We start from the raw sequence: 57,671 nt of genomic DNA, 5'->3' as shown, positions 1-57,671 counted from the left end.
GGGGCGGCGCGCTCGGGCGCGGTGTTGGCGACGCGGACGGTGAGGCCCGCGGGGTGGTAGCCGATCTCGACCCGGGCGCGGGCTCCGGGTGCGTGCCTGACCACGTTGCTGAGCGCTTCCTGCACGATGCGGTACGCGGACAGCTCGATGCCGGGCGGCAGCGCGTACGGCTCGCCGGTGGTCCGGGTGCCGACGCCGACCCCGGCGCGGCGCACGGCGGCGGCGAGTTCGCCGAGGCGGTCGAGAGTGGGCTGCGGGGCGTGGCGTACGTCGTGGGGGTGGAGGGCGGGGGCGGCGGGCTGCGCGCCGGGGTCGGCCGGGGTGCCCGTTCCGCCGCCGTCCGTGACACCGCCGCCGCCGTCGTCGGCGCGCAGCACGCCCAGCACCCGGCGCAGTTCGGTCAGCGCCTCGACGGCGCTCGCGCGGATCCCCGCGAGGTTCTCCGTCAGCTCCGCCGGCGGGTTCTCCACCAGGTGCGGCGCGACCTGCGCCTGGATGGAGATCACCGACATGTGGTGCGCCACCACGTCGTGCAGCTCCCGCGCGATCCGGGTGCGCTCCTGGAGCAGTACGCGCCGGGCCCGCTCCTCCGCCGTCAGCTCCTCCTGTGCCGCCAGTTCCGTACGGGCCACCCGCCGCCCGCGCAGCGCGACGCCGACGCCGACGGGGAGGGTGAGGACCAAGACGGCGAACGGCACGCCCTCCGTGTCGCCGAGGAAGCCGTACCCGAGGCCCGCCAGCACGCTGATCACCAGCGTCTCGACGGCGACCCGCGGCCGGCACCGCAGCGCCACCGCGAACAGCACCGTGGCCTGGAGCACGAGCCCGGTGCCGGTCCAGGGGAACATCGCGCCCGGGCCGGTGCCCGGGGAGACGAGCGCGTACCGCGCGACCACCAGCATGGCCACCGTCGTGATCCACCACGCGAGCACCGGCCGGACCAGCGCGATCAGGAACGCGGCCGTCTGCAGCGTCGCGAGCAGGGCGGCGATACGCATGCCCATGCCGTAGCCGAAGGCGTACTGGTTGACGGCGGCGATCTGCAGCGCCGCCAGCCCCAGCACGACCGGCACGGCCAGCGCCGGCAGCCACTCGCGCAGCCGGGAGCGCCCGGTGGCGGCCGGTGCCGTACGCGGCGGCGGGCTGACGGCCGTCGTCCACAGGTCCGCGCGCAGCGCCCGCAAGGCCGTACGCAGGGCCGTACGCAGCCACTCGGCCGGTCGCTTCGCCATCGTCCCCTCCCTCGTTCGCTCCACCCTAGGTACCTCGCACGCGGCCCGGGCCCGCCGGACGTCTCTCGTACGGCTGGAAAGCCGCCCGGCACACCAGCAGCGCCGCCGCGAACGCCGGCAGCCACACCAGCCGGGCCCGTACCCAGCCGCCCCCGTCCGGCACCGTGTGCAGCCCCGGCAGCGCGCCGCCCGCGAGCAGGCCGAGGGCCGAGACCGCCATCATCGCCGTCTGGTGCCAGAGGAAGACCGTCATCGCCGACAGGTTGAGCAGCGCCACCGCCGCCCACGCCGCCGGCCGCCGCAGCACCCGGCGCAGCGGCCCGAGCAGCAGCAGCGCAGCGCCGCACTGGGCGAGGCCGAAGGCGACGGCGGCGAGAGTCGGCGGGTCCAGGTTGGAGACCGCGGCACCGGGCACGCCGACCATGGCCGCCGGGTAGCCGGCGACGAGCACCAGCGCCGCGGTCGCCGCCGCGCCGCCGCCGAGCAGCGCCCAGGCCGTACGCCGCCCCGGCAGCCCGCGGTGCGCGCCGCGCGCGCCCAGGGCGTACGGCACGAGCCACCCCGCGGCGACGTTCACCCACCCCAGCGCGGCGGGCCCGCCCGGCCCCAGCCGCCACAGGTCCACGCAGCCGACCACGGCCAGCGGCCACAGCGGGTGCAGCCGGACGGCCAGCGGGGTCGCCGCGGTCAGCACGGCGAACACCAGCAGGAACCACAGCGGCGACAGCGCCAGCTTGCCGAGGGCGCGTACGGTCGCGTACCCGGCGCCGTCCGCCAGCAGCACCCCGAGCACCGCCGCCCACACCGCGAGCACGGCGGCGACGGGCCGGAAGAGCCGGTCGAGGCGGGCGCGGAGCCAGCGGGCGCAGGGGGTGCCGGCGGCGCGGGCGGCGGCGTGGCCGCGTGCGGCGGCGTAGCCGCCGACGAAGAAGAAGACGGCCAGGGTCTGCAGGAGCCAGGAGACGGGTGCCAGCGCGGGCATGTAGTGCAGCGGGCTGGCGGCGCGCACGGTGCCGCTGTCGACGACGAGGGCGGTGACCAGCCAGTGCCCGAGCACGACGCCGAGGGTGGCGAGGGCGCGCAGGGCGTCGATGCCGCGGTCGCGGGTGGGCGGGGTGGCGGCGTCGATGCGCAGGAGGGCGTCACGCACGGGTGCCGCCGGCGGGCCGGAGGGACGGAGGGGCGGGCACGTGCGGGTACGGAAGAGCGGGGGCGGGTCCATGCGCGCACGGGAGAGCAGGCGCGGGCCCGTGCGCGTACCGGAGAGCAGAGGCGGGCATGTGCGGGTACGGAAGAGCGGGGGCAGGTCCATGCGCGTACCCGAGAGCAGAGGCGGGCCCGTGTGCGTACGGGCGTGCCGCGGCCTGCTGTCCGGTGCCCCCGCCCGGTGCGCCCCGGGCCGCGCACGCGGCCTCCCCCTCGACGATCCGGGCCATGCTCCGCAGCGGTACGGAGCCGGGGTCCAGGTAGTCGCTGTGGCCGCCCGGGCCCGCGGCGAAGGGGCAGGCGCCGAAGTCCGGTGAGACCGGGTCGGTGCCGAAGCCGAGCTCCGTCACGAGCAGCGGTATCCGCACGTGCGGTACGCCGCCCACCCAGTCGTCCGCGCCCCGGCCCGCCCACACCGTGGCGGGCGTACGCAGCTCGGCGGCGCTGCCGGCACCGACGCCCGGGCTCCCGTACAGCACGATGTCCGCGACCCGCAGCCCCGCCGCGGCGCTGCCGCAGACCACGGAGCCGTACGAGTGGCAGAGCAGCGAGATCCGGGCGCCCGGCCGGGCGGCGGCCAGGGACCGGACGAAGGCGCGCAGCGGGGGCGCGGCGGCCTCGGCGCGGCCGGTGGTCAGCGACCCGGGGCTGAGGGTGTCCGGCGTCGCGTAGCCGAGCCAGGCGACGACGGCGCCGCCGCCGCGCAGTTCGCCGCGCAGCGCCGCGGCACCGGCGCGCAGGCGCCCGTACGAGTCGAGGCCGGTGCCGGCGCCGGGGACGAGGACGGCGATCCGCTCGGCGTGCGCCAGGTCGCCGAAGACCTCGGCGCTGCGCCCGCCGTCGCGGCCGTCGAACGAGAGGAAGTGCCGGCCCGGCGCCGCCATGGCGCGCAGCGAGGCGGCGCGGCGCCGGTCGCCGTGGGCGGCGGCCGTCCGCGCGGCGGCGCGGAGGGCCTCGCGGTTGGCGGCGTACCGCTGGGCGAGGGCCGCGGGGGTCGCGGCGTCGGCGTCGAACGGCACGTCCGGCGCCGGCGCGGGCACGGCGGCGGGCCGGGCCGCGGCGGCCACGGGCAACGCCACGGAGGCGGCGACCAACCCGGCAAGCAGCCCCCGCCGCAACCGCCCATGCCCCCGCCCCCGCCTCCGCCTCCGCCCGCCCGAGCCGGGTTCGCACAGTCGGGGCGGTGCCATGGCGGGGTCCTCTCACCGGGGGTGTGATCCGGTGAGAAAGCTACGAACCGCCGGCCCTCGTCGGCGTCCCGCCCAGGAGCCCCTCTGCCGCGTAGCTCTCAGGTATGACGGGTAGGGCAGCGGCAACTCCCCCGCTCAGCCCCGCAGGACCGCCCTGTCGGCCATCGTGACCAGCGGCACCTCGAACTCCGCGGCCTGCGTCTCCGGCCGCGCCGTCAGGTATCCGCGTACCCGCGCGAGCAACTGCGCCCGCTCGTCCTCCGGGAGCAGCAGCACACGCGAGTGCGTGGCGACCATCGCCGTCAGCGAGTCGCGCGTGTACCGCGCCCTGTTGGGGAACCGCTGTCGCTGCACCGGCTCGTACCGTGCGTGCGCCGGCAGTTCCACCTCGTCCGACTGGTCGGCGAAGCACGCGTCGCCGTGCGTGACCTCGTCCATCCCGACGATCCAGTCCACCTCGTGGTCACCCATGTTCCACAGCGCGGCGACCACCCCGCCCGGCCGCAGCACCCGGGCGATCTCCGGCAGCGCCCGCTCCGGCTCGAACCAGTGGAACGCCTGCCCCACGAGCACCGCGTCCACGGACTCGGCCGGCAGCGGGATCCGTTCCGCCGTGCCCTCGTGCGCCGGCACGTCCGGCAGCGCGCGCCGCAGCTCGGCCAGCATCGCCGCGTCCGGTTCGACGGCCGTGACCGGCACGCCCTTCGCGACCAGCGCGGCGGTCAGCTTGCCGGTGCCCGCGGCGAGGTCGAGGACGTGCGGCCCCTCGCGGTCCGCGACCGGGGCCAGGGCCCACCGGACCGCGGCCGCGGAGTAGTCGGGGCGGAACTCGGCGTAGGCCGCGGCCTGGCTGCCGAAGGAGGAGGCGCGCCGCCGGTGCAGCTCGTGGTCCGTAGTCATGATCGCTACGGTACGCGGTACGCGAAGACGCCGGACAGACGATTTCCACGCGCCGCCCGGGCGCCGGGACCGCGGCACGCGCCGCGGCCGTACGATCCACTGCATGCCGCCGCCGCACCCCGAACCCGCGCCCGACGCCGCACCCGAGGCCGCGGCGCGCCCGCTACGACACCGCCGCCGCCCACGGCGGGACGGCCCACGTCACCGTGCTCTACCGTTCCTGAGGACTGAGCGGGAGCGAGTCCTGTCAGCCGCACGCCCCGAACGGTCTTGAGCGCACTGGTCCCCGGCGTACTCGACCCCGGGGCAGCGACACGCATCCTGTGCGTGGTCCGATCCCGGGAGGCCGGCTCCCTGCGCGACCTGACCACACGGGTACAGCCAGTGGCGACGGAGAAGACCCGGACCATCACTCCGGTGGAGCGGGGGCCCCGCACGCTGACACCGTGCCCGGCGCCCCAGATCGCACGGACACGCTAACCCGGACAGCCCAGCGCGCCGCAAGCGCCCGAGCCGACCCTCACACGATCGAGCTAACCCGACCTCGCGCACCCAACCCGTCGAGCAGTTCCTCACTCCTTCGTCCACGACGACGGCATCGGCGCCCCGGCGGCGGACCTCGTGGCGTACGCCGGGCCGCGGTGGCGCCAGTGGCTGCGCTTCCCGCTGGGCGGGAAGGACGCGGCGGGCCGGGGCGAGGGGACGTAGCGGAGGGATGCCGCTGAAGGGAACGCGGCAGTCGCCCCCGCCGGGGCTCAGGCGCCCGCGGCCCCCGCAGCCCCCGCCCTCCGCTCGTACGCCTCCCGGGCGTCGAGCAGTTCGTCCCAGTGCTCCGTCGCCCACGCGCACGCCGCGTGCAGCGGCGCCAGCATGCTCTGCCCCAGCGGCGTCAGCGCATACTCCACCCGCTGCGGCAGCCCCTCGTACACCGTGCGCGACACCAGCCCGTCGCGCTCGAGTGCCCGCAGCGAGCGGGTCATCACCTTGGGCGTCACCCGCCGCAGCGGGACGCGGAGTTCGGAGAAGCGGCGCGGCCCGTCCTGAAGGCAGGTGAGGAGCAGGGCGCCCCATTTGTCGCCGAAGCGGAACGGCAGCATCGACGACGGGCACAGCTCGTCGAACATGTCGGGGCGCAGCGGCTCGCTCATCCCGCCAGCGTAGGCGGCGATCCCGGTATCACGGAGGAAACCGCAGGTCCGGTTAGCGTACGCGGACGACGACGGCCGAGCGGGAGGTACGCGGGATGGGCAGGATCGTGGTGTACGGGGCGGGCGGCAGGGCCGGTCGCCGGGCGGTGGCGGAGGCACGGCGCCGGGGGCACGAGGTGGTGGCCGTGGTGCGGGACCCGGCGAAGCACGCGGGCGTCGCGGGCGAGGGCGTACGGCTGGTTGCCGGCGACGCGACGGACGTGGAGGCGGTGGCGGCCACGGCCGCCGGCTGCACCGCGGCGATCGCCGCGGCGGCGGTGTACGGGGAGGGCACGGACCCGGACGCGTTCTTCCGCGGCTCGGCGAAGGCGCTGGTGGCCGGTCTCGCCCGGGCGGAGGTGCCGCGGCTGGTGATGGTCGGGCTGGCGTCGCTGCTGCCGGACGCGACGGGCCGCCGGCTGCTCGACAGCCCGGAGTCCCCGGCGGAGTTCCGCACCTTCTGCGAGGCGCACGCGGCGGGCCTGGACGTCCTCCGCGCGGCGCCGCCCGAGCTGGACTGGCTCTACATCAGCCCCGCCGGCGACTTCGACCACGACGCCGGCCGCACGGGGGACGGCTACCGCGTCCACCCGCACGGCGACCCAGGGGAGCGCATCTCGTACCCCGACTTCGCGGTCGCCCTGCTGGACGAGGCGGAGTCGCCCCGCCATCGCCGTACCCACCTGGCGGTGACCGGCGCCGCGTGACGAGGCCCGCGCAGCGGGCCTGCCGGGCCACGGTCAGCGGCTCGTGGAGCCGGGCGCGGGCCCCGTCGAGCACGGGCGCCAGCCCGTCCCCGGGGACGGCCGGCCGGGCCGGTCCCGGGGGAGGCGGCGTAGACATGGCAGGAATTCAGCGCAGGGAGGCATTTCTGCCCATGGCCGGGCGCGGGGCCGACGGGCGAGGCTCCAGGCATGGCCGACACCACCAGCGATGCCGCCCCGGCGGGCGACGCCGCACAGCCGCACGCCGCGATCCCGGTACGCCCGGGACCTGCCCCGGGCAGCAGCCGGGGGCGCCGCCCGCGGCCGGGGCGGGCTCCCGTGCACTCGGGCGGCAGCCTCACCGCCGCGCAGGGCACCGCGATGTACGTCGGCGCCGTCCTCGGCACCGGCGTCATCACCCTGCCCGCGCTCGCCGCCGACACCGCGGGCCCCGCCTCCCTCGTCGCGTGGGCCGCGCTCGTGCTGATCTCCGTGCCGCTGGCCGCCACCTTCGCCGCCCTCGGCGCCCGCCACCCCGACTCCGGCGGTGTCTCGACGTACGCCCGGCTCGCCTTCGGCGAGCGGGCCGCGACCGTCGTCGGCTGGTGCTTCTTCCTCGCGGTGCCGCCCGGCGCCGCAGCCGCCGCGCTCTTCGGCGGCGCGTACGTCTCCGCCTCCGTGGGCGGCGGCCGGGCGACGACCGTCGCCACCGCCGTCGGGCTCATGGTCGCCGTGACCGCCGCCAACACCGCGGGGCTGAAGGTGACCGGCCGGCTGCAACTGGCGCTCGCCATACTGCTGGTGGTCTTCCTGCTGACCGCGGTGCTGCTGTCGCTCCCCCACGCCCGTACGGACAATCTGCGGCCCTTCGCACCGCACGGCTGGACCGCCGTCGCCCCCGCCGCCGCGCTGCTGGTCTGGAGCTTCGCGGGCTGGGAGGCGATCACGCACCTGGCGGGCGAGTTCCGCCGGCCCGCCCGCGACCTGCCGCGCGCGACGGGCGCGGCCGTCGCGCTGGTCGGCGTGCTGTACCTGTCCGTCGCCTTCGCCGTCGTCGCGGTGCTCGGCCCGGCCGCCGCGGACGCCGACGCGCCGCTCGGGGACCTCATGGCCAGCGGCCTCGGCGGCCCCGCCCGCCATCTGGCCGCGAGCGCCGCGCTGCTGCTGACCCTCGGCGTCATGAACGTCTACTACGCCGGCGCCGCCAAGCTGGGCGCCGCCCTCGGCCGCGACGGGGCGCTGCCGGCGAAGCTGGCGCGGGGCAGCGAAGCCGGGGAGGTGCCGCGGCGCAGCCTGGCGCTGCTCTCGGCGCTGGCGTTCACGGCGCTGGCCGCGGTGACGCTGGCGGACACCGGCACGAAGCCGCTGGTGCTGCTGACCACGGGCTCGTTCACGACGGTGTACGCGGTGGGCGTGGCCGCCGCGTTCCGGCTGCTGCCGCGCGGCAGCGCGGGGCGGAAGGCGGCGGTGCCGGCGCTGATCGCGGTCGTAGCGCTGCTGGTGGCCTCCGGCCCGTACCTGCTGTGGCCGCTGTCGGTGGCGGCGGCGGCCTGGCTTTACACGAGACGCCGCCGGCCGGCAGCGGAGGCCGGTACGCCGGCACACAGGTAAGGACCGGGCCCCCATGGGCGCCCGGTCCTTACCGGCGCGTTCCGCTCAGTCGAAGCTCAGCTCGCCCGTGCGCGTCCGCTTCAGCTCGAAGAACTTCGGGTACGACGCCATCGCCAGCGCCCCGTCGAAGATCCGCAGCGCCTCCTCGCCCCGCGGGATGGCGGTCATCACCGGGCCGAAGAACGCCACGCCGTCGATGTGGATCGTCGGGGTGCCGACGTCCTCGCCGACCGGGTCCATGCCCTCGTGGTGGCTGGCGCGCAGCGCCTTGTCGTACTCGTCACTCTCCGCCGCCGCGGCCAGTTCGGCGGGCAGGCCCACGTCGGCCAGGGCGCCCTTGATGACGGTCTCGTAGTCTTTCTCCCCCTGGTTGTGGATGCGGGTGCCGAGGGCGGTGTAGAGGTCGCGCAGCACGTCCTCGCCGTGCTGCTGCGCGGCGGCGATGCAGACCCGCACCGGGCCCCACGCCTGGTCCATCAGCTTCCGGTACCCCTCCGGCAGGTCACGGCCCTCGTTGAGCACGGACAGGCTCATCACCCTGAAGCGCAGGTCGATGTCCCGCTGCCGCTCCACTTCGAGGATCCAGCGCGAGGTGATCCACGCGAACGGACAAGCAGGGTCGAAGTAGAAGTCGACCTCGGGCGTTTCACCGGCGGCAGCCGCCATGAGCCATCTCCCTGCTGTGATACTCGCAACGTTGACGCCAGCGACAACGCCGGCCGTCCCGGCCGCATTCCGAGGAGCCGCCCGTTTTCCCCGACATCCCGGCCGTCCTGATGCTGACCGGCATCCAGGCCGCCGGTAAGTCCACCGTCGCCCAGTTGATCGCCGAACGGCTGCCGCGCTCGGCGCACGTGCGCGGCGACGTCTTCCGCCGCATGGTCGTCGGCGGGCGTGGTCAACCCGGGCAGCGTCGGCATGCCGTACGGGCGCCCCGGCGCACACTGGGCGCTGCTGGGCCCGGGCGGCGCGGCGCTGCGGCGGACGGCGTACGACTACGGGGCGGCCTGCGCCCGCATCGCGGCGGAGTCCGGCTACGCGGACGCGGCGGCGTGGGCGGACGAGTACGTATGGGCGCGCAACACCGCGGAGGACGCACTCACGGCCTTCGGCGGCTGACGCGCGCCGCACGGCCCCTCCGCTACCCCCCCGCGCACCACCCCCGCCCGCACCCGCACAGCCGCGCCGGCGCCGCACCACCGCGCCCCGCCCCGCACCGCCGCGCCGGCGCCCCGCACCGCCGCACACCGCACCCGTACGAACCGGCACCCCCGCCCGTCAGCCCTCCGGCCCCGCCCGGCGCCGCGGCGGCTCCAGCTCCTCGGCAGCCCCCTCGTCCCCCGGCTCCACCGGCTCCACGGCCTCCGCCCCGCCCACCGGATCCACGGGGTCACCCAGCTCCCCCCGCTCCACCGCCCCCAGCGGGTCGATCGGGTCCACCGGCGCCGGCACCTCGTCGTCCCCGCCCGCGTCCGCCCCCGCGCCCGCACCGGCCACCGCCGGCGGCGGCGCCGCGGCCGGGCCGTCCGCGGGCGACGGCTGCCCGGCAGCGCCCGACTGCGCCCGCTCCAGGAACCGCAGCAGCTCCACCGGGAACGGCAGCACCAGCGTCGAGTTCTTCTCCGCCGCCACCATCCCCACCGTCTGCAGCAGCCGCAACTGCAGCGCCGACGGCTGGTCGGCCATCTGCCGCGCCGCCTGCGCCAGCTTCCGGGACGCCTGCAGCTCCGCGTCGGCGTTGATGACCCGCGCGCGCCGGTCGCGCGCCGCCTCCGCCTGCCGGGCCATGGAGCGCTTCATCGTCTCGGGCAGCGACACGTCCTTGATCTCGACCCGGTCGATGGTGACGCCCCACTCCACCGCCGGGCTGTCGATCATCAGCTCCAGGCCCTGATTGAGCTTCTCCCGGTTGGAGAGCAGGTCGTCCAGGTCGCTCTTGCCGATGATGGACCGCAGTGAGGTCTGGGCCATCTGGGAGACCGCGAAGTGGTAGTCCTCGACCTTGATGACGGCGTCGGCCGGGACGACGACCTTGAAGTAGACGACCGCGTCGACGCGGACCGTCACGTTGTCGCGGGTGATGCCCTCCTGGGCCGGGATGGGCAGGGTCACGATCTGCATGTTGACCTTGCGCATCCGGTCGACGAACGGAACGATCATCGCGAAGCCGGGGTCGCGGATACCGGGCCTGAGCCGGCCGAGCCGGAAGACCAGCCCCCGCTCATACTGCTTGACCACCCGGGCGCCCGCCACCACGTAGACGGCCCCGAGGCAGACGATGACCACCACCGCTGCGATCAGTGCCTCGATCATCACGGCTCCCTGCGTCGCGTACCAGTCGGCCGTTACCTCTCCACGGTAGCTCTGCCGGCCGGCCCCGGACAGTTTTCGCCGGGCGCCCCGGCCCCGGCAGCCGGGGCAGCCGGGCCGGGGGTGCCGGGCCGGGGCAGCCGGGCCGGCTCCGCAAAGCCGCACCGCCCCCGCCCGGTGGGGTTTCGGGCGGGGGCGGCGGCCGGGGCGCTCAGGCCCCGTGCGTCAGGGTCAGTAGACGCTCACCCCGTAGGCGTTCAGCGCCTCGACGACCGGCTGGAAGAACGTCGTGCCGCCGGAGGAGCAGTTGCCGCTGCCGCCGGACGTCAGGCCGAGGGCCGTCGTGCCGGAGAACAGCGGGCCGCCGGAGTCGCCGGGCTCGGCGCACACGTTGGTGCGGATCATGCCGTAGACGACGTCGCCGCCGCCGTAGTTCACGGTCTGGTTGAGCGCCGTGACGCTCCCGCCGTGGACGCCGGTGGTGGAGCCGCTGCGCCGCACGGACTGGCCGACGGTCGCGTTGGCAGCGCGGGTGATGTCCTGGTTGGTGCCGTTGTAGAGGTTCACGGTGCCGGGGTGGGCCAGGGAGGTGTTGCTGTAGCGGACCAGCCCGTAGTCGTTCGTCGGGAAACTGGATCCGGCGGTCGGGCCGATGGTGGTGGTGCGGGCGGAGTTGGTGTACCAGGTGCCCGCGCCGTCGGTGCAGTGACCGGCGGTGAGGAAGTAGTACGTGCCGCTGCTGTTGCGGACGTTGAAGCCGAGGGAGCAGCGCCAGCTCGAGGCGTAGATCGCCTGGCCGCCGTTGATGTAGTTCTGGAGCTTGCCCTTCATGCGCTCGATCCGCAGGGCGTCGGCGTCGGCGCCCGCGGTCTGCTTGATCCGGGCGATCTCGGCGCCGGTCACGGTCTCGTCGACGCTCACGACAAGGGTGCCCGACTTCTCGTCGACGCCCCAGGCGGTGCCGCCGATGTCGGCGGCCAGCACGGCGTCGTCGGCTCTAGCCAGGGTGGCGGCGCTGAAGCCCTCCGGTTGCTGGGCGGCGCCCGCGGCCGGGAGCGCGAGCGCGGTGCTGGCGAGGGCGGCGGTGAGCGCGGCCACCAGCCGCAGTCGCTTCCTGGTGCCGCTCAGTGGGGGTGTGCGCTTGATCCTCACTCAATCCTCCGAGTGTGCTCGGGGACCCGCTGGCCAGCGGGTCCGTGAGGCGCAGCCACGGGGACGGAGAAAACGCGGATGGGCTCGCCCGGCCGGGTTCGTGTACTCCCCGCCGTGGGGGTGCAGCCCCTTCGCTTTCGTCGTGCCCCTGACAAGCGCTACCGGGAGTATTCAGACGATGACAGGAATGCACAAGTGGGCACGGACACATGTTTGCGCGTTCACGCCCCCGGCTCCGCCCGACCGGCCCGGCCCCGCGGGCGACCACTCGAACAGCGCGGGAACCCACCCGAGCGGAGGCCGAAACACCCGTGCGGCCCCACGGGAATCTCCTGTCACACCGTCAGGCCCCCTCGACCGGGGGAACTCTGACGTGCCGCCAGTCGTTTGTGTGCCAGTACTGTCACGAACCCGGCGCGTGCCCTCAATCTGATTGGCACATCATCCGCATCATGGATGACCATAGGTGAGCGGACAGACATCCCCGGACCGCTCCGGGGACAGCCCACGCCGCGGGAGAGGGAGGAGGCGTCATGGGATCGGTACGCAGGGCTAGTGCCTGGCTCGGCCTCGTCGACGACAACGAAGACGAGCGCTACTACGACGGGTACGAAGACGACACCGCGGACACCCAGGAAGACGCCGCCTGGACGACGGACCCGCGCGTGCGCGTAGCGTCCCAGGTCGCCCAGGAGAAGGGGCGCCGGATCGCCACCGTGACCCCGGACGGGTTCCGGGACGCGCGCGGGATCGGCGAGCTCTTCCGCGAGGGAGTCCCCGTCATCGTGAACCTCACGATGCTGGAGGCCGGCGACGCCAAGCGCGTCGTCGACTTCGCGGCGGGGCTGACCTTCGGGCTGCGCGGCTCCATCGAGCGGGTGGCCACGCGGGTGTTCCTGCTGACGCCCGCGGAGTACGCGATCGTGCCGGGCGAGGTGCCGCGCTCCACGCAGGGCGGGTTCTTCAACCAGAGCTGAGCAGGGACCGCCGGCAGGCGGCAGCGACCGGGGCTGGGCCGTACGGCTCAGCCCCGGAACGCGTCCAGCCCCGTCAGCGCCTTGCCCAGCACGAGCTGGTGCATCTCCACCGTGCCCTCGTACGTCAGCACCGACTCCAGGTTCGTGGCGTGCCGCATCACCGGGTACTCCAGCGAGATGCCGTTCGCCCCCAGGATCGTGCGGGCCGTCCGGCAGATCTCCATCGCCTCGCGGACGTTGTTGAGCTTGCCGAAGCTGACCTGCTCCGGGCGCAGCGTGCCGGCGTCCATCCGCATGCCGAGGTGGTGCGCGAGCAGCACGCCCTTGTGGAGTTCGACGGCCATGTCGGCGAGCTTGGCCTGGGTGAGCTGGAAGCCTCCGATGGGCTTGCCGAACTGCTCGCGGGTACGGGCGTACTCAAGCGCCGCGTCGAAGGACGACCGGGCCGCGCCCATGGCGCCCCAGACGATCCCGTAGCGGGCGTGCGTCAGGCAGCTCAGCGGGCCGCGCAGCCCGGTGGCCTCCGGCAGCACGGCGTCGGCGGGCAGCCGCACCTCGTCGAGGACCAGCTCGGCGGTAACCGACGCACGCAGCGACCACTTGTGCCTGATCTCGGGCGCGGCGAAGCCGGGCGCGTCGGTGGGGACGACGAAGCCGCGGATGCCCTCGTCGGTACGGGCCCACACGACGGCGACGCCGGCCACCGAGCCGTTGGTGATCCACATCTTGCGGCCGGTCAGCACCCAGTCCGAGCCGTCCCGCTTCGCGTACGCGCGCATCCCGGCCGGGTCGGAGCCGTGGTCCGGCTCGGTCAGGCCGAAGCAGCCGATGACCTCGCCGGCGGCCATCCGCGGCAGCCACTGCTGCTTCTGCTCCTCGGAGCCGAAGCGCCAGATGGCGTACATCGCGAGCGAGCCCTGCACGGAGACCAGCGAGCGGATGCCGGAGTCGGCGGCCTCCAGCTCCAGGCAGGCAAGACCGTACTGCACGGCGGAGGCGCCGGCGCAGCCGTAGCCCGTCAGCGACATGCCCAGGGCGCCCATCGAGCCCAGCTCGCGGGCCAGTTCGCGGATGCCGGGCAGCTCGCCGCGCTCGTACCACTCGGCGATGTGCGGCAGCACCCGGTCGGCGGCCCAGGTGCGGACGGCGTCGCGGACGGCGATGTCCTCGGGGCTGAGGAGGTCGTCAACTCCGAGCGGATCGCCGGGGTTGAACGGCGGCGTAGTGCGTGCGGGCATGGTTGTCGTCCTCCGGCGGGCCGTCGGGGTCACGGCCTGACGCTACTTGCGCGTATTCGGCGCCGTCCAGCCTCTCCACGTGCGGCGTGACCTCTTGCACACGCCGTACGCGCCCGCGCCCCGCGCTCCACTTCCGCGCCGGGGCGCCGCCGTCCGGTACGCCGTCCGCCGGGCGCCGCTCGCGCCGCACCCGGGCCGGGGCCACCCGCCCGGCGCCCGCCGCCTCACCGGCGCTCTTCGCCGGACCGGCGCCGGCCCTGCCCGGCTCCCCGCACTCCATCGACCGCGGCAGCCGCAGCGCCGTGAGCGCCCCGAGCAGCAGCAGCCCGGCGCTGACGGCCAGCGCGACGTGCATGCCCTGGACGAACGCGTCCCGCGCGGCGTCCCGCAGCGTGGCGCCCGCGGCGCCGCCCAGCTCGCCCGCGGTCTCGTACGCCTCGCCCAGCGAGTTGCCCGCCGCGTCGGTCGCGCTCGACGGCACGCCGGGCACGGTGCCGAGCGCGGGGCGGTAGACGGCGTTCATGACGCTGCCGAGCAGCGCTATGCCGATGCCCGCGCCGAGCTGGTACGAGGTCTCGCCGATGGCCGCGACCCCGCCCGCCTGCTCCGCGGGCGTCTCGCTGAGCATCGACTCGTACGCACCGAAGATGGTCGTCTCCAGCCCGTACCCCAGCAGCACGAAGCCCGCGCACAGCACCAGCGGCCGGTCCTCCTCGCCCAGGGAGATCAGCCCGGTGACGGCGACGGCGGTGAGCAGGAAGCCCAGCGCGACCATGAGGCGCGGGCCGAGCCTGGCGACCATCCGGGAGCCCGCGAGGCCCGCGGCCACGGCGGCGACGGTCAGCGGGATCAGCCGCAGCCCGGTCTGCAGCGGGCTCAGGCCGAGGACGAGCTGCATGTACTGCACGGCGACGAGTTGCAGCCCCACCAGGGCGAGCAGCGCGAGCACGATGCAGCCGACGGCGGTGCCGAAGGAGCGGCAGGAGATGACCTCGAAGTCGACGAGCGGGTGGGTGCGGCGGCGCTGCCTGCGGACGAAGAGGACGAGCAGCGCGCCGCCCACGAGCAGCGGTACGACGACGGCCGGGTGCAGCGGCCCCTCGCCGGCGCCGGCCTGCTTCAGCGCCAGGACGACGCCGAAGAGGCCGAGGGCCGCGATCAGCGCGCCGAGGACGTCCCAGGGGCCGGACCGTTCGGCGGTGGACTCCGGCAGCAGCCAGCGGCCCACCGGCACGGCGATCACCATCAGCGGGATGTTGACCAGGAAGACCGAGCCCCACCAGAAGTGCTCCAGCAGGAAGCCGCCGAGCAGCGGCCCGACGGCCGCGCCCACGGCGGCGGTGGCGCTCCACAGCCCGATGGCCGCGGCGCGCTCGCGGCGGTCGGGGAAGACCTGGCGCAGGATCGACAGCGTGGCCGGCATGATCATGGCGCCGCCGACGCCGAGGAGGGCGCGGGCGGCGATCAGCACGTGCGGGTCGCTCGCCGCGGCGGCGAGCGCGGAGGCCAGGCCGAAGATCGCGTAGCCGAGGAGCAGCACGCGGCGGCGGCCCACGCGGTCGCCGAGGGTGCCGAAGAGGATCAGCAGGGAGGCGGCGACGAGGGGGTAGGCGTCCACGATCCACAGCAGGTCAACGGCACCGGGCTTGAGGTCCTCGGTGAGCGCGGGGACGGCGACGTGCAGGACGGTGGCGTCAAGCGCGACGAGCAGCAGGCTGGAGCAGAGGACGGCCAGCACGGTCCAGCGTCCGGCGCCGTCGCCGCGGAGACCGGGAACGTCCCGCGGCGGGCTCGTGGCCGTGGCCGTCCCTGACATCTACGCACCTCCCGGACTCGCGCGAGTCGACAGCGTACGCGAGTCCTCCGGACGCAGGTGGCGGCACTACCCGTTGAGGTGACGGCGCTACCGGTTGCGGCAGAGACTGACCCTTCTTGTCCACTTCTCGTCCTCCTCGTACCCCTTCACGCCTCCTCGTGTCCCCCTCGTGTCCTCCTCGTGCCGGAACCGGTTCGACGACGTGCCATGATTGCCCGCCCCCGGTCCGGGAAGTCACTGGTTGAGGGCTTTGCGCACGACATGTGACGCCCGTCACACCCCCAGCGGCCGGGACGCCCGCCAGGCGAACGGTCCGCAACGGCACGGCGAATCTCCGATAAACGGAGGAGCGCGAAAAACAATTGACCGATTGGCCGCACTCAGATATTCCCAGAAAGCGGAAGACATGAGTCCTGAAAAGGCGGTGGGGTAAGTGCCGTTGACGACACCGTCCACATCACATCGGCATTACAGATCCGGCCGATTGGTCAATCCACGGCAGTTGGCCATGTAGCGTCGATTCTGTGCGTACCGAAGAGAGACGTCCGCGGGGAGCGGAGCGTCCGATCACACACGGCGGCCGCCGGCCGCGCATGACCAGGACCCGGCTGTGGCTGTTCTGGTCGTCGCTGGCCGTCTACGCGGCGATCGTCGCGGCCGTGGTGACCACGTCGTGGCTGGTGCAGCTCGACTGGCAGCTGATGCTCTTCCGGCCGTACAAGCAGTGGCCGGAGTTCCACGCCTTCCTGGACTACTTCGTGGTCCTCGGCCAACGCGCCCCCACCGCCGTCGCCGTGCTGGCCTGGCTCGCCTGGTCCGCCTGGCGGCAGCACACCCTGCGCCCGCTGCTCATGCTGGCCGGCTCGCTGCTCCTGCTGAACGTGACGGTCGGGGCGGCGAAGATCGGCATGGGCCGGCTCGGCCCGCACTACGCCACCGAGATCGGCTCGAACGAGATGTGGGCGGGCGGCGATATATTCCCTTCGGGACACACCGCGAACGCCGTTGTGACCTGGGGAGTCGTGGCCTATCTGGCGACGACGCCGCGAGCCCGCAGGACCGCCTCCGTGGTCTGCGCGATGGTGGCGCTGGGCGTCGGCGGCACGACCGTCTACCTCGGTACGCACTGGCTGAGCGACGTGCTGCTCGGCTGGGTCGCCGGCCTGCTCGTCCTTCTGGCCCTGCCCTGGTTCGAACCCGGCGTGGCCCACGCGGAGGCCTGGCTGCTGCGCCTGCTCGACCGGCTGCGCGGCTCCCCGGCCGCCGGCCCGCCCGCGCCGGCCTCGCTCTCCCCGCTGGCCACGCGCGTGTCGATCGTCTCGCAGCGCCCCACCGGCGCCAGCGCGCAGACCACCCGGGAGATGGCCCGCGTCAGCTCCGGCTCGGGCACGGCCGCCCGGACCGACGCCTGGCCGCCCCTGGCGCCGCGCCCGCACCCCGCGCGGCACGAGCGGCCTCCCGTCACCCCGGCCGGCCACCGCCGCCCGCCGCAGTCCGACCGCCCCGGCGGCCGGCCGCAGGCGCGCACGGGCGGCTGACCCGCGCTACCCGACCCAGCAGCGCGTGACCCGGCCGTCCTGGACGGTGAAGTTGAGCCGTCCGCCCATGAACTCCATGGTGATGATGGCCCCCGGGGGCAGCGGGCGGACCGTGGTCCAGCCGCGGCCCCTGGCCCGTTCCTCCGCGTCGGCGGCGGCCAGGCCGACGTAGCTCTCGGGATCGTCGTCGGGGTTCGAGGACGGGGGCGGCAGGTTCGGTGGAGTCGCCATGGCACCCACGCTATGCCCCAGGTCACGGCCGCGGTAGGGCCTCGGACCACGGGGATGTCCCCGCCCTGTTCACCGCGGGTCACACTTCTGTCACAGCGCCCGCCGGCCGCCGGACGGCCCGCATGAGGGCCCCTACAGGCATCCGAGAGGCATCTTCTGACGGGCTGTCGGGGAATTGCGGGGCCCCGCCGCTAATCGCACCTGCTGTTTACCTGCCGGGCCCTCTGAAATTCACCGGATTTCCCCTTGGCAGCGATGCCCGGTGTCAGCTCCGCATAAAACCTCCGGGCCGCTGCCGCGACACACCGGGCGAACGCGCGTAGCGCGTCGGATCCGCACACCGGTGGCACCGTCGTGCCGTGGACGCGCGCGTCGTCACACGTGACCTACGAGCGGAAGGTGCAGAGGCGATGGGGACGACACAGGCGGCACCGGCACCGGCACCTGCTCCCCCGCGCCCCCGACGGCACGGCGCGGTCGTCGTCGACTGGCTGACCACCACGGACCACAAGAAGATCGGGCACCTCTATCTGATCACCGCGTTCGCCTTCTTCCTCTTCGCCGGCCTGCTCGCGCTGGTGATGCGGGCGGAGCTGGCCCGGCCGGGGATGCAGTTGCTCAGCCACGAGCAGTTCAACCAGTCGTTCACGATCCACGGCACGATCATGCTGCTGCTCTTCGCCACGCCGACGTTCGCCGGGTTCGCCAACGAGATCATGCCGCTGCAGATCGGCTCCCCCGACGTGGCCTTCCCGCGGCTGAACATGCTGTCGTACTGGCTGTTCCTCTTCGGCGGGCTGATCGTGCTGAGCAGCTACCTCACGCCGAGCGGGCCCGCGGACTTCGGCTGGTTCGCGTACGCGCCGCTGAACGGCCCGGTGCGCTCCCCCGGCCTGGGCCCGGACCTGTGGATCATGGGGCTGGCGCTGGCGGGCTTCGGCACGATCCTGGGCGCGGTCAACTTCCTCACCACGATCATCGGGATGCGCGCGCCCGGCATGACGGTGTTCCGGATGCCGATCTTCACCTGGAACATCCTGTTCACCTCGATCCTCGTCCTGATGGCGTTCCCGGTGCTGGCGGCGTCGCTGCTGGTGCTGGAGTCGGACCGGCGGTTCGGCTCGGTCGTCTTCGAGGGGTCGGTGGGCGGGTCGCTGCTGTGGCAGCACCTGTTCTGGTTCTTCGGCCACCCGGAGGTCTACATCATCGCGCTGCCGTTCTTCGGCATCATCAGCGAGATCATCCCGGTCTTCTCCCGCAAGCCGATCTTCGGCTACGTGATGCTGGTGGGCGCCACCGTGGCGATCACGGGTCTGTCGGTCGTCGTCTGGGCGCACCACATGTTCGCCACCCAGGCGGTGCTGCTGCCGTTCTTCTCCGTCTTGTCGTTCCTGATCGCGGTGCCCACGGGGGTGAAGTTCTTCAACTGGATCGGCACGATGATGAACGGCTCGCTGTCGTTCGAGACGCCGATGCTGTGGGCGATCGGGTTCCTGGTCAGCTTCCTCTTCGGCGGGCTGACGGGCGTGCTGCTGGCCTCGCCGCCGCTGGACTTCCACGTCACGGACACGTACTTCGTCGTCGGCCACTTCCACTACGTGGTCTTCGGGACGGTGGTGTTCGCGACCTTCGCGGGCTTCTACTTCTGGTGGCCGAAGTTCACCGGGAAGATGCTGGACGAGCGGCTGGGGAAGATCCACTTCTGGACCCTGTTCATCGGCTTCCACGTCACGTTCCTGGTGCACCACTGGCTGGGCGTGGAGGGCATGCCCAGGCGGTACGCGGACTACCTGGCCGCCGACGGCTTCACCACGCTCAACACGGTCTCCACCATCGGCTCCTTCCTGCTGGGCACCTCCACGCTGCCGTTCCTGTACAACCTGTGGCGCACGGCGAAGGAGGGCCGGAAGGTCGACGTGGACGACCCGTGGGGCTTCGGCCGTTCCCTGGAGTGGGCCACCTCCTGCCCGCCGCCGCGGCACAACTTCACCACCCTGCCGCGGATCCGCTCCGAGTCGCCGGCCTTCGACCTGCACCACCCCTACGCCGTACCGCAGGAGCAGCGCAGCCAGCCCGAACGAGAGCCCGGGCGGCAGCCCGAGCGGCAGCCCGGGTAGAGGGCGCGGGGCGCGGCCCGGCGGGACCGCGGCCGGGCCGGTCGCGCAGCCGCCCGCGGACGGCACCACAGGAGGTCAGGGCCGGTACGGGAGCTGTGGCACCGTGAAGCAGTTCTCCGTCATCTCCCCCTGGCTGACCCAGCCGCCGGCGCCGTCGTTCGCGTCGTCCTGCCAGCGGGCCGCCGACACGCACGTGCGCCGGGTCTCGGGCGGCTCGGCCGCCTGCTCGAAGCGGGTGGGCAGCAGCAGCCCGTCCGCGTCGTACGGCTCGGTGCGCGCCATGAAGTCCTCGACGCACTCCCGCGTCAGCTCCGCCCCGCACGACGTCGCCGCGTCCGCGAACCACATCGCCGCGGCCCAGCCCTCCAGTTGCCACTGCGCGCGCGTGCCGGTGTCCGCGTACCGGTCCATGCCGTCGCGGAACGCCTTGACCGCCGGGTCGTCCACGTCCTCGTAGTTGCGGCTGGAGCCCGTGACCCAGAGGGAGTTGCGGCAGCGCTCGGCGTCCGCGAAGTCCTCCGGGACGCCGGAGTTCCAGTTCTGCACGTTGGTGACCTTCGCGGTCAGCTCCACGCCGGCCTCGTCGAGCGCCTGGCACAGCTTGGCGTTGCCGCCGGTGTCGACGGCGTCGAAGACCAGGTCGACACCGCGGGCGCGCAGGTCGGCGGCGACCGCGTCGAAGTTCGGCAGCGAGAAGTCGACCTGCTCGGTGACGACGTCGTAGCCCTCGGCCTTGAGCCCACTGGTCACGCTGCGGGCGTACGAGGCCGAGGCCGCCTGGTTGTACGAGACGACGGCGGCCGTGCGGGCGCCGTGCTCCCGCTTGAAGTAGCGGTAGACCTCGGTGCCGCCGTACAGGTCGCCGTCCCAGCCGGCCTCGCCGCCGGTGCGCGGGGCGCGGCTGCCGTAGATGCCGTACAGGTGCGGATACGTCTCGTACGCGGCCCCGATCGGCTGGCCGCCGACGTCCGGCACACCTGCCTCGCTGACCTGCGGGGCGCCGGCGTAGTTCAGCGAGGTGGTGGCGACGAGAGCGAACACCTTCTCCCCCCGCACCAGTTCGCGTACGCAGTCGCTGTTGCCCAGGCCGCTGCCGCCGTCGTCGCAGGTGAGGACCTCCACGGGGCGGCCGTTGACGCCGCCGCGCGCGTTCAGCGCCGCGAAGTACGCCCGCGCGCCGTCCTGCGGCCCGCTGAACGCGTCGCCCACCGGGCTCGTCTCGCTGGCGATGACGCCGACCCTGACCGGCTCCCCGCGCGCCTCGCCCGACGGCGCGGCGGCGCCGTCCCCGGCCGCCGGCCGCTCGGTGAACTCGCTCTCGGGCACCCGGCTGCCGCACGCCGCGGTCAGCAGCAGCACGGTCACCGCAGTCACCGCCAGCGCGGCACCCCCCGGCCTGGTCACCTCAGCACCCGGGGCCCGGCGACCCGCTCATCTCGACGAGCGTGCAGATCGCCCGCTTCGACACCTTCCACTCGCCGTCCTGCAGCACCGAGACACCCGTGGCGCCGGGCACGACCGTCTGTCCCTTGAGCGCGATGTCGTACGTCACGTCCGCCTCTTCGGCGGAGCCGAACTCCACCTCGGTGACCTTCGCGCCCACCTGCTTCCAGCGCTCGTCGTCGGAGAACGCCACCATCAGCGGGCGCATCGCCTCGCCGTCCTCCAGCACCGCCAGCTTCGCGTCGGCGTCGGAGTCCGGCGAGAAGAACGTCGTCCAGTTCTCCTCGATCTCCTTCTCCGCCGCCGCGGGGTCGGCCGGTTCCGCGCCGCCCGCGCCGTCGGAGCCGCCGTCCGCGGCCTCGCTCTCCGCCGCGGCGGGGCTGCTCTCGGACGCCTGCACGCTCGGCTTCTTCTCCGGCGTGTCCGCGCCGCCGCCGTCGTCCCCGCAGCCGGCCGCGCCCAGCCCCGTGAGCAGTATCGCCGCGGCGAGCAACGCGGCGCTGCGCGTGCGTGCTCCTCGGGTCATCCGTCCTCACCCCTGAACGTCGTCATGGTCGAGTGTCCCGCCGATCCGTACGCCCTCCTGCGCAGGAGAACCACACACGGCATAGTGCCTCCCAGGCAGCAGAGATGCACAGGGGGCAGAATGTGGCAAACCGGCCCGGGGCGCGGGCACTCGCTGAAGGCCCTGGCCCTGCAGTGGGGCAGTTGGGCCGCGCTCGCCGCCGGGGCCGTGCTGTGTGCCGTCGGCTGGTACGGGGTGTCCGGCGAGCGGTTCGCCGAGCGGCAGATCCCGTATCTGGCGTCCTGCACGATCCCCGGGGCGGCGTTGATCGTCGCCGGGGCGGTGCTGCTGTCGCGCGGCGACCAGGGCCTTGCGGCGGCGCGGGTGGAGGAGTTGTACGGGCTGCTGGTGGCGGCGGACAGTGACGAGGCCGGGGACGGGGCCGGGGACCGGCCGGGCGCCGGGGCCGCGGCGGCGGACGGCGGGAGCGCCCCGTACCTGGCGGTGCCCGGCGGGACGCTCTACCACCGTCCCGACTGCCCCCTGGCCGCCGGCAAGCCCGGCGCCGTACCGGTCGCGGATCCCGCGGATTCCGCGGATCCCGCACAAGCAGGCGGCGAAGGAAGCGGGACAGGGGCGTTGACCCCCTGCCCGGTCTGCGAGCCGGGCCCCGCGGGCGGGGCCGCGGCGGAGGCGTGAGGTGTCGCTCACGTACGAACTGACGCTGGCCGGGCTCGCGGTGGGCAGTGCCGCCGCGCTCACCGGCATCGGTGTCGTCGTCACGTACCGCGCGACCGGGGTGCTCAACCTGGCGCACGGCGCGGTCGCGATGTTCACCGCGTACGTCATGCGCCAGCTCGCCGTCGGCTGGGACTGGCCGCTGTGGGCGGCGGCGGCCGTCAGCCTGCTCGTCGTGGCCCCCGGCATCGGGCTGCTCATGGGGCGGTTCGTCTTCCGGCCGCTGTCGGTGCTGCAGTCGAGCGGGGCGGGCGCGGGCGGGGCGCAGGCGCTGGTGGCGTCGCTCGGGGTGTTCGTGCTGCTGATGGGTGCGGCGGGGCTTCTGTGGGGTACGGGCGCGCGGACGGACGCGCCCGAACTGCTGCCGTCCGACCCGTGGGTGCAGCTCGGCACGGCGGTGGCGCTGGCCGGTTCGGTCGCGGCGCTCACGCGGTGGAGCCGGTTCGGGCGCGAGCTGCGCGCGGTGGTCGACAACCGCCGGCTCGCCGCGCTCAGCGGCATCGACGCCGACCGGGTCGCCGACACCGGCTGGGCGTTCGGCACGTTCACCGCGGGCGTCACGGGCGTGCTGCTGGCACCGGAGTACCGCCTGGACCCGTACGGGCTGCCGCTGCTGGTGATGGCCGTCATCGGGGTCGCGGTCGCGGCCGGGCTGCGGAGCCTGCCGGCGGTCGTGGCGGTGGCGCTGGCGGTCGGCGTGGGGCAGGCGCAGTTGACCCGGCTCCACCCGGAGGGCTGGGGCGAGCAGGTGGTGCAGGCCCTGGGCGCGAACCTCTTCGCGGTGCTGCTGCTGGTGGCGGCGCTGGCGCTGCCGCGGCTCTGGACGGGGGCCGGCGACGCCTTCCTGCGGGTCCCCGCCGACACGCTGGACTCGGCGGCCGGCGACGGGCGGACCTGGCTGGTCGCCGGGGTGCTGTTCCTGCTGCCGCTGGGCTTCGCGGGCTCCGACCTGACCACGTCGGTGCAGGTGCCGGCGCTGGCGGTGGTGCTGCTGTCGCTGGTGGTCGTCACGGGGCGCGGCGGCCAGGTCTCGCTGGGGCAGGCGGCGTACGCGGGGCTGGGGGCGCTGTTCACGGCGCTGCTGGCGGCGGGGCGGTTCCCGGGGCTGCCGGCCGCCCTGCCCGAGCTGCCGGCGCTGGGTGTCGCGGTGCTGCTGGTGGCGCCGCTGGGGCTGCTCACGGGGTATCCGGCGATCCGGCGGCAGGGCCTGGCGCTTGCGCTGGTCACGCTGGCGGTCGGGGTGGCGGTGAGCCGCTTCGTCTTCGCGCAGCCCTACGCGACGTCGGGCCTGACGCTGGGCCGCCCCGCGGGCTTCACCGGGGACCGGGCGTTCTACGTACTCGAACTGCTGCTGCTCGCCGGCGCGGTGACGGCGGTCCGGGCCCTGCGCGGGGGCCGCCCCGGCCGCGCGCTGGCGGCGATGCGGGACCACGAGTCGGGCGCCGCGGCGGCGGGGGTGGCGGTGCCGTCACTGAAGGTCGCCGCCTTCGCGGCGGGCGCCGCGCTGGCGGCCCTGGGCGGCGGCATGCTGGCCATGGGCGCCCGCGCGTTCGACCCCAACGCCTTCGACCCGGTACGGAGCCTGCTGTGGTTCGCGGCGGTGGTCGTGGTGGGCGCGGACAGCATGCTGGGCGCGCTGCTGGCGGCGGCCCTGCTGGTGGGTCTCGACGCGGGCACCCGCGGCGGGATGGCGGCGGCGGTCATCGGCGTCCTGGCAGTCCTCCTAGGCCGCTTCCCGGGCGGCCTGTACGAGGCCCTGCACCGGGCGGCAACCGCCCGGCTACGCCCCCGCCGGCTGACCCCGCGGGGGGCGCGGGTCCGCGCCGGCCTGACGCGGAACCCACCTCCGGCGGGGGGCGCGGGTGCGGCAGTGCCCCCGGCGCGGGCCGGGGCTGCAGAGCCGCCTCCGGCGGGGGTCACGAGTGCGGCACCGCCTCCGGCTCCGCCGGGAGCCGCCGTCGCCGGAGGCCCACCGCCGGGGACAGCCGATGCCGGGCCGCCACCGGTACGTACAGCCAGCGGGGTCGTGAGCCCCGCCCCCCGCCCCGCGGGGGCCCCGGACCTCCCGGTGCCTTCGCCGCGGGCGACGGGCGCCGCCGCCCCGCCTCCGGCGGGGGCGGCGAGGCGCGCGGGGGGCGCCGACGAACGCGACGCACCCGGCCCCGGCGCGGGCAACGCCGCGCGGCCCGCCCGCGGCGCCCCGGAGTCCGGCGCCGAAGACGCGGGTCCCGCGCGCCACGGACCGGCGGCCGAAGAGCCGGGGCACGCACGGAACGACACCCCCCGGACCACACCCGCACCCGGCACACGCGAAGCCCCGCAACCACCGCACGGCGACACCGGGCCCGACCCGGAAAACCCCGAGCCCTCCAACCCGGAGCCCGGGGACACCGGCCGCGTCGACCGGCGGAACGTTCCCGGGCCCGGTGCGGGCGGAGACCCGCCGGTGCCGGGCGGCGAAGCCGGGCCCCGCCGACGGGCCGCCGCGGTCCGTGGCCGGCTCCGTACACCCGCGGCGTCCGCCGCAGGCGACCGCGGGGGGCTCGTCGCGCGGGGCGTTGCTGTTTCGTACGGGGACTTCTCCGTGCTCTCCGGCGTCGACCTCCGCGTCCCTCCCGGGCAGGTCACCGCCCTCGTCGGGCCCAACGGGGCCGGGAAGTCCACCCTGTTCCACTGTCTCGCCGGGACCCTCCGGCCGCGCGCAGGGCGGGTGGTGCTCGACGGGCGGGACGTGACCCGGCGCAGTGCGCATGTGCGGAACCGGCTCGGGCTGGCGCGGACGTTTCAGCAGCCCGCCGTCTTTCCCTCCCTCACCGTCGCCGAGAACGTCGGCGTCGGCGCCGAGCAGGGCCGTGCCCGCGACCCCGGGGCCGCCGACCGCGCGCTGCGCCTCCTCGGCCTCGACGGGCCGCTGCGCGACACGCCCGCCGCCGACCTGCCCACCGGCACCCTCCGCCGGGTCGAGATCGGCCGCGCGCTCGCCGGCGGCCCCCGCGTGCTGCTGCTCGACGAGCCCGCCGCCGGCCTCGACCTCGCCGAGACGGCCGCGCTCGTACGCATCCTGCGCGCCCTCGCCGCCGACGGCATGGCCCTGCTGGTCGTCGAGCACGACCTCGAACTCGTCGGCGAACTCGCCGACGCCGTCTACGCGATGGCCGCCGGCCGCATCGTCGCCTCCGGCACCGCCGCCGGCGTACTCGCCGCGACCGCCACGGCCGGCGCACCCGCGGAGGCGCCGTGAGCGTCGAGATCGCCCTGCACCGCGCGCGGGTCCGCTACGGACCCCTGGAGGCCCTGCACGGGGTCGACCTCGCCGTGCCGGCCGGCCGGCTCACCGTGCTGCTCGGCCGCAACGGCTCCGGCCGTACGACCGCGCTGCGCGCCCTCGCCGGGACCGTGCCGCTGGCCAGCGGCCGCGTGGTGTGGCGCGGCGAGGACGTCACGCGGATGCCCGCGTACGCCCGCGCCCGCCGCGGGCTGTCGCTGACGCCGGAGGTGCGCGCCGTGTTCGGCTCGCTGACCGTCGCGGAGAACCTGCGCCTCGCCGCCCGCGACGGCGGCACCGGGCCCGCGCTGGCCGCGTACCCGGAGCTGGCGCGGCTGCTGACGCACCGCGCGGGCACCCTCTCGGGCGGCGAGCAGCGGATGCTGGCCGTCTCCCGCGCGCTGCTGTCCCCCGCCCGGCTCGTCCTGCTCGACGAGCCGGGCCAGGGGATGTCGGCCGCGGTGGCGGCCCGTACGTACGAACTGCTCGGCGGGCTCGCCGCCACCGTCGTCGTCGCGGAGCAGAGCCTGCCGCCCGGCCTGGCGACCGCGGCGGCGGTGGTGCACGAACTCCGCCGCGGCAACGTGGTGTTCAGCGGCGAGCCCGGGGAGTCGGGGGCGCCGTGGAGCGCGGGCGTCCGGTGAGTCCGCCGGGGCCCGTCAGACGTGCAGCCGCTGGCCCGGCAGGATGACGTCGGGGTCGTCGCCGATGACGTCGCGGTTGGCCTCGTAGACCTCGCGCCACGGCGTGCCGTGCGCGGCGGCGATACGGCTGAGGGTGTCGCCGGTCGTGACGGTGTAGTTGCCGTCGCCGCGCTTCAGCGGCTGCCGCCGCCCCGCGCCGCGGTCCGCGCGGGACTCCGTACGCGGCTCCGAAGGCTGCGCCACCGCGGGCGCCCCGCCCGACGCGCCGGCCTCGACGGAGCAGTGCGGCCAGGCGCCCCACCCCTGCGCGGCCTGCACCTTCGTGGCGATGGCGATCTGCTGCTCCCGGGTGGCCCGGTCCGCGGTGGCGGCGTAGGCGGTGCCGCCGTACGCCTCCCACGTGGCGGCGGCGAACTGCAGCCCGCCGTAGTAGCCGTTGCCGGTGTTGATGCTCCAGTCGCCGCCGCTCTCGCACTGCGCTATACGGTCCCACACCGCGCTGTCCGCGGCGCCCGCCGGCGCGGCGGTGGCGAGGACCGAGACCCCGTCATTCGAGGCCAGTTGCCGGTTACCTCGGGTATCGATCAATACCGGACAGGCTTTGATGCCGGCCAAATCCGGCTTTGTCTGGCAAATCTTCGATCGCGCTGTGGCTCGTCTCACGGCACCAACGGCGGTGATTCGCACATCAGTTGACCCACAGTGAGAATTTCCGACCGGCTCCCTACGGTCCGTACGCCCTGTTCCGTCAATCGCCGCCGCGGGCGTGACTCCGCACACAGGTCGCCCGTTGTGCCCAGATGAACACGCACCACGACACCGAGGAGCGACTCGTGCCCAGCATGCTCGACGTGAGCGACGCCGTACGCCGCGAGATCGGCGACGAGGAGGCGGACCGGCTCGTCACCGGCGAGTCCTCCCCCGGCACGTACGACTGCACCTCCTGCCGCGCCCCCGGCGACTCCGCGCGGGAGCAGACGAGCACCGTCCTCTTCGTGGGGGAGGAGACCGCGGTGCTCGCCTTCGCCCACGCCACCTGCATCCCCTCGCAGGTCGTCCCGGTCTCCGAGGACCAACTGCTGGGCGCCGTACGGTCGATCACCGCGGACGGGGGACCGGCGCAGGCCCCGCCCCCCGCCGCCGTAACACCGCACTCCCCCGCCGTCCCCGCCCCCGCGGCCTCCCCCGCGCCGCCGGTCCCCGTCTCCGCCGGCCCCGCCGTCTCCCCCGACGCCGCCTCTCCGGACGCCGTCTCCCTTGCCGCCGCCTCCCCCGACGCCGTCTCCCCTGCAGCCGTGCCTCCCGCCACAGCCGAGCCCCCCGCGGCCCCCGTCGCTCCGGCACCCGGCGGCGGCGAACACGGCGCAGCGCAGGCGGTGCTCGGTGTCACCTGCGGGCTGGTGATGTGCGGCGAGGACGCCCGCTCCGCGCTGGTCGTGGAGCCCACCGCGCCCGTCGTCCGGCCCGGCTCCGAGGGCCCCGGGGACGACTTCCTGCCGCTGCTCATCGAGAGCGGCTTCCTGCCCGTGATGGACATGGGCAAGGCCCCGGCGCCGGTGCCCGGCTGGTCCGTGCTGCTCGTCGCCGGCCGCCTGCACGCCGTGATGCAGCCCGGCACCGCCGGTCAGCCGCCGACCGCCTGGTGGCAGGCGCACCAGCCGCTGCACGTCTCGGACGGCTGGCGGGCCACCGCGGCGAAGGAGCAGGAGGTGCTGGTGTACGCCGCGCCCGCCGGCGCGATCGGGCGGCAGCCGCGCGAGGACCTGCTCGGCGAGGCGCTGGTGCAGGCCGCCGGGCGCGGCCTGCTCGTCGGCGCGACGATGCCCCTCACCGGCACCTGATCCACAACCCGATCGGAGCACCGGTACCTGATCGGAGCAATGTGCACCCGCATCCCTGTGTGCCGCGCCTTCGTTGCACGGGTGTGCACCGATACCACGTGATTCCCGGCATGCGCCCCGCCCATGAGCCCCACGCGGCCTCCCGCCCCTCGGCAACGCCGATCTACGACGCCCTGTTCGCCGAGTACCGCAGGCTCTTCCGGGCGCTGCCCGGGGACCGCACCGGCGAGGAGCAGCTCCGCTTCGACGCCATCATGAACGCCCGCCCGTCGCTGCCGTCCCCGGGGCGCCTGCGGTCACATCTGCACGTGCACCGCCACCGCGCGGCCGGGGACTAGCCCGGCCGGCCCGCCGCCGCGGCGAACCGCGAACCGCGAGCCACGTCCCACGTGCCGCGCACCGGCCGGGCGCGTACGCGGCACGCGGGCCCGTACCCGAACCCGCTCCCAGCCGGGGCCGCTACTTCTTGCGGCCCCGCTTCTCCCGCACCCGTACCGAGATCCGGATCGGGCTGCCCTCGAAGCCGAACTCCTCGCGCAGCCGCCGCTCGATGAAGCGCCGGTAGTTCGCCTCGATGAACCCCGAGGCGAAGAGCACGAACCGCGGCGGCCGGGTGCCCGCCTGGGTGCCGAAGAGGATCCGCGGCTGCTTGCCGCCGCGCACCGGGTGCGGGTGCCCGGCCGTCAGCTCGCCGAGGAAGGCGTTGAGCCTCCCGGTCGGCACCCGCGTCTCCCAGCCCGCCAGCGCCGTCTCCAGCGCCGGCACCAGCTTCTCCATGTGCCGTCCGGTGCGGGCCGAGACGTTGACCCGCGGCGCCCACTGCACCTGCACGAGGTCGCGCTCGATCTCGCGCTCCAGATAGAAGCGGCGCTCGTCGTCCAGCAGGTCCCACTTGTTGTACGCGATGACCAGTGCACGCCCGGCGTCGACGGCCATGGAGATGATCCGGGTGTCCTGCACGGCCAGGGTCTCGTCGGCGTCCACGAGGACGACCGCGACCTCCGCCTTCTCCAGCGCGGCGGCGGTGCGCAGCGAGGCGTAGTAGTCGGCGCCCTCCTGGAGGTGCACGCGCCGCCGGATGCCGGCGGTGTCGACGAAGCGCCAGGTCTTCCCGCCCAGTTGGATCAGCTCGTCCACCGGGTCGCGGGTGGTGCCCGCGACGTCGTCCACGACGACGCGGTCCTCCTTGGCGAGCTTGTTGAGCATGGACGACTTGCCGACGTTCGGCCGCCCGATGAGCGCCACCCGGCGCGGGCCGCCGAGCCCGCCGGCGAACGACTGCGCGGGCGCGTCCGGGAGGACGGCGAGGACCGCGTCGAGCATGTCGCCGGTGCCGCGGCCGTGCAGCGCGGAGACCGGGTGGGGCTCGCCGAGGCCGAGCGACCACAGGTACGCCGCCTCCGCCTCGCCCGACTGCCCGTCGACCTTGTTGGCGCAGAGCACCACCGGCTTGCCGGCGCGGCGCAGCATCTTCACGACGGCCTCGTCGGTGTCCGTGGCGCCCGTCTGCGTATCCACGACGAAGACCACGGCGTCCGCGGCCTCGACCGCGTACTCGGCCTGCGCCGCCACGGAGGCGTGGATGCCGAGGACGTCCTGCTCCCAGCCGCCGGTGTCGACCAGCTTGAAGCGGCGGCCCGCCCATTCGGCCTCGTACGTGACGCGGTCGCGGGTGACTCCGGGGCGGTCCTCCACGACGGCCTCGCGGCGGCCGATGATGCGGTTCACCAGAGTCGACTTGCCGACGTTCGGCCGGCCGACGACGGCCGCCACCGGCAGCGGGCCGTGCCCGGCGCGCGCGAGGTCGCCCTCGACCTCGTCGAGGTCGAAGCCCTCCCCGGCGGCCAGTTCCATGAACTCCGCGTACTCGGCGTCGCCCAGTTCCCCGTGCCCGTCGCCGTGGGCCGCACCGTCCGGGCCCTGCCCGGGGGAGATGCCGGTCTCGCTCATCACGTTCCTCGTCCTTGCGTCCTCGGCTGCGCCCGGCGCCCGGTCCCGACCAAGCCCGCAGCCTGAAGTCTCGTCCATGCGGTCTCGGCGAAATCCGGTGCTTTCCGGCCGCCCGCGTGCGCCGGGAATGCGCTGGCCTCGGGGAGTACGGGGGCAGAGCCCCCAGAATCCCCCGACACCCTACCCCGGCGGAGCCGCTCAGCGACCGGTGTCGCGCCTGGCGGCGGCCAGGTGCGCGGTCAGCCGGTCCTGGATGCGCAGCGTCGCCTCGTCCATCGCCTTGCGCGTACGGCGCCCGCCCGGCGCTCCCGCCTGGAAGGGCTCGCCGAAGACGATGTCCACGTGGCAGCGGACCGGCGGCAGCGCCTTGACCACGCGGCTGCGCCGCTCCGCCGTGCCCAGCACCGCGACCGGCACCACCGGGGCGCCCGAGCGCACCGCGAAGTACGCGAGACCCGCGCGGATCGAGGAGAAGTCGCCCTCTCCCCTGCTGCCTTCCGGGAAGATCCCGAGCACTCCGCCGTCGTCCAGCACCCCCAGCGCGCGGGTGATCGCCCCCCGGTCGACCGTGGTGCGGTCGATGGCGACCTGGCCGATGTTACGCAGGTACCAGCCGACGATCCCGACGAACGCCTCCTGCTTGATCAGGAAGTGCACCGGCCGCGGCGAGGTGCCCATGAGCAGCGGGCCGTCGACGTTGTGGGAGTGGTTCCCGGCCAGGATCACGGGCCCGCTCGCGGGCATCCGCCAGGCGCCGAGTATCCGCGGCTTGAAGTAGCCGTGCATGACGGGCGCGGACATCCGCCGCCCGACGAGCGCACCCCGTGTCTCCGGCACCGCGCCGGCCGGTTGGGTCACCGACCCTGCTGCTTCTCTTCGACGAGGGTCACGACGCACTGGATGACCTGCTCCAGGGTCAGCTCCGTCGTGTCCACCTCGATGGCGTCCCCGGCCTTGGCGAGCGGCGAGACCTTGCGGCCGGCGTCGGCGGCGTCGCGCCGGGCGATCGACGCCTGCGTGGCGGCCAGGTCGCGGGCGCCCCTGCCCTTCAGCTCGCCGCTGCGGCGGGCGGCCCGTACCTCCTCGGAGGCGGTGAGGAAGATCTTCACGTCCGCGTCCGGCAGCACCGTCGTGCCGATGTCCCGGCCCTCGACGACGATCCCGCCGCTCTTCGCGGACTCGGCCGCGATCGACCGCTGCAGCGCGGTGATCCGCGCCCGTACCTCCGGCACCGCGCTGACGGCGCTGACCGCGGCGGTGACCACCTGGGTACGGATCGGGCCCGCGGCGTCCGCGCCGTCGACGGTGATCGTGGGTGCCCCGGGGTCGGTGCCGGAGACGATCTGCGGCTTCTCGGCGGCGGCGGCGATCGCGGCGGCGTCGGCCACGTCCACGCCGTTGCCCAGCATCCACCAGGCGGCGGCCCGGTACTGCGCGCCGGTGTCGAGATAGCGCAGGCCGAGCCGTGCGGCGACGGCCCGGGACGTGCTCGACTTGCCGGTGCCGGCGGGGCCGTCGATGGCGACGATCACGGGGGGCCGCTGGGCCTTGGCAGCGCTGTCCACGGGGCGTACGACACCCTTCCTCAGGTCTACGACGGGGGTTGAGCCGACTTTGTGCGGCACCAGGGTACTGCTAGCTGCGCGGGGCCCGGTCACTGCCTCAGCGGCCACCCGCGCTCCCGCAGCGCCGCGGTGAGCACGGGCGCGGCCGGCGGCTCGACCATGAGCTGCATCCGCCCGGTCTGCTGGCCGGTGGCGTGCTCGATGCGCACGTCCTCGATGTTGACCCCGGCGGCGCCGGCGTCGGCGAAGATGCGGGCCAGCTCGCCCGGCCGGTCGCCGATGAGCACGGTGACCGCCTCGTAGTCCGCGGGAGCGGCGCCGTGCTTGCCCGGTACCCGCTCGCGGCCGGCGCTGCCGCGGCGCAGCACGTCCTCGATGCCGGCCGCGCCGGCCCGGCGCTTGGCGTCGTCGGCGGCCTGCAGCGCGCGCAGCGCCCGTACCGTCTCGTCCAGGTCGGCGGCGACCTCGGCCAGCACCTCGGCGACCGGGCCCGGGTTGGCGGAGAGGATGTCGATCCACATCGCCGGGTCCGAGGCGGCGATGCGGGTGACGTCCCTGATGCCCTGCCCGCACAGCCGGACCGCGGCCTCCTCGGCGTCCTCGAGCCGGGCGGCGACCATGCTGGAGACGAGCTGCGGGGTGTGCGAGACGAGGGCGACCGCGCGGTCGTGGGCGTCGGCGTCCATGACGACGGGCACGGCCCGGCAGAACGCGACCAGCTCCAGCGCGAGGTTCAGCACCTCGGTGTCGGTGGTCTCCGCCGGGCTCAGCACCCAGGGGCGGCCCTCGAAGAGCTCCGCGGTGGCGGCCAGCGGGCCGGAGCGCTCGCTGCCGGCCATGGGGTGGCTGCCGATGTAGCGGGTGAGGTCGCCGCCCAGCTCCTGAAGGGTGCGGCGGGGGCCGCCCTTGACACTGGCGACGTCAAGGTAGCCGCGGGCGACGCCGCGGTGCTGGGCGTCGGCGAGAGTGCGGCCGGTGAGCGCGGGCGGCACGGCGACGACGGCGAGGTCCACGGGGGCGGGCGGCGGCCCGTCGGTGCCGGCCCCGAGGGAGGCGGCGGTACGGGCCTGGTCGGTGTCCTCGTCCTGGAGGTACACCCTGACCCCTCTGCGGGTCAGCGCGAGGGCTGCGGAGGTGCCGATGAGGCCGGTGCCGAGGACGAGGGCGGTACGCACGGCGCAAGGATACGCGGCGTCCGCCCCGCGGGTCGCGGGGCGGACGCCGGCCGTCAGAGCCCGACCTCCCGCATCAGCATCCCGACCTCGGTGTTGGTCAGCCGGCGCAGCCAGCCCGACTTCTGGTCACCCAGCGCGATCGGGCCGAAGCGGGTCCGTACCAGCTTGTCGACGGGGAAGCCGGCCTCGGCGAGCATCCGCCGCACGATGTGCTTGCGGCCCTCGTGCAGCACCACCTCGACGAGATAGTTCTTGCCGGTGTTCTCCACCACCCGGAAGTCGTCCGCCTTGGCGTAGCCGTCGTCGAGCCGGATGCCGTTCTTGAGCCGCTTGCCGAGGTCGCGCGGCAGCGGGCCCTGGATGGCGGCGAGGTAGGTCTTCTTCACGCCGTAGCGGGGGTGGGTGAGGCGGTGGGCCAGCTCGCCGTGGTTGGTGAGCAGGATGATGCCCTCGGTCTCGGTGTCCAGGCGGCCGACGTGGAAGAGCCGGGTCTCGCGGTTGTCCACGTAGTCGCCGAGGTTCTGCCGGCCCTCCGGGTCGTCCATCGAGGAGACGACGCCGACCGGCTTGTTGAGGGCGAAGAAGAGGTACGACTGCGTGGCCACGGTCAGCCCGTCGACCTTGATCTCGTCCTTCTCCGGGTCGACGCGCAGCCCCTGCTCGGTGACGATGCGCCCGTTGACCTCGACCCGCGCCTGGTCGATCAGCTCCTCGCAGGCGCGCCGCGACCCCATGCCGGCCCGCGCCAGCACCTTCTGCAGCCGCTCGCCCTCGGGCTCGCCGAAGGTCTTCGGCAGCTTGCGCTGCGGCCCCGTGTGCCGGGCCCTGGTCCGCTCCTCCAACTGCGCGTCGTACTCGCGGGAGCGCGCGGGCCGGCTCGGCGCGCCGCCGCGCCCCCGGCCCCCCTTCCCCGGGCCGCCCGGGCGCTCGCCCTGGGGGGCGCCGGACTTCTCGTACCGCCGCTCCTCGGGGCGGGGGCGGCCCTGCCGGCGCTGTTGCGCGTCGCGCTTGCCGCCCGCCCTCCGGGGGTCGGAGCCCGAGGGCTTCCTGCTGTTCCTGCCGCCGCTGCTTCGCATCTACCGTCAGTCCGTTGGTTGGTCAGGTCTCGTCATCCACGTCGAACGACGGGACGCCCTCCTGGGACTCGCCCTCCACCGCCTCCGCGTCCGGGAGGAACGGGGCCAGCTCGGGGAGCTCGTCCAGACCGCGCAGGCCCATCCGCTCCAGGAAGTAGTTCGTCGTCCTGTACAGGATCGCACCTGTTCCGTCCTCCGTGCCCACCTCCTCGATGAGCCCGCGCTGGAGGAGCGTGCGCATGACACCGTCGCAGTTGACGCCGCGGACGGCGGAGACGCGCGAGCGGGAGACCGGCTGGCGGTACGCGACGACCGCGAGGGTCTCCAGCGCGGCCTGGGTGAGCCGGGACTGCTGGCCGTCGAGGACGAAGCCCTCGACGGCGGGCGCGTAGGCGGCGCGGGTGTAGAAGCGCCAGCCGCCGGCGACGTGGCGCAGGTCGAAGCCGCGGCCCTGGACGGTGTACTCGTCGGACAGCTCGCGCAGGGCGTCGGCGATCTCGCGGGGGCGGCGGTCGAGGACCTTGGCCAGGTGCTGGGTGGTGACGGGCTCGTCGACGACCATGAGGACGGCTTCGAGGGCCGGGCGCAGCGGGAGCCCTGCGGTGGGGCCGGCCTCCTTCTCCTGCTTCTCCTGCCCCTCCCCCGCCGCCTCGGGCTGCGGCTGCGGTTCCGTGTCTGCCGTGTCTGCCGCGTCCGGCACATCCGGCACATCCGGTGCGTCCGCCACATCCGCCGCTGCGTCGCTCATCGCTCGTCCTCGCCTCCGCCTTCGCCTTCGTTCCCGCCGGCCGCGTCCGCGTCGCCGGACGCCGTGTCGAACTCGTCGGTCACCACCGGCACCACATCCTCCCGCCCCGTCCACCGCACCGTCAGCGGCTCCAGCGCGCCTTCCTGGTCGAGGGCCACGGCCCGCTCCCGGTAGAGCTCCAGCAGCGCCAGGAACCGGGCGACGACGGTCAGCGGGTCGGGGGCGTCCGCGATCAGCTCCTGGAAGCTGACGGAGCCGTGCTCGCGCAGCCGCGAGACGACGACCTGCGCCTGTTCCTGGACGCTGACGAGGGGGGCGTGGATGTGGTCGACGTAGACCTGGGGCACGGGCTTGGGCTGCATCGCCTTGACCGCGAGCCGGGCGAAGCCCTCCGGGCCGATGCTGATGACCACCTCGGGCAGCAGCTCCGCGTGGTGCGGCTCAAGACCGACGGTGCGGGGGTGGCGCTGCGACTCCTCCTCCAGCCGGCGGTGGAAGATGCCCGCTATCTCCTTGTACGCGCGGTACTGCAGCAGCCGCGCGAACAGCAGGTCGCGGGCCTCCAGCAGCGCGAGGTCCTCCTCGTCCTCGACCTCGGCGGCGGGCAGCAGACGGGCGGCCTTGAGGTCGAGGAGGGTGGCGGCGACGACGAGGAACTCGGTGGTCTGGTCGAGGTCCCAGTCGGGGCCCATGGCGCGGATGTGGGCCATGAAGTCGTCGGTGACGCGGTGCAGGGAGACCTCGGTGACGTCCAGCTTGTGCTTGGAGATGAGCTGGAGGAGGAGGTCGAAAGGGCCCTCGAAGTTGGCGAGCCGGACCCGGAAGGCGCCGTCGTCGGGCTCGCCGTCGGAATCGCCGCCCGGTTCGCCATCGGACTCGCTGCCGGGTTCACCGGCGGAACCGCCGTCGGGTTCCCCGCCGGGTTCGCCGCCGGTCCCGGGGCCGGGTTCGGGGAGACCAGCCGTGCCAGGCGCGGTGCCGGACTCCGGGCCGGGTCCGGGCTCGCGGTCCGGCCCGGGCTCGCGTTCGGGCTCAGGTGCACGGTCCGGCTCGGGCTCGCGGTCGGGCTCAGGTACGCGGTCCGGCTCGGGGGCGTAGTCCGGCTCGGGGGCGTCGTCCGGCTCGGGTGCGCCGTCCGGCTCGGGGGACGGCTCCTCGGCGGGTTCCGCGCCGCCGGGTCCCGCCGGCGCGGGCTCCGTCTCGGGGTCGGGCTCGGGCACCGGCCCCGGACCAGGCTCGGGCGGAGCCGGCGCGGGGCCCGGGATGGGCAGCGGCGGGGCGGGCACGGGGGGAGGATCCGGCTGCGGCAGGGGCATCGGCTCGGGGTACGGCTCCGTCACCGGATCCGGTTCCGCGGGTGGCGGCGCGGGCTTGGTGGGCGTCGCGGCGACGCCCGGGCCGCGGCCGAGAGAGCGCCGGGCGGTACGCGCGGGGCGCTGCGGGTCGTCGTGCCTGTCGTCCATCGCCCGCAGCGTATCGCTCACAGCCGTGCTCGCCCGGTTGTCGTCCGGCGGGGCGGCACCCGGGCGGTGATCCGGTACGGGGCGCGCGGCCGGGAGCGTACGGGCGCGGGCGTCAGCGCCCGCGCAGGCGGCGTACGAGGATGCTCGCGTCGCCGCGCGACTCCAGGTCGGCCAGCACCACCGCGACGGCCTCGCGCACGATCCGGCCGCGGTCCACCGCCAGGCCGTGGTCGCCGCGGAGCACGAGCCGGGCGTGCTCCAGGTCCATCAGCTCCTCGGCGGAGACGTAGACCGTGATCTTCTCGTCGTGCCGCTCCCGGCCGCTGGGCCGCCGCGCGGCGCCGCGGCCCCGGCCGCGCCGGGGCTGGGGCTGGGCCGCCGCGGCCGAACCGCCGCCCTGCCGTGCGGACTTCGTCCCCGCCTGGGCCGCCGGCTCCCGCTCGCTCTGCCGGGCCCGCCCGCCGGGGGCGGTCTCGGCGCCGGCCCCCCGGCCGCCGTGCTCCGTCGCCTCGGGGTCGCGCCGGGCCGCGGGGCCGCCCGCGGTGCGCTTGCCGCCCGCCGGGGCGGCCTTGCCGCCCGTGCCCGCGCGTACCCGCGCGGCGGCGTCCGTACCGCCGGAGCCGTCCGGGTCCTCCGCGCCCGCTTCCCCGGCGTCCGCGCCGGGCTCCGCCGAGTCGGCCTCGCGGCTCGGCGCGGGCACGCGCGGACTGCCGCCGGGCGCCTCGCCGTTGGCCCGCTGCCGGTCCGACTGCGGTGTGGACGACTGGAGCGCGGTCCCCCCGGTGGTACGGAAAAGCTCGTCGGCCCCGGGCAGGCTCACTCGGCGTGGCACCGGGCGAGCACCTCCCTGGCGAGCTGGCGGTAGGCGGCGGCGCCCACGGAGTTGGAGGCGTACGAGGTGATGGGCTCGCCGGCCACGGTGGTCTCGGGGAACCGGACGGTGCGCCCGATGACCGTGTGGTAGACGTGGTCGTCGAATGCCTCGACGACGCGCGCCAGCACCTCGCGGCTGTGCACCGTCCGCGAGTCGTACATCGTGGCGAGGATGCCGTCCAGCTCCAGGTCGGGGTTGAGCCGCTCCTGGACCTTCTCGATCGTCTCGGTGAGCAGGGCGACCCCGCGCAGCGCGAAGAACTCGCACTCCAGCGGCACGATCACCTTGTGCGCCGCGGTCAGCGCGTTGACCGTGAGCAGACCCAGCGACGGCTGGCAGTCGATGACGACGTAGTCGTACTCGGACAGCAGCGGCTTCAGCGCGCGCTGCAGCGTTTGCTCCCGCGCCACCTCGCTCACCAACTGCACCTCGGCGGCGGAGAGATCGATGTTGCTGGGCAGCAGGTCCATGTTGGGCACGGCCGTCTTGAGCAGCACCTCGTCCGCCGACATGCCCCGCTCCATGAGCAGGTTGTAGACCGTGAGGTCCAGCTCCATGGGGTTGACCCCGAGGCCGACGGAGAGGGCGCCCTGCGGGTCGAAGTCCACGAGCAGCACCCGGCGGCCGTACTCGGCCAGCGCCGCGCCCAGGTTGATGGCGGACGTGGTCTTGCCGACGCCGCCCTTCTGGTTGCACATGGCGATGACCTTCGCCGGGCCGTGGTCGGTGACCGGGCCCGGGATGGGGAAGTACGGCAGCGGACGGCCCGTGGGCCCGATGCGCTCCCGGCGCTGCCGGGCGGCGTCCGGCGCGAGCGTCGCGGCGTACTCGGGATCCGGCTCGTAGTCCGCGTCCGGGTCGTAGAAGTGGCCTTCTGACAGGTCCTCGAAGTCGGAGGTGGCGGATGCGGCGAGACGTGTGGTGTCCTCGCCGCCGCTCTGGCTGCCGGTCATGGCGTTCACGTGATGACCGTCCATGCTCTGGTATACGTTTCCGCCCTGGTGTGCGTGTGCCGAGAAGGTGTGGACGGCGACGGAGCCGACAGGCGCCTGTGCCCCCGAGGAACCGTGGTCCCTCGCAGACATGCCTGGACGACCACCCCCGGGAGCAAATGTCGACTCATTCACAAGTCGTCCTACCTCCTTGGTGACCAGGGCACTTCTCGATTGGTCAGCGTGGCACCATGCCGACGATTGGCGACTCTATGGCGTGTCGGGGTCCCGCAGCAACACAATCCCGCAGACAGGGCACGATGTGTCGGGTGTGGAACACCACTTCGGGCACCCCGTACGACGGTACGTCGCCCGGCCGAACCCCTGGTGACAAGGTTCGGCCGGTGAAGCGGAGTTGACGGTGTCGCCGATGCGGTCGACCTGCCGCGCATCTGCGCGAAATCAGCCCAGCACGCGCGCGAGTTCGGCCGCCGGAAGACCGTGCGCTTCCGCCACGGGACCGTAAACGACCTGTCCTTCGTGGGTGTTGAGGCCGAGCGCGAGCGCCGGATCGCCGCGCAGCGCCGCCCGCCAGCCGAGGTTCGCGAGCTTGACGATGTACGGCAGCGTGGCGTTGGTCAGCGCGTACGTGGACGTGTTGGGCACCGCGCCGGGCATGTTGGCGACGCAGTAGAAGACCGAGTCGTGTACCCGGAAGGTCGGTTCCGCGTGCGTGGTCGGCCGGGAGTCGGCGAAGCAGCCGCCCTGGTCGATCGCGATGTCGACAAGGACACTTCCCGGCTTCATCCGCGACACCAGCTCGTTGTCGACGAGCTTGGGCGCCTTCGCGCCCGGGATGAGCACCGCGCCGATCACCAGGTCGGCGTCCAGGACCGCCTGCCCGAGGGCGTAGGCGGTGGAGGTGAGGGTGCGCACCTTCGTACCGAAGACCTTGTCCGCCTCGCGCAGCTTGCGCACGTCCGTGTCGAGCAGCGTGACGTGGAAGCCCATGCCGACGGCGATCTGCGTGGCGTTCCAGCCGGATACGCCGCCGCCGATCACGACCGCCTGCCCCGGCACCACACCGGGCACGCCGCCCGGCAGCACACCGCGGCCGCCCTGCGGGCGCATCAGGTGGTACGCGCCGACCTGCGGCGCGAGCCGGCCGGCGACCTCCGACATCGGGGCGAGCAGCGGCAGGTGCCGGTCCGCGGTCTCCACCGTCTCGTACGCGATGGCGGTGGTGCCGGACTCCAGCAGCGCCTCGGTGCACGGCCGGGAGGCGGCGAGGTGGAGGTAGGTGAAGAGCACCTGGTCCTTGCGGAGGCGGTGGTACTCCTCCGCGATCGGCTCCTTGACCTTCAGCACCAGGTCCGCGGCGGCCCACACGTCGTCGGCCGTGGGCAGGATCTCCGCCCCGGCCGCGACGTACTCCTCGTCGGGGATGGACGAGCCGAGGCCCGCGCCCTGCTCCACGAATACTTCATGGCGGTGGCGGCGCTGGCGGACCAGCTCGTGCACTCCGGCGGGCGTGATGGCCACCCGGAACTCGTTGTTCTTGATCTCGCGTGGAATGCCGACCTTCACGATGGATCACGATCCTTGGATGAGGCGATCTCGTCAGGCCCCGGTCGGGGTGTCCGCCGCGGCTTGGTCATTCTTAATGAAGGGATCCTCAGAGTCCAGCCTTTGAAACAGGCAGATATTTGCGATACCCCGATGGATTCACAGGTCTGCCGCGGCCGGTCGGGGTTCCGGTCCCGCCTTCGGGCCCGCCCCGGGCGCGGGCTCCCGGCCCTCCTCTGGGCCGGTCTCCGCGGCGGCCTCCACGGGCTGCGGCGCGGGCCGCGACGCCGGCTGCGCCACGTCGTCCGGGACGGCCCCGGGGCTGCGCTCCCCGTCGTCCGGAGCGTCACCGTCCGCGCGCTCCGGCCCGGCCGCGGGCGCGGGCTCAGGCGCGGCCTCAGGGTCCGCCCCGCCCTCCGCTTCCGGTTCCGCTACGGCCACGGCGACCGGCGCCGCGTCCTCCTCGGGCACCTGCGCGGCCAGCCGCTCCGCGGCGGCCCGGTGCAGCTCCGCGGCCTGCGGGTCGCCCGCACCGTCGACGAGGTCCGCCAGCCGCAACTGCACCGCCGCCCGCAGCGCGGTGTCGCCGGAGAGCCGCGCCAGGTCCATCGCGCGCGTGCACGTCCTGATGGCCTCCCGCGGATACCCGGCGTACTGCTGCACCCGTGCCACCTCGCCCAGCGCCCGCGCGTGCCCGGCGGTGTCCCCGAGCCTGCGGTACGCCGCCGCCGCCCCGCGCCACTCGCGCAGCGCCCAGCCCCAGGCCCCGGCGTACGTATGCACCGCGCCGAGCCGGGCCCGCAGCCGCGCCTCGTCGGCCAGCTCGCCGCGCGTCTGCCGCAGCGCGAGCGCCCGCCCGAACCAGTCCGCCGCCCGGCCCCAGTCCTGCAGCTCCTGGTACGCCGCACCCACCGACTCCAGCGCCCGCCCCACCGGCCGCGGGTCCCGCGCCTCGCGCGCCGCCGCCAGCGCCCCCCGGTACCGGCCGAGCGCCTCCTCGGGCCGCTCCGCGCGCAGGTCCAGGTCGCCGAGGTTGAGCAGCGCCGCCGCCTTCTCCCACACCAGCCCGCGCCGCTCGGCGACGCCCAGCACCAGCTCGTGCAGCCGGTACTGCTCGGGGGCGGCGTCCGCCTCGCCCCGGTGCGCCCCCAGCGCCCGCGACAGCGCGGCGACCAGCCGCCGCGCCAGCGTGTCCAGCTCCCCCTCGGCGACCGCCGCCCGGGCCGCCGCCAGCAGCGACGGCAGCCGGCTGCGCAGCCACGCCGCGGCGGCCTCGGACGACGGGAAGCGCAGCGCCCGCGGCAGCCCCGCGAGCCGGGCGTGCACTGCGGAGCCGGCGGGTTCGGTGACGGCGCGGCAGGACTGCAGCAGGCGTACGTACCGCTCCAGCATCCGGGCCCGGGCCAGCAGCACCTCCTCCGGCCCCACAACGGCCTCCAGCGCCCCGCGCAGCAGCGGCTGCAGGCACCCGGGCACCTCGTACTGCGGGAGGCCCGCCTGCTCCGGCTGCGGCACCGGGCGCAGCAGGCCCTGGCCCGCGCAGTCCTCGAGCGTGGTGCGGGCCGCGGCGACGGTGCAGCCGGCGAGCGCGGAGGCGGAGTGGGCGTCGACGAGCCCGGCGGGCGCCAGCAGCAGCAGCCGCAGCACCTCGGCGGCCTGCGGCGGCAGCGATTCGCAGACGAGCCGGAACGCCCGCGCCAGCGCCTTCGTGCCCGACGGCCGCCCGGCGGACCCCTCGGTGCTCTCGCCCTTGCGGCGCAGCTCCCGTACGGCATCGGCGACGCACGCCTGCGGGTGGCCGGCGAGCCAGCCGCCAGCCAGCACCAGCGCCGCGGGGTGGCCTGCGCACTCCTCGGCCAGCACGTGCGTGGCCTCGGGGTCGCAGGCGATGCGCGTCTGGCCCGCGTACGAGGCGATCAGCGCCAGCGCTGCCGCGGGCTCCAGGGCGCCCACGGTGCACGGACGGACGTCCGGCACGCCCTTGAGCGGGCCCTCGGCGACGGCGACGACGAGGCAGTCGCGCGACTCGGGGACCAGTTCGAGAAGCTGCCCCGGGTCGGTGACGTCGTCGAGGACGAGCAGCGCCGAGCGCTCGGCCAGCGCGGCGCGGAGCCGGGCGGCGAGGCGGTCCGGGCCAGCCCCGGCGACCGGGGGGACGCCGAGGGCGTCGAGGAGGTCGCGGACGGCCTGCTCCAGCGGCACCGCCTCGCCGCCGGGGCCGGAGAGCCGCGCGGTGTGCACGCCGCCGGGGTAGTCGCCCGCGACGCTGCGGGCCAGTTCGGCGGCGAGCGCGCTGCGTCCGGAGCCCGGCCGCCCGGCGATGAGCAGCACGCGGCTGCGGGGGGCGGGGCGGCCGGCGAGGGTGTCGAGCCCGGCGCGTGCGATGTCGGCGCGCAGGGCGTCGAGCTCGCGGGTCCTGCCGGCGAACCGGTGGGGGGCGGCCTGTTCCGTCACGCCGGTGAGCGTAATTCACCCAGCGTGAAGGCCGGGTCACGTGACGGCACATGGCCGAACGCCGGAACGAAAATCACCGCATCGGATCAACCGCCCGGCGGCCCCCCGCCGGGCCGCTCAGACGGTGAACGGGCGCGCCGGCCAGGGGGCGTTCGCCGGGCGCAGCGCGTCGAGACCGCCCTCCGCACGGGCCGCCTGGAGCGCCAGCACGCCAAGCATCAGGCAGTTGTTGTGCAGGTCCCCGGCGAGGGCGCCGCGCAGCAGGTCGGCCACCGGCACGCGGTCGAGGGTGAGGTCCAGCTCCTCGCCCTCGGCGGCGTAGCGCTCCCCCTCCGCCTCGGTCACCCCGCGGGCGAGGAAGACGCGCACGGCCTCGTCGCAGCCGCCCGGCGTGGTGTAGACGTCGACCAGCACGCGCCAGTCGTCGGCCTTGACGTGCGCCTCCTCGTACAGCTCGCGCTGGGCGGCGCTCAGCGGGTTCTCGCCGGGCACGTCGAGGAGGCCGGCGGGGATCTCCCAGAGCTTGTGCCGTACGGGGTGGCGGTACTGGTTGAGCACCAGCACGCGGTCGTCGTCGTCGAGGGCGAGGATCGCGACCGAGCCGGGGTGGACCTGGTAGTCGCGGCGGGCGACGGTGCCGTCGGGCATCACCACGTCGTCGGTGCGCACGGCGGTCTTGGCGCCCTTGAACGGGGTCTCGGAGGCGACGACCTGCCACTCGGCCGCCGTGTCCTTCAACTGCTCCGCCATCACTTGCCCCCCTCGCGCGCGGCCACCGGCTTCTGCGCACCGGCGGGCACGCCCTGCTCTGCCTCCTCGCGGCCGGCCCCTTCCTGCCTGGCCCCCTCCTGCCGTGCCCCCTCCTGTCTGGCCCCTTCCTGTCGTGCCCCCTCCTGTCTGGCGACGGACGCCTTCACCAGGCCGGCGAACAGCGGGTGGGGGCGCGTGGGCCGCGAGCGCAGCTCGGGGTGGGCCTGGGTGGAGACCAGGTACGGGTGGACCTCGCGCGGATACTCCACGTACTCCACCAGCTTGTTGTCCGGGGAGGTGCCGGAGAAGCAGAGGCCGGCCTTCTTCTCCAGCTCGCTGCGGTAGAAGTTGTTGACCTCGTAACGGTGCCGGTGGCGCTCCTCGACGTACGGCTGGTCCGCGTATGCCTCCCGTACCACCGACCCCTCCGCCAGCCTGGCCGGGTAGAGACCGAGGCGCATCGTGCCGCCCATGTCGCCCTCGCCGGCGACGATGTCGAGCTGCTCCTCCATGGTGGAGATCACCGGGTCCGACGCGGCCTGGTCGAACTCCGTGGAGTTGGCACCCTCGATGCCCGCGAGGTTCCGCGCCGCCTCGATGACGATGCAGTGCAGGCCGAGGCAGAGGCCGAGCAGCGGCACGCGGTTCTCCCGGGCGTACGTGACCGCGCCGATCTTGCCCTCCACGCCGCGCTCGCCGAAGCCGCCGGGGATGACGATGCCGTCCACGTCCGCGAGGTGCCTGCGCGCGCCCTGCGGGGTGCGGCAGTCGTCGGACGTGACCCATTTGATCTTGGCGCGGGCGTTGTTGGCGAAGCCGCCGGCGCGGATCGCCTCGGTGACCGACAGATAGGCGTCGGGCAGGTCGATGTACTTGCCGACGAGCGCGATCGTCACCTCGTGCGCCGGGTCGTGCACGCGCCGCAGCAGGTCGTCCCACTCCGACCAGTCCACGTCCCGGAACGGCATGTTCAGCTTGCGGACGACGTACGCGTCCAGCCCCTCCGCGTGCAGCACCTTGGGGATGTCGTAGATCGACTTGGCGTCGATGGCGGCGACGACGGCGGACTCGTCGACGTCGCACATGAGCGAGATCTTCCGCTTGATCGCCGGCGGCACCTCGCGGTCCGCGCGCAGCACGATCGCGTCGGGCTGGATGCCGATGCTGCGCAGCGCGGCGACCGAGTGCTGCGTCGGCTTGGTCTTCAGCTCGCCGGACGGGCCGATGTACGGCAGCAGCGAGATGTGGACGACGAAGACGTTGTCCCGGCCGACCTCGTGCCGCACCTGGCGGACGGCCTCCAGGAACGGCAGCGACTCGATGTCGCCGACGGTGCCGCCGACTTCCGTGATCACCACGTCCACGTCGTCGGAGGCCATACGCCGGATACGGGACTTGATCTCGTTGGTGATGTGCGGGATCACCTGCACCGTGTCGCCCAGGTACTCGCCGCGGCGCTCCTTGGCGATCACCGTGGAGTAGACCTGGCCGGTGGTGACGTTCGCCGAGCCGTCGAGGTCGACGTCGAGGAAGCGCTCGTAGTGGCCGATGTCGAGGTCGGTCTCCGCGCCGTCGTTGGTGACGAAGACCTCACCGTGCTGGAACGGGTTCATCGTTCCTGGATCGACGTTCAGATACGGGTCGAGCTTCTGCATCGTGACCCGCAGCCCGCGCGCCTTGAGCAGCGCCCCCAGGCTGGAGGCGGTGAGCCCCTTGCCGAGTGAGGAGGCGACGCCTCCGGTGACGAAGATGTGCTTTGACGTCGTGGATGGCATGGCCAAGAGGGGCTCCCGTGGTCGCTTGTCGAGGTGCGTGGCGGGGTGCCCCAGATCGAGGTGGGTCGCTCGGCGAGCGCCGCCGCCACGTGCCCGGCCGGCCCTCCGCTCCACGGGCTACCAGGGTATCAGGGATCCCCTGGTCACCGCCCGCGGCCGACCGCCCGGGCGGAAGAGACCAGGGGGAATCCGCGACCGTGCCGCGCGCACGCGCGCGAAGGCTTTATCCTCGGCGCAACGCACTACTAGCTGGAGAGGCACGTGGCCGGGCGGATCGAGGATTACGCACTTCTGGGCGACATGCAGACGGCAGCACTCGTCCGTCGCGACGGCACGACCGACTGGCTATGCCTGCCCCGGTTCGACTCCCATGCGGTGTTCGCTTCCCTACTGGGGACCGAGGAGCACGGCTTCTGGCGCCTCGGTCCGGCGTACGCCCCGGAGGCCGGCCCGCCGCCCGCGACCCGGCGGCGCTACCGGGGGGACTCGCTGGTGCTGGAGTCCGAGTGGGACACCCCGCGCGGCACGGTCCGGCTGATCGACTTCATGCCGCCGCGCGACGGCGCCTCGCCGCAGCTCATCCGCATCGTGGAGGGTGTCACGGGCCGGGTGCCGATGCGCTCCGCGCTGCGGATGCGCTTCTCGTACGGGCGCATCGTGCCGTGGGTCCACCAGACCGACGACGGCCGTACCGTCGGCGTCGCCGGGCCGGACTCGGTGTGGCTCGACGCCCCGGTGCCGACGTACGGCCGGGACCTGACGACGTACTCGGACTTCACCGTCGGCCCGGGCGACCGGCTGGCCTTCACGATCAGTTGGCAGCCCTCGCACCGCGAGCCGCCGCAGCCCGCCGATCCAGAGGCGGCGCTCACCGCCACCGAGGACTTCTGGCAGGAGTGGACCGAGCACTGCACGTACCACGGCCCCTACCGGCACGCCGTGATCCGCTCGCTGATCACGCTCAAGGCCCTGACGTACGAGCCGACCGGCGGCATCGTCGCCGCGCCCACCACCTCGCTGCCCGAGGACATCGGCGGCGTGCGGAACTGGGACTACCGCTTCACCTGGCTGCGCGACGCCGCCATCACACTGTCGTCTCTGCTGCGCACCGGGTACCACGAAGAGGCGCGCGCCTGGCGCGAGTGGCTGCTGCGCGCCGTCGCGGGCGACCCGGAGAACCTGCAGATCATGTACGGCATCGCCGGCGAGCGCGAGCTCGGCGAGTCGGAGCTGGACTGGCTGCCGGGGTACGAGGCCTCCCGCCCGGTGCGCGCCGGCAACGGCGCGGCGGGGCAGTTGCAGCTCGACGTCTACGGCGAGGTCGTCGAGGCCCTGCACCTCGCGCACATGACGGGCCTCGCCCGCAACGACTACGCCTCGCTGCTGCAACTGAAGATGATCCGCTGGGTCGAGGAGAACTGGGACCGCCCCGACGAGGGGCTGTGGGAGGTGCGCGGCCCACGACGGCACTTCGTCCACTCCAAGGTGATGACCTGGGTCGCCGTCGACCGCACGATCAAGCTCATCGAGTCCGGCGAGGCGGACGGCCCGCTGGAGCGCTGGCAGCAACTGCGCGACGACATCCACCGCGACGTCTGCGAGAAGGGCTACGACCGGCAGCGCAACACCTTCACGCAGTCCTACGGCTCGCAGGAGCTGGACGCCTCGCTGCTGCTGATCCCGCAGGTGGGCTTTCTGCCGCCGGACGACAAGCGCGTCATCGGCACCATCGAGGCCATCCAGCGCGAGCTGGGCACCCCCGACGGGTTCATCCGCCGCTACCCGACCGCGGGCGACGAGGCGGGCAGCGACGGGCTGCCGGGCGACGAAGGCGCGTTCCTCGCCTGCTCGTTCTGGATGGCGGACGACCTGGCGATGATCGGCCGGGTGCAGGAGGCGCGGCAGTTGTTCGAGAAGCTGCTGGCGCTCCGGAACGACCTGGGGCTGCTCGCGGAGGAGTGGGACCCGCGGCTGCAGCGGCAAGTGGGCAACTTCCCGCAGGCGTTCAGCCATGTGCCGCTGATCGACACGGCGCTGCGGCTGAGCGCGTCGGGGGCGTACGGGTAGCTCTCGGCGGGGCGCGCGGAAGCACGACGGCGGTACGGAGTGCCCCGATGCGCCCGGCGGTCGGGGGCGGCCCGCGCGCCGGGGCCGTCAGACGTCGGTGTAGGTCATCAACTCGTCGTAGATCGACAGGACCTGGGCGACGGTGTCGTCCTCCGTCGGCCAGGTGCCGGCCTGGGCGCGGCCCGCGGCGGAGAGTGCCGCGCGGTGGGCGGGGTCGTGGAGCAGGGCCGTCACCGCGTCGGCGAGCGCGCGGGCGTCCCCGTACGGCACGAGTTCCGCCGCGTCACCGACGAGTTCGGGCACGCCGCCGACGGCCGTGGCCACCAGCGGGGCGCCGGCGTGCAGCGCCTCCTGCGCCAGCACCGGGCGCGCCTCCCACGGGCTGGAGAGCACCGCGACGTCCGCGGCGGCCAGCAGCCGGGGCAGGTCGTCGCGGCGGCCCAGAAGCCGTACGGGCAGCTTCTCGGCGTCGATACGGCGCTGCAGCTTCCCGCGCGCCGGGCCCTCGCCGGCGACGGCGAGCAGCGGCTGCTCCGGCAGCGCCTGCCACATGCGCGCGGCGTCGAGCAGCGGCTCGTGAGGGCCGTACACGTCGAGCGGGGCGGCGGTGAGCACCAGGGGCCGGTCCGGGGCGCCGAGTTCGGCGCGCACCCGCTCCCGGCCGAGCGCGGCGCCGTCGCCGCCGGGGTGCGGGTGCCGGGGCGCGGGGACGGCGATGGGCGCGAGCCGGGCGTCCCGGGCGCCGCGGCGGCGGGCACCGTCGACGAGGTCGGTGGTGGCGCCGAGGACGACGCGGGCGGACCGGGAGACCCGTCGTTCGAGGAGGGGCAGCACCCGGCCCCGCACCCCGTCCGGGTGGTTCCTGGTATGCCACGTGACGACCAGCGGCCTGCGCTGGCCGAGGATCGTCGAGCACGCCATCAGCCCGCACTGCAGGCCGTGCGCGTGGACGAGGTCCGCACCGGCGCAGGCCGCGCGCAGCGCCGTCGCCGTGCACAGCGGCGCGGTGGCCAGCCCGCCGCGCTCGGGCAGCCGGGCGACGTGCGCGCCGACGGCGGTGAAGCCGTAGCGCTCGGCGGTGGCGGGGGTCGCGACCACCGTGACCCGGATCCCCCGGGCGACCAATCCGGCCGTCAGCGAGCGCACATGGACCCCGCTGCCGCCCTCGCCGCGGCCGACGAGCTGCACAGCGTGCAGCGCGGTGGGGCCGTGGGGCGGGGCGGGGGTGCTGCTCACTGGGCCGGAACTCCTGTCCGTGGCGTCGCAGGGCCTGCCCAGGATGCCACTCCCGGGGAGCCGCCGGACCCGGCTGGGCGCCGGCAACCGCTCTGTACGGGCGTACAGGTCAGACATGCACCACTCTTCCGGGCGACACCCCGCACGTCCGTCGCGCGCCCGGACGGCCCACGAAGGAAGCGGACAGCACGGTGCATTCCGCCCGACCACCCCGGTAGACGCAGCGGAGACGGGCCGGGTTGCCCCACCGGCCCCGTACGGCCCACCCGCGACACCCGCCCCGTGCGCCGCTCAGGGTCACACGGCCGGGGTCACTCCGCCCCCGCGCGGGCCGACGCGAGCAGCTCCTCGGCGTGTGCGCGGGCCGTCTCGGAGTCCTCCTGGCCCGCCAGCATGCGGGACAGCTCCCGCACCCGCGCCTCGCCCTCCAGGACGGTGACGCCGCTGCGGGTGACCGCGCCGTCGCTGGTCTTCTCCACCAGCAACTGGCGGTCGGCGAAGGCCGCGACCTGCGGCAGGTGGGTCACCACGACGACCTGCGCGCCGCGCGCCAGCCGGGCCAGGCGGCGGCCCACCTCGACGGCGGCCTTGCCGCCGACGCCCGCGTCGACCTCGTCGAAGAGGTACGTCGGCACGGGGTCGGAGCCGGCGAAGACCACCTCGACCGCCAGCATCACGCGCGACAGCTCGCCGCCCGAGGCGCCCTTGGCGATCGGCCGCGGCGGGGCGCCGGGGTGCGGGGCGAGCAGCAGCTCGGCCTCGTCCACGCCCGTGGGCCCGTACGCGACGCGGCGGCCGTCGATCTCCAGCCCGTCGGCGTCCGGTGCGACCTCGGTGCGGCGCAGGTCGACCGTCACCCGCGCGTGCGGCATCGCCAGCTCGGTCAGCTCCTCGGTGACGGCCTTGCCGAAGCGTTCCGCCGCCTCGCCGCGCGCCTCGGTCAGCGCCGCCGCCACCTGCGCCAGCTCACCGCGGAGCGCGTCGCGCTCGGCGGTCAGCTCCTCGATGCGCTCGTCGTCGCCGTCGAGTTCGGCGAGCCGGGCCGCGCCCGCCTCGGCCCACGCCAGGACCGCGGACACGCTGCCGTCACCGGCCGCTCCGTCGCCGGCCGCGGCGGGCTCGTGGCCGTACTTGCGGGTGAGGTGGGTGAGCACCGAGCGGCGCTCCTCCACCGCGGCCAGGCGCAGCGGGTCGGCATCGATGCCGTCGCCGTACGCGGCGAGTTCCTGCGCCACGTCGCCGAGGAGGATGCCGACCTCGGTGAGCCGGTCGGCGAGCCCGGCGAGCGCCGGGTCGTGGGCCCGTACAGCCGCCAGGGCGCGCTGTGCGCCCGCGACGAGGGTGCCGGCGTCGATCGCCTCGGGATCCGCCGGGTCGCCCGCGAGCGCGGCGTGTGCGGCGGCGGAGGCGGCGGCCAGGGCCTCGGCGTGGCCGAGCCGTTCGGCCTCCGCGGCCAGCTCGACGTCCTCACCGGAGCGCGGCTCGGCGGCGGAGACCTCCTCGAGGCCGAAGCGCAGCAGATCCGCCTCCTGCAACCGCTCACGTGCCCGGGTGGTGATCTCGTCCAGCTCGGCGCTGACGGCGCGCAGCCTGCGGTACGCGGCCGAGTACGCGGCCAGCGGCGCGGCGACCGCGTCGCCCGCGTACCGGTCGAGGGCCTGCCGCTGCCGCGCGGGCTTCAGCAGCCCCTGCTGGTCGGTCTGGCCGTGCACGGCCACCAGGTCCTCGGCCAGCTCGCCGAGGAGCCCCACGGGGACGCCCCGGCCGCCCAGGTGCGCCCGGGAGCGGCCTTCGGCCGAGACCGTACGGCTGATGAGCAGGGCGCCGTCGTCCAGCTCGGCACCGGCGTCCTCGGCCCGTACCGCGGCGGGCGAGCCGTCAGCCACGGCGACCCGGCCCTCCACGACGGCGGACTTGGCGCCGATGCGTACGAGCGCGGCGTCCGCGCGCCCGCCGAGCAGCAGCCCGAGGCTGGTGACGACCATGGTCTTGCCGGCGCCGGTCTCGCCCGTCACGGCCGTGAAGCCGGGGGACAGCTCGACGACCGCGTCGTCGATGACGCCCAGGGACTGGATCCGCATCTCCTCCAACACGGTACGACCATACGAGGTTCCGGCCCCGCGTCGCGAGGGGCGTCTTGATCAGCGGCCGGCCCGCACCGCGGCCAGGGGTGCCACCGGGCCGCCGCACCGGACGCACGGACCGCGCGTGGGACGGGCCGTGCGTCAGTTCGGCGCCCCGCGCCAGCCCGCCACCGGCAGCGCGAACTTGGCCACCAGCCGGTCCGTGAACGAGGCGTGGTGCAGCCGCGCCAGCCGCACCGGCACCGCGCCGCGGCGCACCTCGACGCGCGCCCCGGACGGCAAGTCGACGGTGCGGCGGCCGTCGCACCACAGCACGCCGTGCTGGTTCGTCGGCTGCACCTCCACCGCAAGGACCGAGTCCGGGGACGTCACAAGCGGCTTGGCGAACAGCGCGTGCGCGCTGATGGGGACCATCAGCAGCGCCTCCACCTCGGGCCAGACGACGGGCCCGCCGGCCGAGAAGGCGTACGCGGTCGAACCCGTCGGCGTCGCACAGACCACGCCGTCGCAGCCGAAGCGGGAGACGGGCCGGCCGTCGACCTCGGTGACGACTTCGAGCATCCGCTCGCGCGCGGCCTTCTCGACGGACGCCTCGTTGAGCGCCCAGTCCTCGTGCACGGTCCGGCCCTCGTTGCGGACGAGGACGTCGAGCGTCATCCGCTCCTCGACCTCGTACTCCTTCGTCACCACGCGGTCCACGACCTTGTCGAGGTCGTCCCGCTCGGCCTCGGCGAGAAAGCCGACGCGGCCGAGGTTGACGCCGAGCATCGGCACGCCGGACTTGCGGGCGAACGCGGCGCCCCGCAACAGCGTGCCGTCGCCGCCCAGCACGATCAGCAGTTCGCAGTCGTCCATCACGCCGGGGCCCGCATCCACCAGCTCCGCCTCCGGCGGCAGCGGCAGGTCGGCCGCCTCACCGGCGAGCACGCGCACGCCGACGCCGGAGCGCAGCAGTCCGCGAACGACCAGCTCGGCGCTGCGGATCGCCGCCGGCCGGCCCGTATGGGCAAGCAGGAACACGGTGCGGTCTGTCATCGGGGCCCCTCCGCCACGGCACGTGCCACGTCCGCCGGGTCCAGCGCGGGCGCACCGGCGCGCAGCCACAGAAAATATTCGACGTTTCCCTTCGGCCCGGGCAACGGACTTGCCGTCACGCCGAGCACGCCGAGCCCGAGGGCCGCCCCCTGCCCGGCGACGTTGCGCACGGCCTCGGCGCGCAGCTCCGCGCTGCGCACCACGCCGCCGCTGCCCAGGCGCTCCTTGCCGACCTCGAACTGCGGCTTGACCATGAGCACGAGGTCCGCGTCGGGCGCCGCGCAGCGCACCAGCGCGGGCAGTACGAGCCCGAGCGGGATGAACGACAGGTCGCCGACCACGAGTTCGGCGGGCACGCCGTCGAGGTGGTCGAGCGTCAGCTCGCGGACGTTCGTACGGTCCCGGACGGTGACCCGCTCGTCGCTCTGCAGCTTCCAGGCGAGCTGCCCGTAGCCCACGTCCACGGCGACGACGTGCGCGGCGCCGGCGCGCAGCAGCACGTCGGTGAAGCCGCCGGTGGAGGCGCCGGCATCGAGGGCGCGCCGGCCGGCGACGCGCAGCCCTCGGGGCTCGAACGCCGCGAGCGCGCCGGCGAGCTTGTGGCCGCCGCGGGAGACGTAGTCGGGATCGTCGTCGTCGGGGACGACGACGACGGCGGCGGACGTCTCGACCTGGGTGGCGGGCTTGCTGGCGACCAGGCCGCCGACGGTGACGCGGCCGGCGGCGATAAGGCGCCCGGCGTGCTCGCGCGAGCGGGCCAGCTCACGGCTGACCAGCTCGGCGTCGAGCCGGCGCCGCCGGCCACCGCTCACGGGGTCCCCGGCCGGTACGCGGACGGGTGGGTCCCGGGGCGGACCGGCGCGTGGCCGTAGGGCGCGGGGGGCGGCGGGGGCCCGGGCGGTCCTGGGCGGGCGTGCCCCGGACCGTACGGCGCGGGGCCGGGGTGCCCGGGGCGCGGACTCCCGGGTACGGGGCCGGGGTGCACAGGCGCGGGGCCGGGGTGCGCGGGCGGGGGCGGGCCCTGGGTGCGGTCCAGCTCCTCCAGCACCTCGCGCATCCGGCCGTGGGCGTCCTCGTAGACCTCCAGGTGGCTGCCGGTCGGCAGTTCGTCGGCGTCGGCGAGGCGGTCGAGCGCGGCATCGACGTCGGCGTTGCCGGTGGGCGTGCGCCCGACGCCGAGCGGCCCGGGCCCGGCCTCGGCCGCCTCGGGCTCCGGTTCCGGTCCCGGCCCGGACCCGGGCTCCGGCACGGCCTCGGATTCCGGCAGGATCTCGGGCTCCGCTGCGGGCATCGGCGTCGGCTCGCTCATGCAACAGACCGTACCCCGAACCACCGTCAGGACCCCGGTCAGACCCAGCCGCCCGCCACCGCCCGCGCCGTACGCGCCGCCGTGACGACCGGCGACGTGCCGGCCTCCGGTCCGGCCGGCACCCGGCACGTGAGCCCGAAGACACGCTCGGCCGCCTCCGCGGCCCCTCACCGCCGGTGCCCGTCGCGCACGGCGCTCAGACACGCGGCGCTCAGACGCGCGGCGCAGCGCTCGGCGTGGCCGCGGGAACGCTCACAGACCAAGGCGGGCCAGCGCCTTTCCCGGGTCGAGGTCGCAAATGCCCTCCCCCGCGTACGTCCACGCCGCCGCGCACAACGCCCGCAGCCCGTCGAGCGGTTCCCCCTGGCCGTCGAGCCGCAGCTCCGGCTCCGTACCGTCCACGGACGCGCTCCAGCCGCCGCACCTCGCGACGGCGTCCGCACCCTCACCCGCGCCGCCCACCGCCACCTCCGGCTGCGCACCGGACAGTCCGCGCAGATCCGCCGCCACGTACGCCGGCCGGTGCCGCGGCCCCGCCGCCAGCAGCTCCACAGCGCCGGTCACGCCGGTCAGCACCAGCAGCGCGTCGACATCGCCGTTGTACGCGCCCTCGATGTCGGTGTCGAGCCGGTCGCCCACGACCAGTGGCCGCCGCGCCCCCGTCCTGGTGATCGTCTCCCGGTGCATCGGCGGCTGCGGCTTGCCCGCCACCCGCGGCTCGGCGCCGGTGACCAGCCGCACCACCGCCAGCGCCGCCCCGTTGCCCGGGGCGATGCCCCGGGGCGTCGGAACCGTCAGGTCGGCGTTCGACGCGAACCACGGCACACCGCGCTGCACCGCGAACGCCGCCTCCATCAGCCGCCCCCACGGCATCCCCGGCCCGCCGTGCCCCTGCACGACGGCCGCCGGATCGTCGTCCGCCGACTCCACGATCCGCAGCCCGCGCTCCCGCAGCGGCCCGTACAGCCCCTCCCCGCCGACCGCCAGCACCCGCGCCCCCGGCGGCACCTCCTCGGCCACCAGCCGCGCCACGGCCTGCGCCGACGTGATCACGTCGGCCGGCTCCGCGGCCACGCCCATCCCGGTCAACTGCGCGGCGACGACGGCCGCGGGGCGGGAGGCGTTGTTCGTGACGTATGCGAGCCGCATGCCGCGGGCCCGGGCGCCGCCCAGCGCGTCAGCGGCGTGCTCAACGGCCGCGCCACCGACGTAGACGACGCCGTCGAGGTCCAGCAGCGCCGTGTCATACGCCGTGCACAACGGCTCCGCGCAGGCGTCGGTGCGAGTCCTGACGGGCTGGCTGCTCACGGCGGCGGCTCCTTGGACGGGCGATATCCACGCCTCGATCATCGCGCATGGGCCGCGGCGCATACGATCCGGTCCATGCAGCGTTCACCCGGACTCGACCTCCGCCCCTTCCGCGGGCTGCGCTACGCGCCGTCCCGGGTGCGCAGCCTCGCCGCCGTCACCTCCCCGCCGTACGACGTCGTCGTCCGGCCCGACGGGCTGCACCACCTGGAGACCGCCGACCCCCACAACATCGTCCGCCTCATCCTCCCCCAGGCCGACGACCCGGCCGCCCGCCACCGCCTCGCCGCCGACACCCTGCGCCGGTGGCGCGCGGAGGGCGTGCTCGTACCGGACCCGCAGCCCGCGCTCTACGTGTACGAACAGCGCAAGGGCGAGCTGCTCCAGCGGGGCGTCATCGGGCTGCTGGCGCTGAGCGAGCCCGCGGAAGGCGTGGTGCTGCCGCACGAGGACGTGATGGACGAGATCGTCGCCGACCGCGCCGGCCTGATGCGGGAGACCGCCGCCAACCCCGAGCCGCTGCTGCTGTCGTACCGCAGCGACGGCACGGTCACCGGCACGGCGGCCGTCGTCGAGCGCGCCTCGGCGCGCACCCCGATGCTGGCCACGACGACGGAAGACGGCTTCGCCCACCGGCTGTGGGCGCTGACGGACGCGGAGGAGATCGCCACCGTACGCGCGGACCTGGCCCGCCGGCAGGCGCTCATCGCGGACGGCCACCACCGCTGGGCGACGTACCTGCGGCTACGGGCCGAACAGCGCGCGGCGACAGGCGAGTCGGGACCGTGGGGCCGGGGCCTGGTCCTGCTGGTCGACACGGCCCGCCACCCGCTCGTCGTCCGCGGCATCCACCGCGTCCTGCGCACCCTGCCGCCCGCCGACGCGCTGCGCCTCCTCGGCGACGGCGCCCGCGTCCGGCGGCTCGGCGAACGGCTGCCCGCGGCGCTGAAGACGCTCGAAGAGACGGAGGGCAACGCGTTCCTCCTGGCGGGCGGGGACGGCCTGCACCTGGTCGACCGCCCGGACCCGGACCTGCTGGCCCGTACGGTACGCACCGACCGCCCGGAGGCGTGGCGCACCCTGGACGCCACGGTGCTCCACGCCACGCTCATCGAGCACGTCTGGCAACTCCCCGACGACCCGGGGCACATCGGCTACGTCCACGATCCCGGGGCCGCCGCCGCCCAGGCGGTGCGCCTGGGCGGGACGGCGGTGCTGATGAAGCCGGTGGCGGAGGATGTCGTACGGGAACTTGCGCGGGACGGGGTGACGATGCCGCGCAAGTCCACGTCGTTCGGCCCGAAGCCCGCCACGGGGCTGGTGCTGCGGGCGCTGGACCTGGAGTGAGTCAGGGGCGGGAGTCGTCCTCACCGTCGGCCGGATCATCCTCGTCGGTGAAGTCGCCGTCCCCCGCCTCGGGCACGTCGGCCGCCTCGCGCGGGAAAGCCTCAGACTCCTCCCCGCCGTCCTCGGCATCGGGATCGAGCGCGTCGGTGAACTCGATGCCGTCCAGCTCGGCCAGCCGGTCGGAGGCGTCCGTCAGCCCGTCGTGGTCGGCCTCGACGGCCTTCGCGAACCATTCCCGCGCCTCCTCCTCGCGGCCGACCTCCAGCAGCACGTCGGCGTACGCGTAACGCAGCCGCGCGGTCCACGGGTGCACACCGGTCGACGCCAGCTCCGGGCTCTGCAGGGTGACGACGGCGGCGTCGGCCTGCCCCAGGTCGCGCCGCGCCCCGGCGGCCACGAGCCGCATCTCCACCTGCCCGGCCTTGTCCAGCCGCTGCACCTCCGGCTCACCGGCCATCGCCAGCGCCCGCTCCGGCCGCCCCATACCGCGCTCGCAGTCGGCCATCACCGGCCAGAGGTCGGGCCGCCCGCTCATGCGCCGCGCAGCCCGGAACTCGGCCAGCGCCTCCTGGTACCGCCCCGTGTGGTACGCCGCGAAGCCGGCGGCCTCCCGCACGGCACCGACACGGGAGGCGAGCCGCAGCGCCACCTTGGCGTGCTCGTACGCCCGGGGGGCGTCCTCGTCGAGCAGCCTGGCGACCATGACCAGGTTCTTGGCAACGTCATCGGCAAGCGTCTTGGGCAGGCTCTGCAACTCCTGCCGTACAGCCTTGTCGACCTCCTGCCCGGTGACGTCGTCGGGGATGGACAACCGCCGCACAGGCGCCCGCTCCCCCTCACGCCGCGGCCCCCGCGCCCGGTCATCCCGCCGCTCAAACCGCGCCCCACGCCCGTAGCCGTCACGCCGTTGGCCACGGGAGCGGTCGTCGTCACGACGGAAGTCGCGGCGAGGCCGGTCGTCGTCACGACGGGGCCCACGCCCCCGATCGTCATCACGCCGGAAATCCCGACGCGGACGGTCGTCACCCCGACCGAAATCACGACGGGGTCCGCGGGGGCGATCGTCGTCGCGACGGAAGCCACCACGAGACCGGTCGTCGTCACGACGGGGCCCACGCCCCCGGTCATCATCACGCCGGAAATCCCGACGCGGACGGTCATCGCCCCGACCGAATTCACGACGAGGCCGGTCGTCGTCACGACGGGGCCCACGCCCCCGGTCATCATCACGCCGGAAATCCCGACGCGGACGGTCATCGCCCCGACCGAATTCACGACGAGGCCGGTCGTCCTCACGCCGGAAGTCGCGACGCGGACGGTCGTCACCACTGCGGAAGTCACGACGGGGCCGGTCGTCATCACGGCGGAAATCCCGACGCGGCCGATCCTCCCCACGGCCGAAGTCCCGCCGCGACCGGTCGTCATCGCGTCGGAAACCCCGCGCCCGGTCGTCTCCACGGCGGTCGTCGTCACGCCGCGGCCCGCGCGGCCGGTCATCGTCCCGGCGGAAGTCACGCCGGGGCCCGTCGCGACGAGGACCGCGCGCCCGGTCTTCGTCACGCCACGTCCCACCACGGGGCCGGTCGCCGTCAGCGCGAAAATCACGACGCGGACGGTCATCCTGCCGCCGCGGCCCACGCCCCTGCCGATCCCCGTCCCCACGACGCGGCCCCCCGCGCCGCACGTCATCCCGGCGATCGAAGCCACGCCCGTCACCGTCACGACGCCGGCCGCGGCCGTCACGGTCCTCGTCACGCCGGTCGGGCTCGTTGGTGGTCATCACTACGCTCCTCTTACTCCGGTAGCACCGGAACGACAAACAAAAAGGACCTGTGGTCCCAGCGCTCACGCTGGGACCACAGGTCCTCAATAATTGTTCGGCGGTGACCTACTCTCCCACACGGTCCCCCATGCAGTACCATCGGCGCGGTCGGGCTTAGCTTCCGGGTTCGGAATGAGACCGGGCGTTTCCCCAACGCTATGACCACCGAAACCCTCAATGGGTCAGCGAACAAGCACACTCTTCAATTAAGTGAACAAACTCCAGCTAACCCAGCAGCAATGGATTGCTGTCTGGGAGCCGCACAGTGGACGCAAGCAGCTATGGACAAGCCCTCGGCCTATTAGTACCGGTCACCTCCACCCCTCACAGGGCTTCCAGATCCGGCCTATCAACCCCGTCGTCTACAGGGGGCCTTAACCCCACAAAAGGGGGTGGGAGTCCTCATCTCGAAGCAGGCTTCCCGCTTAGATGCTTTCAGCGGTTATCCCTCCCGAACGTAGCCAACCAGCCATGCCCTTGGCAGAACAACTGGCACACCAGAGGTCCGTCCGTCCCGGTCCTCTCGTACTAGGGACAGCCCTTCTCAAGACTCCTACGCGCGCAGCGGATAGGGACCGAACTGTCTCACGACGTTCTAAACCCAGCTCGCGTGCCGCTTTAATGGGCGAACAGCCCAACCCTTGGGACCGACTCCAGCCCCAGGATGCGACGAGCCGACATCGAGGTGCCAAACCATCCCGTCGATATGGACTCTTGGGGAAGATCAGCCTGTTATCCCCGGGGTACCTTTTATCCGTTGAGCGACGGCGCTCCCACAAGCCACCGCCGGATCACTAGTCCCTGCTTTCGCACCTGCTCGACCCGTCAGTCTCGCAGTCAAGCTCCCTTGTGCACTTACACTCACCACCTGATGACCAACCAGGCTGAGGGAACCTTTGGGCGCCTCCGTTACCCTTTAGGAGGCAACCGCCCCAGTTAAACTACCCACCAGACACTGTCCCCGATCCGGATCACGGACCCAGGTTAGACATCCAACACGACCAGAGTGGTATTTCAACGACGACTCCACAACCACTGGCGTGGCCGCTTCACAGTCTCCCACCTATCCTACACAAGCCGAACCGAACACCAATATCAAGCTNTAGTAAAGGTCCCGGGGTCTTTCCGTCCTGCTGCGCGAAACGAGCATCTTTACTCGTAATGCAATTTCACCGGGCCTATGGTTGAGACAGTCGAGAAGTCGTTACGCCATTCGTGCAGGTCGGAACTTACCCGACAAGGAATTTCGCTACCTTAGGATGGTTATAGTTACCACCGCCGTTTACTGGC

At 74.4% G+C, this 57,671-nt stretch carries 46 protein-coding genes, 2 rRNA genes and 3 pseudogenes (1 of these 51 running past the window's edge); 15 read left to right on the top strand and 36 right to left on the bottom strand.

Going from position 1 to position 57,671, the window contains the following annotated elements; genetic code table 11:
- The 5 genes and pseudogenes from B124_RS27375 to B124_RS27355 form a co-directional block, all read right to left on the bottom strand.
- Positions 1-1,232, bottom strand: the 5' portion of a protein-coding gene (locus B124_RS27375; RefSeq protein ID WP_496505636.1) for a sensor histidine kinase. The gene continues 232 nt to the left of window position 1, outside the view; the window shows 1,232 of its 1,464 coding nt (coding positions 1-1,232); the start codon lies at positions 1,230-1,232; its stop codon lies off the left edge, out of view.
- A 25-nt stretch (positions 1,233-1,257) separates the two neighbouring features.
- Positions 1,258-2,382 (bottom strand): acyltransferase family protein, encoded by a 1,125-nt coding sequence (locus B124_RS27370; protein WP_496505635.1) that lies wholly within the window; start codon positions 2,380-2,382, stop codon positions 1,258-1,260.
- A 259-nt stretch (positions 2,383-2,641) separates the two neighbouring features.
- A pseudogene (locus B124_RS27365) lies at positions 2,642-3,544 on the bottom strand (alpha/beta hydrolase); the annotation flags it as partial.
- 219 nt (positions 3,545-3,763) lie between these two features.
- Complete coding sequence (locus B124_RS27360) at positions 3,764-4,528, bottom strand: class I SAM-dependent methyltransferase (RefSeq protein WP_496505634.1); 765 nt, start codon at positions 4,526-4,528, stop codon at positions 3,764-3,766.
- 755 nt (positions 4,529-5,283) lie between these two features.
- Complete coding sequence (locus B124_RS27355) at positions 5,284-5,676, bottom strand: winged helix-turn-helix transcriptional regulator (protein ID WP_496505633.1); 393 nt, start codon at positions 5,674-5,676, stop codon at positions 5,284-5,286.
- Between the two features lie 95 nt (positions 5,677-5,771).
- Between B124_RS27355 and B124_RS27350 the strand changes: the two genes are divergently transcribed.
- Both B124_RS27350 and B124_RS27345 read left to right on the top strand, forming a co-directional pair.
- Positions 5,772-6,422, top strand: a complete 651-nt coding sequence (locus B124_RS27350) for an NAD(P)-dependent oxidoreductase (protein WP_496505632.1) — start codon at positions 5,772-5,774, stop codon at positions 6,420-6,422.
- 207 nt (positions 6,423-6,629) lie between these two features.
- Complete coding sequence (locus B124_RS27345) at positions 6,630-8,030, top strand: APC family permease (RefSeq protein WP_496505631.1); 1,401 nt, start codon at positions 6,630-6,632, stop codon at positions 8,028-8,030.
- Positions 8,031-8,075: 45 nt separating this feature from the next.
- Here B124_RS27345 and B124_RS27340 read toward each other — a convergent pair whose 3' ends face one another.
- Positions 8,076-8,696, bottom strand: a complete 621-nt coding sequence (locus B124_RS27340) for a mycothiol-dependent nitroreductase Rv2466c family protein (RefSeq protein ID WP_496505630.1) — start codon at positions 8,694-8,696, stop codon at positions 8,076-8,078.
- Positions 8,697-8,806: 110 nt separating this feature from the next.
- On the opposite strand from B124_RS27340, the pseudogene B124_RS27335 reads away from it, so the two are divergent.
- Together B124_RS27335 and B124_RS27330 are read left to right on the top strand one after the other, a co-directional pair.
- Positions 8,807-8,932 (top strand): annotated as a pseudogene (locus B124_RS27335) (phosphotransferase); the annotation flags it as partial.
- Positions 8,925-9,149 (top strand): annotated as a pseudogene (locus tag B124_RS27330) (metallophosphoesterase family protein); the annotation flags it as partial. The pseudogenes B124_RS27335 and B124_RS27330, both read left to right, overlap by 8 nt.
- Before the next feature lie 159 nt (positions 9,150-9,308).
- Here B124_RS27330 and B124_RS27325 read toward each other — a convergent pair.
- Positions 9,309-10,343 (bottom strand): slipin family protein, encoded by a 1,035-nt coding sequence (locus tag B124_RS27325; protein WP_496505629.1) that lies wholly within the window; start codon positions 10,341-10,343, stop codon positions 9,309-9,311.
- Between the two features lie 228 nt (positions 10,344-10,571).
- Positions 10,572-11,492, bottom strand: coding sequence for a S1 family peptidase (locus B124_RS27320; RefSeq protein ID WP_496505628.1), 921 nt, complete (start codon positions 11,490-11,492; stop codon positions 10,572-10,574).
- A 533-nt stretch (positions 11,493-12,025) separates the two neighbouring features.
- Here B124_RS27320 and B124_RS27315 point away from each other — a divergent pair.
- Positions 12,026-12,469 (top strand): cell division protein SepF, encoded by a 444-nt coding sequence (locus tag B124_RS27315; protein WP_496505627.1) that lies wholly within the window; start codon positions 12,026-12,028, stop codon positions 12,467-12,469.
- Positions 12,470-12,516: 47 nt separating this feature from the next.
- Here B124_RS27315 and B124_RS27310 read toward each other — a convergent pair whose 3' ends face one another.
- Both B124_RS27310 and B124_RS27305 read right to left on the bottom strand, forming a co-directional pair.
- Complete coding sequence (locus tag B124_RS27310) at positions 12,517-13,707, bottom strand: acyl-CoA dehydrogenase family protein (protein WP_496505626.1); 1,191 nt, start codon at positions 13,705-13,707, stop codon at positions 12,517-12,519.
- Positions 13,655-15,523, bottom strand: a complete 1,869-nt coding sequence (locus tag B124_RS27305) for an MFS transporter (protein ID WP_496505625.1) — start codon at positions 15,521-15,523, stop codon at positions 13,655-13,657. The genes B124_RS27310 and B124_RS27305 overlap by 53 nt, the downstream gene beginning before the upstream one ends.
- A 593-nt stretch (positions 15,524-16,116) precedes the next feature.
- Between B124_RS27305 and B124_RS27300 the strand changes: the two genes are divergently transcribed.
- Positions 16,117-17,061 carry a phosphatase PAP2 family protein gene (locus B124_RS27300; RefSeq protein WP_496505624.1) on the top strand — a complete coding sequence of 315 codons (945 nt, stop codon included), beginning with the start codon at positions 16,117-16,119 and terminating at the stop codon, positions 17,059-17,061.
- Positions 17,062-17,067: 6 nt separating this feature from the next.
- Here the strand turns inward: B124_RS27300 and B124_RS27295 are convergent, their stop codons facing one another.
- Positions 17,068-17,292 (bottom strand): I78 family peptidase inhibitor, encoded by a 225-nt coding sequence (locus B124_RS27295; RefSeq protein ID WP_496505623.1) that lies wholly within the window; start codon positions 17,290-17,292, stop codon positions 17,068-17,070.
- A 410-nt stretch (positions 17,293-17,702) separates the two neighbouring features.
- Between B124_RS27295 and ctaD the strand changes: the two genes are divergently transcribed.
- Positions 17,703-19,409, top strand: coding sequence for an aa3-type cytochrome oxidase subunit I (gene ctaD, locus B124_RS27290; RefSeq protein WP_496505622.1), 1,707 nt, complete (start codon positions 17,703-17,705; stop codon positions 19,407-19,409).
- A 75-nt stretch (positions 19,410-19,484) separates the two neighbouring features.
- On the opposite strand, the gene B124_RS27285 is transcribed toward ctaD, so the two are convergent.
- Both B124_RS27285 and B124_RS27280 read right to left on the bottom strand, forming a co-directional pair.
- Positions 19,485-20,813 carry an ABC transporter substrate-binding protein gene (locus B124_RS27285; RefSeq protein ID WP_496505621.1) on the bottom strand — a complete coding sequence of 443 codons (1,329 nt, stop codon included), beginning with the start codon at positions 20,811-20,813 and terminating at the stop codon, positions 19,485-19,487.
- A 1-nt stretch (position 20,814) separates the two neighbouring features.
- A complete protein-coding gene (locus B124_RS27280) occupies positions 20,815-21,378 on the bottom strand; it encodes an MTB12 C-terminal domain-containing protein (protein ID WP_496505620.1) in 564 nt (187 codons plus the stop codon).
- 207 nt (positions 21,379-21,585) lie between these two features.
- On the opposite strand from B124_RS27280, the gene B124_RS27275 reads away from it, so the two are divergent.
- Genes B124_RS27275 through B124_RS27265 form a run of 3 tightly spaced genes read left to right on the top strand, consistent with a single transcriptional unit; the run spans position 21,586 to position 26,004 of the window.
- Complete coding sequence (locus B124_RS27275) at positions 21,586-22,056, top strand: hypothetical protein (RefSeq protein ID WP_496505649.1); 471 nt, start codon at positions 21,586-21,588, stop codon at positions 22,054-22,056.
- A 1-nt stretch (position 22,057) separates the two neighbouring features.
- Positions 22,058-25,336: an ABC transporter permease subunit gene (locus B124_RS27270; protein WP_496505619.1), complete on the top strand. Its 3,279-nt coding sequence runs from the start codon at positions 22,058-22,060 to the stop codon at positions 25,334-25,336.
- Positions 25,333-26,004: an ABC transporter ATP-binding protein gene (locus B124_RS27265; protein ID WP_496505618.1), complete on the top strand. Its 672-nt coding sequence runs from the start codon at positions 25,333-25,335 to the stop codon at positions 26,002-26,004. The genes B124_RS27270 and B124_RS27265 overlap by 4 nt, the downstream gene beginning before the upstream one ends.
- Positions 26,005-26,019: 15 nt before the next feature.
- Here B124_RS27265 and B124_RS27260 read toward each other — a convergent pair whose 3' ends face one another.
- Entirely contained in the window at positions 26,020-26,565 is a 546-nt protein-coding gene (locus B124_RS27260) for a transglycosylase family protein (protein WP_496505648.1), read from the bottom strand.
- A gap of 281 nt (positions 26,566-26,846) precedes the next feature.
- Here B124_RS27260 and B124_RS27255 point away from each other — a divergent pair, with 281 nt between their 5' ends.
- Both B124_RS27255 and B124_RS27250 read left to right on the top strand, forming a co-directional pair.
- Positions 26,847-27,845, top strand: a complete 999-nt coding sequence (locus B124_RS27255; protein ID WP_496505647.1) for a DUF8842 C-terminal domain-containing protein — start codon at positions 26,847-26,849, stop codon at positions 27,843-27,845.
- Between the two features lie 110 nt (positions 27,846-27,955).
- Complete coding sequence (locus B124_RS27250) at positions 27,956-28,183, top strand: hypothetical protein (protein ID WP_496505617.1); 228 nt, start codon at positions 27,956-27,958, stop codon at positions 28,181-28,183.
- Positions 28,184-28,304: 121 nt separating this feature from the next.
- Here B124_RS27250 and der read toward each other — a convergent pair whose 3' ends face one another.
- The 13 genes from der to pyrG form a co-directional block, all read right to left on the bottom strand.
- Positions 28,305-29,795, bottom strand: coding sequence for a ribosome biogenesis GTPase Der (gene der / locus B124_RS27245; RefSeq protein WP_496505616.1), 1,491 nt, complete (start codon positions 29,793-29,795; stop codon positions 28,305-28,307).
- 198 nt (positions 29,796-29,993) lie between these two features.
- Positions 29,994-30,596, bottom strand: coding sequence for a lysophospholipid acyltransferase family protein (locus tag B124_RS27240; protein ID WP_496505646.1), 603 nt, complete (start codon positions 30,594-30,596; stop codon positions 29,994-29,996).
- A gap of 53 nt (positions 30,597-30,649) precedes the next feature.
- Positions 30,650-31,360 (bottom strand): (d)CMP kinase, encoded by a 711-nt coding sequence (gene cmk / locus B124_RS27235; protein ID WP_496505615.1) that lies wholly within the window; start codon positions 31,358-31,360, stop codon positions 30,650-30,652.
- An 89-nt stretch (positions 31,361-31,449) separates the two neighbouring features.
- The gene (locus B124_RS27230) at positions 31,450-32,535 is read right to left on the bottom strand and encodes a prephenate dehydrogenase (protein WP_496505614.1); all 1,086 of its coding nucleotides are present in this window, start codon (positions 32,533-32,535) and stop codon (positions 31,450-31,452) included.
- 53 nt (positions 32,536-32,588) lie between these two features.
- On the bottom strand, positions 32,589-33,611 hold the full coding sequence (locus B124_RS27225; RefSeq protein ID WP_496505613.1) for a pseudouridine synthase: 1,023 nt from the start codon (positions 33,609-33,611) through the stop codon (positions 32,589-32,591).
- A 22-nt stretch (positions 33,612-33,633) separates the two neighbouring features.
- Positions 33,634-34,359: an SMC-Scp complex subunit ScpB gene (gene scpB, locus B124_RS27220; protein WP_496505612.1), complete on the bottom strand. Its 726-nt coding sequence runs from the start codon at positions 34,357-34,359 to the stop codon at positions 33,634-33,636.
- A complete protein-coding gene (locus B124_RS27215; protein ID WP_496505611.1) occupies positions 34,356-35,822 on the bottom strand; it encodes a segregation and condensation protein A in 1,467 nt (488 codons plus the stop codon). The genes scpB and B124_RS27215 overlap by 4 nt, the downstream gene beginning before the upstream one ends.
- A 112-nt stretch (positions 35,823-35,934) precedes the next feature.
- A complete protein-coding gene (locus tag B124_RS27210; protein ID WP_496505645.1) occupies positions 35,935-36,642 on the bottom strand; it encodes a hypothetical protein in 708 nt (235 codons plus the stop codon).
- A complete protein-coding gene (locus B124_RS27205) occupies positions 36,639-37,673 on the bottom strand; it encodes a ParA family protein (RefSeq protein WP_496505610.1) in 1,035 nt (344 codons plus the stop codon). The genes B124_RS27210 and B124_RS27205 overlap by 4 nt, the downstream gene beginning before the upstream one ends.
- A 417-nt stretch (positions 37,674-38,090) precedes the next feature.
- Entirely contained in the window at positions 38,091-39,215 is a 1,125-nt protein-coding gene (ald, locus tag B124_RS27200) for an alanine dehydrogenase (protein ID WP_496505609.1), read from the bottom strand.
- Between the two features lie 138 nt (positions 39,216-39,353).
- On the bottom strand, positions 39,354-41,648 hold the full coding sequence (locus B124_RS27195; protein ID WP_496505608.1) for a tetratricopeptide repeat protein: 2,295 nt from the start codon (positions 41,646-41,648) through the stop codon (positions 39,354-39,356).
- Between the two features lie 117 nt (positions 41,649-41,765).
- Positions 41,766-42,398 carry an NUDIX domain-containing protein gene (locus B124_RS27190; protein WP_496505607.1) on the bottom strand — a complete coding sequence of 211 codons (633 nt, stop codon included), beginning with the start codon at positions 42,396-42,398 and terminating at the stop codon, positions 41,766-41,768.
- Positions 42,398-44,173 carry a CTP synthase gene (gene pyrG, locus B124_RS27185; protein ID WP_496505644.1) on the bottom strand — a complete coding sequence of 592 codons (1,776 nt, stop codon included), beginning with the start codon at positions 44,171-44,173 and terminating at the stop codon, positions 42,398-42,400. The genes B124_RS27190 and pyrG overlap by 1 nt, the downstream gene beginning before the upstream one ends.
- A gap of 261 nt (positions 44,174-44,434) precedes the next feature.
- On the opposite strand from pyrG, the gene B124_RS27180 reads away from it, so the two are divergent.
- Entirely contained in the window at positions 44,435-46,240 is a 1,806-nt protein-coding gene (locus B124_RS27180) for a glycoside hydrolase family 15 protein (protein WP_496505606.1), read from the top strand.
- 87 nt (positions 46,241-46,327) lie between these two features.
- Here the strand turns inward: B124_RS27180 and B124_RS27175 are convergent, their stop codons facing one another.
- The 6 genes from B124_RS27175 to B124_RS27150 all read right to left on the bottom strand — a co-directional run bounded on the left by B124_RS27175 (position 46,328) and on the right by B124_RS27150 (position 53,254).
- Positions 46,328-47,476 (bottom strand): glycosyltransferase family 4 protein, encoded by a 1,149-nt coding sequence (locus B124_RS27175; protein ID WP_496505605.1) that lies wholly within the window; start codon positions 47,474-47,476, stop codon positions 46,328-46,330.
- Between the two features lie 311 nt (positions 47,477-47,787).
- A complete protein-coding gene (gene recN, locus B124_RS27170; protein WP_496505643.1) occupies positions 47,788-49,557 on the bottom strand; it encodes a DNA repair protein RecN in 1,770 nt (589 codons plus the stop codon).
- 144 nt (positions 49,558-49,701) lie between these two features.
- Complete coding sequence (locus tag B124_RS27165; RefSeq protein WP_496505604.1) at positions 49,702-50,595, bottom strand: NAD kinase; 894 nt, start codon at positions 50,593-50,595, stop codon at positions 49,702-49,704.
- Positions 50,592-51,407, bottom strand: coding sequence for a TlyA family RNA methyltransferase (locus B124_RS27160; protein WP_496505603.1), 816 nt, complete (start codon positions 51,405-51,407; stop codon positions 50,592-50,594). Before B124_RS27160 ends, B124_RS27165 begins: the two co-directional genes overlap by 4 nt.
- Positions 51,404-51,904 carry a hypothetical protein gene (locus tag B124_RS27155; RefSeq protein WP_496505602.1) on the bottom strand — a complete coding sequence of 167 codons (501 nt, stop codon included), beginning with the start codon at positions 51,902-51,904 and terminating at the stop codon, positions 51,404-51,406. Before B124_RS27155 ends, B124_RS27160 begins: the two co-directional genes overlap by 4 nt.
- A gap of 252 nt (positions 51,905-52,156) precedes the next feature.
- Positions 52,157-53,254 carry an HAD hydrolase-like protein gene (locus tag B124_RS27150; protein WP_496505642.1) on the bottom strand — a complete coding sequence of 366 codons (1,098 nt, stop codon included), beginning with the start codon at positions 53,252-53,254 and terminating at the stop codon, positions 52,157-52,159.
- 33 nt (positions 53,255-53,287) lie between these two features.
- On the opposite strand from B124_RS27150, the gene B124_RS27145 reads away from it, so the two are divergent.
- Positions 53,288-54,559, top strand: a complete 1,272-nt coding sequence (locus B124_RS27145) for a DUF1015 family protein (protein WP_496505601.1) — start codon at positions 53,288-53,290, stop codon at positions 54,557-54,559.
- A gap of 1 nt (position 54,560) precedes the next feature.
- Here B124_RS27145 and B124_RS27140 read toward each other — a convergent pair whose 3' ends face one another.
- Positions 54,561-55,379 (bottom strand): tetratricopeptide repeat protein, encoded by an 819-nt coding sequence (locus B124_RS27140; protein ID WP_496505600.1) that lies wholly within the window; start codon positions 55,377-55,379, stop codon positions 54,561-54,563.
- 87 nt (positions 55,380-55,466) lie between these two features.
- On the opposite strand from B124_RS27140, the gene B124_RS27135 reads away from it, so the two are divergent.
- On the top strand, positions 55,467-56,432 hold the full coding sequence (locus B124_RS27135; RefSeq protein ID WP_496505599.1) for a hypothetical protein: 966 nt from the start codon (positions 55,467-55,469) through the stop codon (positions 56,430-56,432).
- Positions 56,433-56,434: 2 nt separating this feature from the next.
- Here B124_RS27135 and rrf read toward each other — a convergent pair.
- Both rrf and B124_RS27125 read right to left on the bottom strand, forming a co-directional pair.
- Positions 56,435-56,551 (bottom strand): 5S ribosomal RNA (gene rrf, locus B124_RS27130).
- A 111-nt stretch (positions 56,552-56,662) separates the two neighbouring features.
- A 23S ribosomal RNA gene (locus B124_RS27125) occupies positions 56,663-57,671 on the bottom strand; the annotation flags it as partial.

This window comes from Streptomyces sp. CNP082, from assembly GCF_059570535.1.
Note: the sequence above shows the minus strand (reverse complement) of the source record. Positions and strands in the feature narration are given on the sequence as shown.

What these genes read in the sequence shown, in the direction of transcription:
- B124_RS27360 (WP_496505634.1), bottom strand. Translation starts at nt 4,528, where the DNA reads ATGACTACGGACCACGAGCTGCACCGGCGGCGCGCCTCCTCCTTCGGC.
- B124_RS27355 (WP_496505633.1), bottom strand. Translation starts at nt 5,676, where the DNA reads ATGAGCGAGCCGCTGCGCCCCGACATGTTCGACGAGCTGTGCCCGTCG.
- B124_RS27350 (WP_496505632.1), top strand. Translation starts at nt 5,772, where the DNA reads ATGGGCAGGATCGTGGTGTACGGGGCGGGCGGCAGGGCCGGTCGCCGG.
- B124_RS27345 (WP_496505631.1), top strand. Translation starts at nt 6,630, where the DNA reads ATGGCCGACACCACCAGCGATGCCGCCCCGGCGGGCGACGCCGCACAG.
- B124_RS27340 (WP_496505630.1), bottom strand. Translation starts at nt 8,696, where the DNA reads ATGGCGGCTGCCGCCGGTGAAACGCCCGAGGTCGACTTCTACTTCGAC.
- B124_RS27325 (WP_496505629.1), bottom strand. Translation starts at nt 10,343, where the DNA reads ATGATCGAGGCACTGATCGCAGCGGTGGTGGTCATCGTCTGCCTCGGG.
- B124_RS27315 (WP_496505627.1), top strand. Translation starts at nt 12,026, where the DNA reads ATGGGATCGGTACGCAGGGCTAGTGCCTGGCTCGGCCTCGTCGACGAC.
- B124_RS27310 (WP_496505626.1), bottom strand. Translation starts at nt 13,707, where the DNA reads ATGCCCGCACGCACTACGCCGCCGTTCAACCCCGGCGATCCGCTCGGA.
- B124_RS27305 (WP_496505625.1), bottom strand. Translation starts at nt 15,523, where the DNA reads ATGTCAGGGACGGCCACGGCCACGAGCCCGCCGCGGGACGTTCCCGGT.
- B124_RS27300 (WP_496505624.1), top strand. Translation starts at nt 16,117, where the DNA reads ATGACCAGGACCCGGCTGTGGCTGTTCTGGTCGTCGCTGGCCGTCTAC.
- B124_RS27295 (WP_496505623.1), bottom strand. Translation starts at nt 17,292, where the DNA reads ATGGCGACTCCACCGAACCTGCCGCCCCCGTCCTCGAACCCCGACGAC.
- ctaD (WP_496505622.1), top strand. Translation starts at nt 17,703, where the DNA reads ATGGGGACGACACAGGCGGCACCGGCACCGGCACCTGCTCCCCCGCGC.
- B124_RS27280 (WP_496505620.1), bottom strand. Translation starts at nt 21,378, where the DNA reads ATGACCCGAGGAGCACGCACGCGCAGCGCCGCGTTGCTCGCCGCGGCG.
- B124_RS27255 (WP_496505647.1), top strand. Translation starts at nt 26,847, where the DNA reads ATGCTCGACGTGAGCGACGCCGTACGCCGCGAGATCGGCGACGAGGAG.
- B124_RS27250 (WP_496505617.1), top strand. Translation starts at nt 27,956, where the DNA reads ATGCGCCCCGCCCATGAGCCCCACGCGGCCTCCCGCCCCTCGGCAACG.
- der (WP_496505616.1), bottom strand. Translation starts at nt 29,795, where the DNA reads ATGAGCGAGACCGGCATCTCCCCCGGGCAGGGCCCGGACGGTGCGGCC.
- B124_RS27240 (WP_496505646.1), bottom strand. Translation starts at nt 30,596, where the DNA reads ATGTCCGCGCCCGTCATGCACGGCTACTTCAAGCCGCGGATACTCGGC.
- B124_RS27225 (WP_496505613.1), bottom strand. Translation starts at nt 33,611, where the DNA reads ATGCGAAGCAGCGGCGGCAGGAACAGCAGGAAGCCCTCGGGCTCCGAC.
- scpB (WP_496505612.1), bottom strand. Translation starts at nt 34,359, where the DNA reads ATGAGCGACGCAGCGGCGGATGTGGCGGACGCACCGGATGTGCCGGAT.
- B124_RS27215 (WP_496505611.1), bottom strand. Translation starts at nt 35,822, where the DNA reads ATGGACGACAGGCACGACGACCCGCAGCGCCCCGCGCGTACCGCCCGG.
- B124_RS27205 (WP_496505610.1), bottom strand. Translation starts at nt 37,673, where the DNA reads ATGGACGGTCATCACGTGAACGCCATGACCGGCAGCCAGAGCGGCGGC.
- B124_RS27190 (WP_496505607.1), bottom strand. Translation starts at nt 42,398, where the DNA reads ATGGCGGAGCAGTTGAAGGACACGGCGGCCGAGTGGCAGGTCGTCGCC.
- pyrG (WP_496505644.1), bottom strand. Translation starts at nt 44,173, where the DNA reads ATGCCATCCACGACGTCAAAGCACATCTTCGTCACCGGAGGCGTCGCC.
- recN (WP_496505643.1), bottom strand. Translation starts at nt 49,557, where the DNA reads ATGCGGATCCAGTCCCTGGGCGTCATCGACGACGCGGTCGTCGAGCTG.
- B124_RS27165 (WP_496505604.1), bottom strand. Translation starts at nt 50,595, where the DNA reads ATGACAGACCGCACCGTGTTCCTGCTTGCCCATACGGGCCGGCCGGCG.
- B124_RS27155 (WP_496505602.1), bottom strand. Translation starts at nt 51,904, where the DNA reads ATGAGCGAGCCGACGCCGATGCCCGCAGCGGAGCCCGAGATCCTGCCG.
- B124_RS27150 (WP_496505642.1), bottom strand. Translation starts at nt 53,254, where the DNA reads ATGATCGAGGCGTGGATATCGCCCGTCCAAGGAGCCGCCGCCGTGAGC.
- B124_RS27145 (WP_496505601.1), top strand. Translation starts at nt 53,288, where the DNA reads ATGCAGCGTTCACCCGGACTCGACCTCCGCCCCTTCCGCGGGCTGCGC.